General features: G+C 58.1%; 47 protein-coding genes, 1 other RNA gene, 2 pseudogenes and 1 riboswitch. Of the genes and pseudogenes, 40 read left to right on the top strand and 10 right to left on the bottom strand.

Features of this window, described 5'->3' with window-relative positions; translation table 11 throughout:
- The 8 genes from VGK14_RS11490 to VGK14_RS11455 all read left to right on the top strand — a co-directional run.
- A partial coding sequence (locus tag VGK14_RS11490) for a hypothetical protein (RefSeq protein WP_331509231.1) occupies positions 1–326 on the top strand: 326 nt, incomplete at its 5' end.
- 9 nt (positions 327–335) lie between these two features.
- Positions 336–1,781 carry a hypothetical protein gene (locus VGK14_RS11485; RefSeq protein ID WP_331509230.1) on the top strand — a complete coding sequence of 482 codons (1,446 nt, stop codon included), beginning with the start codon at positions 336–338 and terminating at the stop codon, positions 1,779–1,781.
- Entirely contained in the window at positions 1,778–2,317 is a 540-nt protein-coding gene (locus tag VGK14_RS11480; protein ID WP_331509229.1) for a hypothetical protein, read from the top strand. Before VGK14_RS11485 ends, VGK14_RS11480 begins: the two co-directional genes overlap by 4 nt.
- Before the next feature lie 6 nt (positions 2,318–2,323).
- Positions 2,324–4,186 (top strand): NAD-dependent epimerase/dehydratase family protein, encoded by a 1,863-nt coding sequence (locus VGK14_RS11475; RefSeq protein ID WP_331509228.1) that lies wholly within the window; start codon positions 2,324–2,326, stop codon positions 4,184–4,186.
- A 41-nt stretch (positions 4,187–4,227) separates the two neighbouring features.
- Complete coding sequence (locus VGK14_RS11470) at positions 4,228–5,205, top strand: glycosyltransferase family 4 protein (RefSeq protein WP_331509227.1); 978 nt, start codon at positions 4,228–4,230, stop codon at positions 5,203–5,205.
- Positions 5,206–5,230: 25 nt separating this feature from the next.
- Positions 5,231–7,105 (top strand): nucleoside-diphosphate sugar epimerase/dehydratase, encoded by a 1,875-nt coding sequence (locus VGK14_RS11465; RefSeq protein WP_331509226.1) that lies wholly within the window; start codon positions 5,231–5,233, stop codon positions 7,103–7,105.
- 12 nt (positions 7,106–7,117) lie between these two features.
- Complete coding sequence (galU, locus tag VGK14_RS11460; RefSeq protein WP_331509225.1) at positions 7,118–7,987, top strand: UTP--glucose-1-phosphate uridylyltransferase GalU; 870 nt, start codon at positions 7,118–7,120, stop codon at positions 7,985–7,987.
- A complete protein-coding gene (locus VGK14_RS11455; protein WP_331509224.1) occupies positions 7,984–8,520 on the top strand; it encodes a hypoxanthine-guanine phosphoribosyltransferase in 537 nt (178 codons plus the stop codon). The genes galU and VGK14_RS11455 overlap by 4 nt, the downstream gene beginning before the upstream one ends.
- Before the next feature lie 33 nt (positions 8,521–8,553).
- Here the strand turns inward: VGK14_RS11455 and cysG are convergent, their stop codons facing one another.
- Positions 8,554–9,966, bottom strand: a complete 1,413-nt coding sequence (cysG, locus tag VGK14_RS11450; RefSeq protein ID WP_331509223.1) for a siroheme synthase CysG — start codon at positions 9,964–9,966, stop codon at positions 8,554–8,556.
- A gap of 195 nt (positions 9,967–10,161) precedes the next feature.
- Between cysG and VGK14_RS11445 the strand changes: the two genes are divergently transcribed.
- The 3 genes from VGK14_RS11445 to VGK14_RS11435 are packed head-to-tail and all read left to right on the top strand — an operon-like array spanning position 10,162 to position 11,169.
- Positions 10,162–10,476, top strand: a complete 315-nt coding sequence (locus VGK14_RS11445) for a DUF883 family protein (RefSeq protein ID WP_331509222.1) — start codon at positions 10,162–10,164, stop codon at positions 10,474–10,476.
- A 13-nt stretch (positions 10,477–10,489) separates the two neighbouring features.
- The gene (locus VGK14_RS11440; protein WP_331509221.1) at positions 10,490–10,867 is read left to right on the top strand and encodes a phage holin family protein; all 378 of its coding nucleotides are present in this window, start codon (positions 10,490–10,492) and stop codon (positions 10,865–10,867) included.
- The gene (locus VGK14_RS11435; protein WP_331509220.1) at positions 10,864–11,169 is read left to right on the top strand and encodes a YqjK family protein; all 306 of its coding nucleotides are present in this window, start codon (positions 10,864–10,866) and stop codon (positions 11,167–11,169) included. Before VGK14_RS11440 ends, VGK14_RS11435 begins: the two co-directional genes overlap by 4 nt.
- Here VGK14_RS11435 and VGK14_RS11430 read toward each other — a convergent pair.
- The 6 genes from VGK14_RS11430 to guaB all read right to left on the bottom strand — a co-directional run bounded on the left by VGK14_RS11430 (position 11,166) and on the right by guaB (position 17,739).
- The gene (locus VGK14_RS11430) at positions 11,166–12,761 is read right to left on the bottom strand and encodes an ABC-F family ATPase (protein WP_331509219.1); all 1,596 of its coding nucleotides are present in this window, start codon (positions 12,759–12,761) and stop codon (positions 11,166–11,168) included. The two genes, VGK14_RS11435 and VGK14_RS11430, sit on opposite strands and share 4 nt — an antisense overlap.
- A gap of 46 nt (positions 12,762–12,807) precedes the next feature.
- Positions 12,808–13,311 carry a GreA/GreB family elongation factor gene (locus VGK14_RS11425; protein ID WP_331509218.1) on the bottom strand — a complete coding sequence of 168 codons (504 nt, stop codon included), beginning with the start codon at positions 13,309–13,311 and terminating at the stop codon, positions 12,808–12,810.
- A complete protein-coding gene (locus tag VGK14_RS11420; RefSeq protein WP_331509217.1) occupies positions 13,308–14,090 on the bottom strand; it encodes a 3',5'-cyclic-nucleotide phosphodiesterase in 783 nt (260 codons plus the stop codon). Before VGK14_RS11420 ends, VGK14_RS11425 begins: the two co-directional genes overlap by 4 nt.
- Positions 14,090–14,623 carry a cyclic nucleotide-binding domain-containing protein gene (locus tag VGK14_RS11415; protein WP_331509216.1) on the bottom strand — a complete coding sequence of 178 codons (534 nt, stop codon included), beginning with the start codon at positions 14,621–14,623 and terminating at the stop codon, positions 14,090–14,092. The genes VGK14_RS11420 and VGK14_RS11415 overlap by 1 nt, the downstream gene beginning before the upstream one ends.
- 5 nt (positions 14,624–14,628) lie before the next feature.
- Positions 14,629–16,194, bottom strand: a complete 1,566-nt coding sequence (gene guaA / locus VGK14_RS11410; RefSeq protein WP_331509215.1) for a glutamine-hydrolyzing GMP synthase — start codon at positions 16,192–16,194, stop codon at positions 14,629–14,631.
- Positions 16,195–16,278: 84 nt separating this feature from the next.
- Positions 16,279–17,739, bottom strand: coding sequence for an IMP dehydrogenase (gene guaB / locus VGK14_RS11405; protein WP_331509214.1), 1,461 nt, complete (start codon positions 17,737–17,739; stop codon positions 16,279–16,281).
- A 129-nt stretch (positions 17,740–17,868) separates the two neighbouring features.
- Between guaB and VGK14_RS11400 the strand changes: the two genes are divergently transcribed.
- Positions 17,869–18,435: a hypothetical protein gene (locus VGK14_RS11400; RefSeq protein WP_331509213.1), complete on the top strand. Its 567-nt coding sequence runs from the start codon at positions 17,869–17,871 to the stop codon at positions 18,433–18,435.
- Positions 18,436–18,438: 3 nt separating this feature from the next.
- Here VGK14_RS11400 and VGK14_RS11395 read toward each other — a convergent pair whose 3' ends face one another.
- Together VGK14_RS11395 and VGK14_RS11390 are read right to left on the bottom strand one after the other, a co-directional pair.
- On the bottom strand, positions 18,439–18,759 hold the full coding sequence (locus tag VGK14_RS11395) for an RnfH family protein (protein ID WP_331509212.1): 321 nt from the start codon (positions 18,757–18,759) through the stop codon (positions 18,439–18,441).
- Positions 18,760–18,771: 12 nt separating this feature from the next.
- The gene (locus tag VGK14_RS11390) at positions 18,772–19,200 is read right to left on the bottom strand and encodes a type II toxin-antitoxin system RatA family toxin (protein ID WP_331509232.1); all 429 of its coding nucleotides are present in this window, start codon (positions 19,198–19,200) and stop codon (positions 18,772–18,774) included.
- A 52-nt stretch (positions 19,201–19,252) separates the two neighbouring features.
- On the opposite strand from VGK14_RS11390, the gene smpB reads away from it, so the two are divergent.
- From smpB to VGK14_RS11255, 28 genes and pseudogenes are all read left to right on the top strand, one after another.
- Positions 19,253–19,702 carry an SsrA-binding protein SmpB gene (gene smpB, locus VGK14_RS11385; RefSeq protein WP_331509211.1) on the top strand — a complete coding sequence of 150 codons (450 nt, stop codon included), beginning with the start codon at positions 19,253–19,255 and terminating at the stop codon, positions 19,700–19,702.
- A 58-nt stretch (positions 19,703–19,760) separates the two neighbouring features.
- Positions 19,761–20,124, top strand: a transfer-messenger RNA (tmRNA) gene (gene ssrA / locus VGK14_RS11380).
- 299 nt (positions 20,125–20,423) lie between these two features.
- A pseudogene (locus VGK14_RS14660) lies at positions 20,424–20,522 on the top strand (phage/plasmid replication domain-containing protein); the annotation flags it as partial.
- Positions 20,523–20,933: 411 nt separating this feature from the next.
- Positions 20,934–21,209 carry a cupin domain-containing protein gene (locus VGK14_RS11375; RefSeq protein ID WP_331509210.1) on the top strand — a complete coding sequence of 92 codons (276 nt, stop codon included), beginning with the start codon at positions 20,934–20,936 and terminating at the stop codon, positions 21,207–21,209.
- 68 nt (positions 21,210–21,277) lie between these two features.
- Positions 21,278–22,042 (top strand): tRNA cyclic N6-threonylcarbamoyladenosine(37) synthase TcdA, encoded by a 765-nt coding sequence (gene tcdA / locus VGK14_RS11370; protein WP_331509209.1) that lies wholly within the window; start codon positions 21,278–21,280, stop codon positions 22,040–22,042.
- Between the two features lie 179 nt (positions 22,043–22,221).
- The gene (locus tag VGK14_RS11365) at positions 22,222–22,713 is read left to right on the top strand and encodes a urate hydroxylase PuuD (protein WP_331509208.1); all 492 of its coding nucleotides are present in this window, start codon (positions 22,222–22,224) and stop codon (positions 22,711–22,713) included.
- A gap of 99 nt (positions 22,714–22,812) precedes the next feature.
- Positions 22,813–23,985 (top strand): aspartate aminotransferase family protein, encoded by a 1,173-nt coding sequence (locus tag VGK14_RS11360; protein WP_331509207.1) that lies wholly within the window; start codon positions 22,813–22,815, stop codon positions 23,983–23,985.
- Entirely contained in the window at positions 23,982–24,899 is a 918-nt protein-coding gene (gene argF / locus VGK14_RS11355; protein WP_331509206.1) for an ornithine carbamoyltransferase, read from the top strand. Before VGK14_RS11360 ends, argF begins: the two co-directional genes overlap by 4 nt.
- Positions 24,896–26,119 (top strand): argininosuccinate synthase, encoded by a 1,224-nt coding sequence (locus tag VGK14_RS11350; RefSeq protein ID WP_331509205.1) that lies wholly within the window; start codon positions 24,896–24,898, stop codon positions 26,117–26,119. Before argF ends, VGK14_RS11350 begins: the two co-directional genes overlap by 4 nt.
- A 2-nt stretch (positions 26,120–26,121) precedes the next feature.
- Positions 26,122–26,433, top strand: coding sequence for a pyrimidine/purine nucleoside phosphorylase (locus VGK14_RS11345; RefSeq protein WP_331509204.1), 312 nt, complete (start codon positions 26,122–26,124; stop codon positions 26,431–26,433).
- A 13-nt stretch (positions 26,434–26,446) separates the two neighbouring features.
- Positions 26,447–26,941 (top strand): YajQ family cyclic di-GMP-binding protein, encoded by a 495-nt coding sequence (locus VGK14_RS11340; RefSeq protein WP_331509203.1) that lies wholly within the window; start codon positions 26,447–26,449, stop codon positions 26,939–26,941.
- A gap of 100 nt (positions 26,942–27,041) precedes the next feature.
- Complete coding sequence (gene leuC / locus VGK14_RS11335) at positions 27,042–28,448, top strand: 3-isopropylmalate dehydratase large subunit (RefSeq protein ID WP_331509202.1); 1,407 nt, start codon at positions 27,042–27,044, stop codon at positions 28,446–28,448.
- Positions 28,449–28,457: 9 nt separating this feature from the next.
- On the top strand, positions 28,458–28,583 hold the full coding sequence (locus VGK14_RS11330) for an entericidin A/B family lipoprotein (RefSeq protein WP_331509201.1): 126 nt from the start codon (positions 28,458–28,460) through the stop codon (positions 28,581–28,583).
- A 1-nt stretch (position 28,584) separates the two neighbouring features.
- The gene (gene leuD, locus VGK14_RS11325; RefSeq protein ID WP_331509200.1) at positions 28,585–29,223 is read left to right on the top strand and encodes a 3-isopropylmalate dehydratase small subunit; all 639 of its coding nucleotides are present in this window, start codon (positions 28,585–28,587) and stop codon (positions 29,221–29,223) included.
- Between the two features lie 85 nt (positions 29,224–29,308).
- Entirely contained in the window at positions 29,309–30,364 is a 1,056-nt protein-coding gene (gene leuB / locus VGK14_RS11320; RefSeq protein ID WP_331509199.1) for a 3-isopropylmalate dehydrogenase, read from the top strand.
- A gap of 9 nt (positions 30,365–30,373) precedes the next feature.
- Positions 30,374–31,486 (top strand): aspartate-semialdehyde dehydrogenase, encoded by a 1,113-nt coding sequence (gene asd / locus VGK14_RS11315; protein ID WP_331509198.1) that lies wholly within the window; start codon positions 30,374–30,376, stop codon positions 31,484–31,486.
- A gap of 145 nt (positions 31,487–31,631) precedes the next feature.
- Complete coding sequence (locus tag VGK14_RS11310; protein ID WP_331509197.1) at positions 31,632–34,853, top strand: FimV/HubP family polar landmark protein; 3,222 nt, start codon at positions 31,632–31,634, stop codon at positions 34,851–34,853.
- A 62-nt stretch (positions 34,854–34,915) separates the two neighbouring features.
- A complete protein-coding gene (locus tag VGK14_RS11305; protein WP_331509196.1) occupies positions 34,916–35,530 on the top strand; it encodes a hypothetical protein in 615 nt (204 codons plus the stop codon).
- Positions 35,527–36,306, top strand: coding sequence for a tRNA pseudouridine(38-40) synthase TruA (gene truA, locus VGK14_RS11300; protein ID WP_331509195.1), 780 nt, complete (start codon positions 35,527–35,529; stop codon positions 36,304–36,306). Before VGK14_RS11305 ends, truA begins: the two co-directional genes overlap by 4 nt.
- Positions 36,307–36,352: 46 nt before the next feature.
- A complete protein-coding gene (locus VGK14_RS11295) occupies positions 36,353–36,976 on the top strand; it encodes a phosphoribosylanthranilate isomerase (protein WP_331509194.1) in 624 nt (207 codons plus the stop codon).
- Positions 36,963–38,165 (top strand): tryptophan synthase subunit beta, encoded by a 1,203-nt coding sequence (gene trpB, locus VGK14_RS11290; protein ID WP_331509193.1) that lies wholly within the window; start codon positions 36,963–36,965, stop codon positions 38,163–38,165. Before VGK14_RS11295 ends, trpB begins: the two co-directional genes overlap by 14 nt.
- 2 nt (positions 38,166–38,167) lie before the next feature.
- Positions 38,168–38,968: a tryptophan synthase subunit alpha gene (gene trpA, locus VGK14_RS11285; protein ID WP_331509192.1), complete on the top strand. Its 801-nt coding sequence runs from the start codon at positions 38,168–38,170 to the stop codon at positions 38,966–38,968.
- A gap of 14 nt (positions 38,969–38,982) precedes the next feature.
- Positions 38,983–39,849: an acetyl-CoA carboxylase, carboxyltransferase subunit beta gene (gene accD, locus VGK14_RS11280; RefSeq protein WP_331509191.1), complete on the top strand. Its 867-nt coding sequence runs from the start codon at positions 38,983–38,985 to the stop codon at positions 39,847–39,849.
- A 78-nt stretch (positions 39,850–39,927) separates the two neighbouring features.
- The gene (folC, locus tag VGK14_RS11275) at positions 39,928–41,223 is read left to right on the top strand and encodes a bifunctional tetrahydrofolate synthase/dihydrofolate synthase (RefSeq protein ID WP_331509190.1); all 1,296 of its coding nucleotides are present in this window, start codon (positions 39,928–39,930) and stop codon (positions 41,221–41,223) included.
- A complete protein-coding gene (locus VGK14_RS11270; RefSeq protein WP_331509189.1) occupies positions 41,205–41,924 on the top strand; it encodes an SPOR domain-containing protein in 720 nt (239 codons plus the stop codon). The genes folC and VGK14_RS11270 overlap by 19 nt, the downstream gene beginning before the upstream one ends.
- On the top strand, positions 41,921–42,412 hold the full coding sequence (locus VGK14_RS11265) for a CvpA family protein (protein WP_331509188.1): 492 nt from the start codon (positions 41,921–41,923) through the stop codon (positions 42,410–42,412). The genes VGK14_RS11270 and VGK14_RS11265 overlap by 4 nt, the downstream gene beginning before the upstream one ends.
- Before the next feature lie 13 nt (positions 42,413–42,425).
- A complete protein-coding gene (gene purF, locus VGK14_RS11260) occupies positions 42,426–43,967 on the top strand; it encodes an amidophosphoribosyltransferase (protein ID WP_331509187.1) in 1,542 nt (513 codons plus the stop codon).
- A gap of 30 nt (positions 43,968–43,997) precedes the next feature.
- A riboswitch (SAM riboswitch) is annotated at positions 43,998–44,069 on the top strand.
- A 56-nt stretch (positions 44,070–44,125) separates the two neighbouring features.
- On the top strand, positions 44,126–45,301 hold the full coding sequence (locus VGK14_RS11255; RefSeq protein ID WP_331509186.1) for an O-succinylhomoserine sulfhydrylase: 1,176 nt from the start codon (positions 44,126–44,128) through the stop codon (positions 45,299–45,301).
- A gap of 68 nt (positions 45,302–45,369) precedes the next feature.
- On the opposite strand, the pseudogene VGK14_RS11250 reads toward VGK14_RS11255, so the two are convergent.
- Positions 45,370–45,520 (bottom strand): annotated as a pseudogene (locus tag VGK14_RS11250) (peroxiredoxin); the annotation flags it as partial.

Below are 45,520 nucleotides of genomic sequence, written 5' to 3'. Positions count from 1 at the left end.
TTGGGCACCCTAAACCGTTGCCAAGAAAAGTTTGGTCGAGTGCGCATAACTGGTATTTGGATTTGATCGATAACTTCGGTTTGATTTCAGTATTACCAATTTTGTTTTTGACGGGTTATACAACATATCTGCTATGCCATTATGGGGAAAAATTGCCGAGCGAAACGCTATGGCTTGGCGCTATCGTTTTTTACCTGGTCGTGGTGGACAGCAACTTCAAGGTAACCTTGCGTCAACCATACCCTGGCATTTTTGCGTTTTTCTTATGGGGAATGCTTTTGTCGAAACTGACTATAAAGCGAACCGAAGAGATAGCTACTTGCTAGCATGAATGTATGCAAGAGTATCTTAAGCTTGATCGCATATTAATAAGTTTAGCTGGAGTATTTGGTGCCGCATTGATGTGGCTGTTGAGTTTTAAGATCGTAGCTACATGGCTGGGGCCAGAAGGTGTAGGGCTTTTTTCCCAATTTAGGCAAATCGTTCAGGCAGCAACGATTGGTGCGACATTTGGTGGGACCAATGCGGTTGTACAGGGGCTTGCTGAAAAGAGCGATGACATTCAACGCCGTCACTTCAGGGGTATTGCGAGTCGCATGATCGGGCTGACTGGATTGCTGCTGGCTTTGTCTATTTTTATTTTCGCAGAACCACTCACCCGATTTTCTTTATCGTCGATTGATTCTGATGCTGTTTCAGCAGTCCGTTGGCTCAGCTTGGTTGTTTTGTTGAGCGTTGCGGGAGCCTACTCAATCGCTGTTTTGAATGGTTACCGATCTTTTCATTTTCTGTCAGTTTCACAATTAGCTGGCCCCCTTGCACTGGTAATCATGTTAGGCGCATTTTATTTTTTTGAAGTGTCTTACCGCCCGCAAATTTTGGTATGGTCATTTGGGCTTTGCTTCGGCGTGACTTTTCTGTGCGGTGCATGGGGTATGTCGCGATTTCCCAAAAGCTCTCTTGAGCTGGTTGCCGGAATCTTGTACTTGTCTGAAGCAAGGTCATTCTTGAAGTTTGCACTCTCTACAATGGTGGCGGCTCTGTCTGCAACTGTCGCGATGTTGCTGATTCGTTCGTGGATTATCGGTGAACGGGGTCTTGCCTTTTCGGGCTTATTCGATGTCGGATGGACGCTGACTTTCAATTATGTGACGCTATTTCTCACGGCATGCAATACAATTTATTTGCCCTTGTTAACGGCTGCCGGGAGTGATGAAGAGCGGCGGTTATGTGTTCTTAAAACTGCATACCTGGTTCTGTTAGGATGCGTGTTAGTCTGTTATTTCCTAGCGGTATTCAAGATGCCGGTCATTCATTTGCTGTATAGCCAGAAGTTTGAATTGGCTGGAAATGTGTTGGTGATCCTGTCGATTGCAGTAATTTTTCGTGGTGTTTCCTGGGTATATGGCACGATGATCCTTGCAACCAGGGATGCGCGAGTACTGCTTGTGTCCGACCTGGGGTTGAATGCAGTTTTATTGGTTATGATCTGGGTTAGCTTGCAGAAATACGCCTCACTGGAGTCTCTGGGTTGGGCATTCGTGCTTTCCAATTTAATTTATTTGGTTTTTGTTGTGGAGTATGCACGGTACAAAAATAGATTGATGTTAAGGCGTGAGATATGGCCTTTGATTATTATTGCCGTATTACCTCTATTTTTGATGGAGATGAAATACCAGGATTCGCATTTGGTTCATGGGGTTGTCCCGATGTTATTCCTCATTGCTGGACTGCTCATGAGTTTGGTTACCTGGAATGCCTATAAAAAGGTGGCTGCGTGAAGAATCTGCGGGCAGATATTGAAAGGTATTATCAACTGGCAGGTCGCCAAACGGTGGATTCCCCTTGGAGAATCCTAGCGGCGTGCTTTAATGTAAAGCTGCTCCCGATAGTTTTTTTGCGAGTTTCAGCTTTTTTTTATCGACATCGTCTTGGCCAGGTGGCCAAGCTTTTTACTTTGTTGAATATCTTGCTTTTCGGTATTGAGGTGTCGCCGAGAGTCAAAATTGGTGGCGGACTGTTTCTGCCGCACACCGTTGGCACGGTCATCGGTGCAGAGATTATCGGGGATAATGTCACTATTATGCAGGGAGTGACATTGGGTGCTAAAGAACCGGATATGCACTTTACCCCTATGACCCGGCCAGTCATCGGCAGCCATGTGTTGATCGGTGCGGGTGCCAAGGTGATCGGAAGGGTGACGGTCGGCAACCATGCCAAAATTGGCGCGAATGCGGTAGTAGTACATGACATCCCTGCCCATGCGGTGGCCATTGGTGTCCCGGCACGGGTGATCAAGAATGCTGCTACAAATTGAGGATGTATGACTGAAATTTATCTGACCGCATCGTTGGTCCTATATAAACCGGATTTTTTGGTTCTTGGGCGTACCCTGGATGCCTTGCAGCGGGCGTTTGTCTTTGCCCGTCAGGAGCATAAGCTCCATCTTGAATTGACCTTGGTGGATAATTCGGATGACCGGGAATGGGCAGAGCGCATTGAAAAATGGGTGGAAGAACGCGCATTAAAACTGGATGGCTGGAAGATAAGTCTGCTGAACCCGGAAAGCAATCTTGGCTATGGTCGCGGCAACAATCTGGTGATTGAAAGGGTTGAGTCTGACTACCATCTGGTGATCAATCCGGATTTGTTTTTAGAACCGGATGCGCTTCATCAGGCGCTGGATTTCATGCAGAGCAATCCTGATGTGGGGCTGCTGGTTCCTTCAGTCTTTGGTGAAGATGGACAGCGACAATACTTGTGCAAGCGATCCCCAACCTTGTTCATTATGTTTTTGCGCAGCTTTGCCCCCAACTGGACGCAATCGGTATTCAGCTCCGTGATTGAAAAATTTGAAATGTGCGATCAGAACTACGAAGAAATCATCGAAGGGGTTCAGTATCCCACTGGGTGTTGCATGTTTTTTCGTACCCAACTATTGCAGCAGATAAAAGGATTTGATCCGGATTACTTCTTGCACTATGAAGATGCGGACATCGGGCGTAGGCTGTCCATGATCGCCAGGATTGTTTATGTCCCGAATGTCAGAGTGATTCATCTATGGGCTCGTGACACCCATCACTCCCGGAAGATGCTTTGGATCACGGTGCGCTCCGGCTGGATTTATTGGCGGAAGTGGGGGGGGGCGTTCAGGAGCAGCTTTGGGTATGGCTTTACTCCGCAGAATATAAAAAAAATCGAGGTGGCAAAATCGATGCCCCGAAAAAAGATATTAGTTACAGGCGCTAATGGATTTGTCGGTCAGCACCTCTGCGCGAGATTGAGGCATGAAGGTTGCGTGGTGCGGGGTGCGGTTCGTCAAATATCCCACCAAGGCTTGGCGCGCGATGTAGAACAGTTCCCGATTGGCTCGGTCGATCAGCATACTGACTGGTCAATTGCGCTTGCTGACGTCGACGCAGTAATTCATTTGGCTGCCCGTGTCCACGTTATGTGCGATTCTGCCAAAGACCCACTTACGGAATTTCGCAAGGTGAACGTTATTGCAACTAGCAATCTTGCGCGTCAGGCAGCATCTGCCGGCGTTAAACGCTTTATCTTTATCAGTTCCATAAAAGTTAATGGGGAGGGTACCCCGATAGATAAGCCATTTACGGCTGAGGATGTACCGGCGCCTGTCGATCCTTATGGCATATCAAAGCATGAAGCCGAGGAGGCATTGAAAAAAATTGCTGATGAGACGGGGTTGGAACTAGTGATTATTCGCCCGGTTCTCGTGTACGGGCCGAAGGTTAAAGGTAATTTTAAAGAACTGATGCGGTGGCTTTTTAAAGAGATTCCATTGCCGGTCGGAACAATAAACAACAAGCGTAGTTTGGTATCGCTTGGCAATCTGGCGGATTTCATCGTAACTTGTTTAGCTCATCCTCGAGCATCCAATCAGGTATTTCTCGTTAGTGATGGCATAGACCTCTCCACGCCTGAGTTGCTAACTATGACAGCATTGGCGATGAATAAGAAGACTCATCTAGTTGCGGTACCTGCGAATTTATTGTGCAGTTTGGGAGAGTTACTGGGAAAAAAAATGGTTGTTCAGAGGCTATGCGAGTCTCTGCGAGTCGATATTGGCAAGAACCGCGAACTGCTGGGATGGATCCCTCCGGTTTCTGTTGAGGCTGCGCTGGAAGAAACCGTTTCATATTATATGGCAGACTATGATAGATGAATTTTTCAATAAATTGCTTCTCAATTAAAAACATATCATTGATGACTTATATTCCATATATCCTCTACCCAGTTTTTCTGGGGCTGATGAGTGTTTTTTTTCTGATATGTATTCTGTTAAGAATCCCTTTTTTTTCGCACGTGCTCGATCAGCCTAACGGGCGCTCATTACATGCTGTACCCGTACCACGCATTGGCGGAATTGCGATCGTGATAGGGGTTCTAGTTTCGTGGGCCGTGACCAGTATATGGGTTGGGCCCATCCTGATCTGTATGGCTGGCTTGGCTACGTTGTCTTTTGTGGACGATATGAAAGGATTGGGGATCGGCTGGCGATTTGCAGGGCATACGCTAGCGGTGATTTCATTCGTGTTCTGGTTGCCTGGGCAATGGAATTTTGTTTTTGTATTGATGATGATCCTGGCGATGATCTGGATGATCAACCTTTACAATTTCATGGATGGCTCAGATGGTCTTGCTGGCGGAATGGCGCTTTTTGGTTTTGGTGGCTATGCCGCAGCTGCTTTCTTTGGTGGTGATGCTTATTTTGCGACTCAACCGGCAGTAGTCGCGGCTGCGGCATTGGCGTTCCTTTGGTTTAATTTTCACCCCGCACGAATCTTTATGGGCGACGTGGGTTCGATTCCGTTGGGTTTCCTCGCAGGCGCGCTGGGGTTGCTCGGTTGGCAGCGCGGTGATTGGCCTTTGTGGTTTCCCGTGTTGGTGTTTTCACCTTTCATTATGGATGCCACGATAACGTTGCTCAAGCGATTGTTAAACGGTGAAAAGTTCTGGCAGGCGCACCGCAGCCACTATTACCAGCGCTTGATCCGGATGGGGTGGGGGCACCGCAAAACGGCGTTTGGGGAGTATAGCCTGATGGTCTTGTCTGGGGGCTCTGCTGTATGGCTAATGAGGCAATCCTGGATGATGCAAGTAGCCGGCTTGGTGATTTGGTCGCTGGTATATGTTTCGTTGGCTTTGACGATAGATCATATGTGGCGAAAGACCTTGCCTTGAGCTATTCCATTTTCAAAGGCCACTTGTGAAAAACAATCCCCAAATCCGCTTGCTGCTAGCGATCACTCATGATGCATTGGTTTCGGCCATCGCCTGGATATCGGCTTTCCTGCTCCGATTCAATTTCTCGCTACCGCCCGAGCTCTCTTCACTAATATGGCAGACCACTCCCTGGGTGGTGCTGGTTCAATCGCTGGTATTCTGGCGAATGGCTTTGTATCGCGGGGTATGGCGGTTTGCCAGCATTAGCGATTTAAAGCGAATTCTGATGGCTACCGGGTTGGCTGGATTAATTGTGGCGGCAGGGTTGCTGATGTTGCGTCTACCGTCTCCTGTATCAAGAGCGGTACTGGTACTCGATCCGATTCTTCTGATTCTGATGATGGGCGGAAGTCGTTTTGCCTATCGCGCTTGGAAAGAACACCACCTAATCCGATTTTCGCAGTTGCAGGGTGAGCCCGTGCTAGTGATTGGGGCGGGCGAGGCCGCTATTGCCTTGGTGAAAGAGCTGGAACGCAGCCCCCAGTGGCGTGTGGTGGGGCTACTGGATGACAAGGAGAATCTGCATGGTTTCCAGATTCACGGGGTGCCCGTACTCGGCAGTTTGGAGGTTTTGAATCGAGCTGCTAATGCTATGTTGGCCAAACATGTCATTATAGCCATGCCTTCAGCCACACACCAAGCCCGGCAGAGAGTGATGCGAGCCTGTACCGAGGCCGAGCTAAACGTATTAACCGTCCCTTCGTTCGAAGACTTGATGAGCGGAAAGGTTAGCATTTCGAGCATCCGCAAAGTGGAGGTGGAGGACCTGCTTGGGCGCGAACCAGTGCAGCTGGACGATGCCGGTTTGCATGCCTTGATTGAGCATCGAGTAGCGATGGTCACCGGCGCAGGGGGGTCGATTGGTTCGGAACTGTCTCGCCAGATTGCAAAGTTCCAGCCGTCGTTGTTGGTACTGTTTGAGATTGGCGAATTTGCCTTGTATCAATTGGAGCAGGAGTTTGCACAAGCGTTTCCATCGTTGCGCCTTGCCTGTGTGGTCGGCGATGTCAAAGATCGGCGTCGGCTGGATGACGTGATCAGCCATTACCTGCCTGTCGTGGTGTTTCATGCGGCAGCCTACAAGCATGTGCCGATGATGGAGAACGGTAATGCTGGCGAAGCGCTGCGCAACAATGTGCTGGGTACGTATTGTGTGGCCGAATCCTGTATCGTCCATGGCGTGGAAAAATTCGTGCTGATTTCGACTGATAAAGCGGTTAATCCCACAAACGTGATGGGCACCACCAAGCGTCTGGCGGAAATGGTTTGTCAAGGATTGCAGGGCAAGGGGCGCACGCGGTTCCTGATGGTGCGCTTCGGTAATGTGCTGGGTAGTAGCGGCAGCGTGATTCCCAAATTTCGCGAACAGATAGCCAAAGGCGGTCCGGTGACGGTGACGCATCCGGAAATCACCCGTTATTTCATGTCGATTCCGGAAGCTGCGCAACTGGTGTTGCAGGCCGGATTGATGGGGCAGGGCGGGGAAATTTTCGTGCTGGACATGGGGGAGTCGATCAAGATTGTTGAGCTGGCGCGTGAAATGATCCGTCTCTCCGGTTTCACCGAGGATGAAATCAAAATCACCTACAGTGGATTGCGTCCCGGCGAAAAGTTGTACGAAGAATTGCTGGCCGATGACGAGCATACCCTGCCGACTCCTCATCCCAAGCTGCGCATTGCCCAGGCGCGTAAAGTTGATGAGGCTTGGGTCAAAAATGTCGTGGACTGGATTGAACGCGGCGATCTCAGCGAAATAAACGTAAAAAAGAAATTGCTGGAATGGGTGAGCGAGTATCAGCCTGCGTTACATCAAAATGTTCACCTTACTGCTGTACCCGGTGCCATCACTATTCACTGAAAAGAATCAAGATTGAAGAAAATTACGAAAGCGGTTTTTCCTGTGGCGGGAATGGGCACCCGTTTCCTGCCCGCCACCAAGGCCAGCCCCAAGGAAATGCTGCCCATTGTCGACAAGCCATTGATCCAGTATGCGGTCGAGGAGGCCGTGGCTGCGGGCATTACTGAACTGATCTTTGTTACCGGCCGCAGCAAGCGCGCGATCGAAGACCACTTCGACAAAGCCTATGAGCTGGAAACCGAGCTGGAGGCGCGCGGCAAGACGCAAATACTGCAGCTCTTGCGCGGCATTCTGCCCAGCCATGTATCCTGCGTTTACGTCCGGCAGGCGGAAGCGCTGGGGCTTGGCCATGCGGTGTTGTGCGCCAAACAGGTGGTGGGCGGCGATCCTTTCGCCGTGATTCTGGCCGATGACCTGATCGATGGTCATCCTTCGGCGATGGGCCAGATGGTCGAGCGTTTCGAGCAGACGGGACATTCGATCCTCGGGGTGGAGCCCGTGGCACCAAGCGAAACCGCGAGTTATGGCATTATCGATGCAGCGGCGTCCGAGTCGCCCTTGGTGGCTATTCAGGGCATTGTCGAAAAGCCCGATCCTGCCGATGCGCCTTCCAATCTGGCGGTGGTCGGCAGATATATCCTGACGCCGGCGATTTTCGAATGCCTGGAAAATATCCGGCCGGGCAAGGGTGGTGAAATTCAGCTGACCGATGGGATTGCTGCTTTGATGCAACGGGAGCCGGTGCTGGCCTATCGTTATCGTGGCATCCGCTACGATTGCGGCAGCAAGCTGGGGTACATGAAAGCCAATGTGGAATTCGCATTGCGCCATGCCGAAATCGGCGCAGCGTTTGCACACTATCTGGAAACCCGCGCATCATGAGCGATATCGCCGAAGACATCCTGGCGCAGGCTGTGGAATTGTGTTCGCCGCAGCAGGTTGGCGCCGCGTTGGAGCGCATGGCTGCCGAAATTACCACGCGGCTTTCCGGCAAGAATCCACTGGTGCTGTGCGTGATGAAAGGTGCGGTGGTGTTTGCCGGGCAATTGCTTCCGCTGCTGCGTTTCCCGCTGGATTTCGACTATATGCATGTCACGCGCTATCGCAACCAGACCTATGGCGGCGAGCTGGATTGGCGTTTTTTTCCGGAAAGCGGGATTGCCGGGCGCGACGTGCTGATTCTGGACGACATTCTGGATGAAGGCCATACCCTGGCCGCCATTCGCGAGCGCTGCCTGGCGGAAGGCGCCGAAGCGTTTCATAGCGCGGTCCTGCTGGAGAAGCTGATCGACCGGCCCAAGCCCATCGCCGCCGATTTTGTCGGTATTCGCGTGCCTGATCGCTACGTTTTCGGCTGCGGCATGGATGTCAACGGTTTGTGGCGAAACTTGCCGGGGATTTATGCACTGCGCTGACCGATTCTACCTCTGCCTACTTCCCCTCCTGAATTACAACAGCAATGGCGGTTGATCGCCGTCTTGCGGATCAAACCAGGCCAGCTTGTCGCGCAGTTTGACGACCTCGCCGACGATGGTGAGCGTCGGCGCCTTGAACCCAGCCGCTTCCACTTTTTGCGCCAGATTCTCCAGGGTGCCGGTCATGACCCGCTGATGGCGGGTGGTGCCTTGCTGGATCACAGCCGCGGGCCAGTCGCGGGGCAGGCCCTGCTCGATCAGCTTGCGGCAGATGATTGCCAGCCCGGTCAGGCCCATATAGATCACCACTGTCTGCCGCGGGCGGGCCAGCGCTTCCCAGTCCAGATCGATCGAATTGTCGCGCAGATGGCCCGTGGCGAACAGCACCGACTGGGCATAGTCGCGGTGCGTGAGCGGAATGCCGGCATAGCTGGCGACGCCGTTGGCGGCCGAGATGCCGGGAACCACCTGGAACGGAATGCCGTGTTCGGCCAGGGTTTCGATTTCCTCGCCGCCGCGCCCGAATATGAACGGGTCGCCGCCTTTCAGGCGCAGCACGCGCCGGCCGTCCAGTGCCAGGCGCACCAGCAGCGCGTTGATGTCTTCCTGCGGCAGAGCATGATTGGCGCGCTGCTTGCCGACGTAGATACGCTCGGCGTCGCGCCGCACCAGATCCATCACGCCTTCCGACACCAGTGCGTCGTACACTACGACATCCGCTTTCTGCATCAGCCGCAGCGCGCGGAACGTCAGCAGGTCGGGGTCGCCGGGGCCGCCGCCGACCAGATAGACCTCGCCCCGTGCGCCGGCATCCGCTGCGTTGTCCAGTGCCCGCTGCAACGCGCGCTTGGCCGCATCTTCACGGCCTGCCAGCATTTGTTCGGCGATGGGGCCTTCGAATATGTTTTCCCAGAAAATGCGGCGCTGCTGCATGCTGCCCAGTCGCTGCTTGACCTGCTCGCGAAACGCTCCGGCCAGTTCGGCGAGGCGGCCATAGGCGGCTGGGATCATGGTTTCCAGGCGCGAGCGCAGCATGCGGGACAGCACCGGGGCCGCCCCGCCGCTGGATACCGCCACCACGATGGGAGAGCGGTCGATGATGGATGGAAACACAAACGTGCACAGCGCGGGCTGGTCGACGATGTTGACCGGGATATTGCGCGTCTGTGCCGCCGCCGATACCGCACGGTTGACGGCTTCGTCGTCGGTCGCGGCAATTGCCAGGGTGGCCCCGTCCAGATGGTGCGGCTCGAACCGGGCGGCAATCCAGTCGACGAGCCCCTGTTGGCGATGTTCGGCCAGCGCCGGACAGAGTTCCGGCGCAACGATCGTGACCATGGCGTGCGCCTTGCACAGCAGGCCGATTTTGCGCGCGGCGATTTCGCCGCCGCCAACGACCACGCAGCAGCGCCCGCGCAGGGTGATGAAAATGGGGAGGTGATCCATGCCGATAATTTAACCCATTGAGGGTGTCGGGTTCCGCGGAAGAGTAGACAGTGGAATTATGCCGCCGATTTGCCTGCCGTTACAGACTTTCGTGAGGCCCAGCTTCATGATAAAGGTTGATTTATCCCGTCATAACGGGTAGTTTGAAAGTCATTCGCGGTTCAATTTTTCGAAACTTCAAGAAGGAGTCCCATCATGAATGCCCCGGCAGAAAGCAACAATGAAAAACTTATTCACGATATCAAGGCCGTAGTATCGGACGCAGAGGCGATATTGAGCGCCACGGCGGGCCAGACCGGTGAAAAAATGGCCGAACTGCGCGCAACGATGGTGGCGCGTCTGGCGGATGCCAAGGCCAGGCTGGTCGCTGCGGAAGAAGCGGTGGTGGAAAAAGCCAGGCAGGCCGCCCAGGCAACCGACGAATACGTGCATGAAAATCCCTGGCAGTCGGTCATCATTGCGGGCGGCGTCGGCTTTCTGATCGGCTATCTGGTTTCCCGTCGCGACTGAGCGACGTTCCGTCATGGTCCAGAGTAGCGGCTTGTTCACTTCCATCAAGACCTTGCTTGGCACCTTGCTGGGGGTTACCCAGACGCGGCTTGAGCTGCTTGCCACGGAAATCGAGGAGGAGCGCTTACGCCTGACCAGGCTGCTGCTTTACGGCTTCTTCGCGCTTTTCTTCTTTGGTCTTGGCGTGCTGCTGCTGTCCGTGCTGGTCATTGCCGCGTTCTGGGACAGCCATCGTCTGGCGGCAATAGCCGCGGTCGCGGTAATGCATCTTGGGATTGCCTTCGTTTGCGCTGTTTGCTTGCGCCAGCAGGCCAAACACAAGCCTAGGCTGTTTTCCGCCAGTCTTGCCGAACTCGGCAAGGACCGCGCAGCGCTGGCGTCCCGCGAATGAGCCGCCTGCAGCAACTTGCCGCGCGCCGCGCCGTCCTGATCGAGCGGGCTGCGCGGCAGCGTGCGGAACTGGGCGAATGCTTGCACCGGCTGGAACGCCCGGCGGGCATCTTCGATAAGGGCTACGCGCTGGCGCGCGCTGTCCGTTCACATCCGGCCATTGCCCTGAGCACGGCAATGGCCGCGATTTTTCTTCTGCGTAAACATCTGGCTGTCGGCCGGTTTGCCGGTGCTGCGCTGTCCGCTGCAAAAATGGGAATGTCGCTCGCGAAGTGGTTGCCGTCGCGCAAACCCGAGCGCTAATCCACTCCCTGGCTGGCCAGATAATCCTCGTAGTTGCCGCCGAAGTCGATCACGCGGTCCGGGCGGATCTCCAGGATACGCGTCGCCAGCGAGCCGACGAATTCGCGGTCGTGGCTGACGAAGATCAGCGTTCCCTTGTATTTGTCCAGCGCGGTATTCAGCGCTTCGATGGATTCCATGTCCATGTGGTTGGTCGGCTCGTCCATCAGCAGCACGTTGGGGCGCCGCAGCATCAGCTTGCCGAACAGCATGCGGCCCTGCTCGCCGCCGGAAAGCACGCGCACCGGCTTTTTCACGTCGTCGCCGGAGAACAGCAGGCGGCCCAGCATGCTGCGCACCACCTGATCGTCGTCGCTGGGGCGCGTCCATTGCTGCATCCAGTCGGTCAGCGAGGTGTCCTTGTCGAAATCGGCAGCGTGATCCTGGGCAAAATAGCCGATATTGGCCTTCTCGGCCCATTTCACCGTACCGAAATCAGGAGCGAGATCGTTGGCCAGGCAGCGCAGCAGGGTGGTTTTACCGATACCGTTCTCGCCGATGATGGCCACGCGTTCGCCAGCCTCGATTTGCAGGTTGAGGTCGGAGAACAGCTTGCGGTCGAAACCCTTGGTGAGATTCTTTACTTCCACTGCCTGGCGATGCAGCTTCTCGCGCTCGTCGTACTCGATGCGGATGAAGGGGTACTGGCGGCTGGAAGGCTTGATATCCTCGATCTTGATCTTCTCGATCTGTTTGGCGCGGGAAGTCGCCTGGCGCGCCTTGGAGGCGTTGGCGGAGAAGCGGCGCACGAACTCCTGCAACTCGGCGACGCGCTCCTTGGCTCTGGCGTTGTCTGCGGATTGTTGCGCCCTTGCCTGGGTCGAAGCTTCCATGTAGTCGTCGTAGTTGCCCGGATAAACCGTCAGCTTGCCGTAATCCATGTCGGCAACGTGCGTGCAGACCTGGTTGAGGAAGTGGCGGTCGTGCGAGATGATGATCATGGTGCAGTTACGGTTGTTGAGCACGTCTTCCAGCCAGCGGATGGTGTTGATATCCAGGTTGTTGGTGGGTTCGTCCAGCAGCAGCACGTCCGGGTTGGAGAATAGCGCCTGCACCAGCAGCACGCGCAGCTTCCAGCCGGGCGCCACCGCGCTCATCGGGCCGTTGTGCTGCTCGATGGGGATGCCCACGCCCAGCAGCAGTTCGCCGGCGCGCGCTTCCGCCGTATAGCCATCGTATTCGGCGAACACCGCTTCCAGTTCGGCGGCCCGCATGTAGTCTTCTTCGGTGGCTTCCAGGTTGGCGTAGATGGCGTCGCGCTCCTGCATCGCGCGCCACATTTCCTCATGCCCCATCATCACCACGTCCAGCACCCGCTGGTCTTCGTAGGCGAACTGGTCCTGGCGCAAAAAGGCCATGCGTTCGTGGTTGTCCAGCGAGACGTTGCCGCCGCTGGGTTCCAGCACTCCGGCGAGGATTTTCATGAAGGTCGATTTGCCGCAGCCGTTGGCGCCGATCAAGCCGTAGCGGTTGCCTTCGCCGAACTTGACGGAAACATTCTCGAACAGCGGCTTGGCGCCGAACTGGATGGTGAGGTTACTGGTGATGAGCAAAATGAATTTCCTTAGGGTGCGCGGCGTAAAACGCGCATTGGGTGTTTTAAACCTGATAGCGGATCGCGATGATTTCCAGCTCTTTGTCGCCTGCGGGGCGGCGCCATTTTACGCTATCGCCGATATGCGCGCCGATCAGCGCTTTAGCCAGCGGCGAAACCCAGCTGACCTTGTTGCTGGCGACATCCGCCTCGTCCTCGCCGACGATGGCGAATTCGAGCGCATGGCCATCCTCGTCTTCCATGCCGACAACCGCGCCGAAACGCACCTCGTCGCTAGGCTGCGCGGCCGGATCGACCATCGTCGCGCTTTCCAGCCGTGCCGCGTAATAGCGCAGGTCGCGTTCGACCTCGGCTTTCTGCTGGATGGCGAACGGGTCGTCCTTGTTCGCCGCCAGTGTCCTGCGCAACGCTTCCAGTCGCACTGCTTCCTGCTGCAGTTGCCGCAGCCCGGCCGGGGTCACGTAATTGGGCTGCGCGCTGACCGGGCGTTCGACCAGTTCGTCGCCCGCCTGCTCGAATTTGTCCTCGTTGAGGAATGCCCGGCTCACAGTTCGTACACCTCGCCGCGCATGACGAAATGCGGCACGATTGGCGGAGTAATCCCGGCCAGCGCGGCGCGGATCTCGGCGCGGACCGCTTCCACCTTGTCCGGCTCGATGTGCGTGACCAGCAGCTGCACGGCTTTCTTCAGCCGGGCAACTCCCCGCGCCAACAGTGCCGGGGTGGTGTGGCGCGAGCGTTCTGCGATGCCGCTGTCCGCATCGCGCATGGTGGTCTCGACCATCACGTATTGCAGGTTCTCGACTTCATTGAGCTTGTCCCAGAAGGCTGCGCAGTCGGTGGTGTCGCCGCTGAAGGCGAAGCTGGCGCGGCCGCTGTCGATCAGGTAACCCACCGCCGGCACGGCATGCAGCGCGGGCAGCGCAGTGATGCGGCCATGCGCCAGTTCGCAGGTTTCGTGTAAGGCCAGCGCCTGCAGGCGGATACAGGGAGACTGCGGCGACGGCAGGGCGGTGTAGTCCGGCCACAATACACCGTTGAACAGGTGGATCTTGAGCGCGGCCAGCGTTTCCGGCAGCGCGTGCACGGTCAGCGGGCCGTCGCGCAGGGCCAGCGCGGCGTCGGACAGCAGCGGCAGGAACAGCACGTGGTCGAGGTGGGAATGGGTGAGAAACACGTCGTGTATTCGCGCCATCTCCTCCAGCGACAGATCGCCGACCCCGGTGCCGCAATCGACGAGGGTACTGTCGTCAAGCAGCAGCGCGGTGCTGCGCAAATCGCCGCAGGCGCCGCCGCTACAGCCCAGTATGCGTATCGTGAGCGGCATCACTGGTTGAGGTAATCGACCAGCTGTCCGCTGGTCTGGCGCAGCCGCAGGCTGAGCAGCCGGGCAATCTCCCATAGCATCTTGACGCCGGAGGCGGGATGTTTTTCGAGGAATTGTCGGAGGGGTTCCTTGCCGAGCAGGGTCAGGACGATGGGTTCCAGCGTGACGCCCGAAGCCGAGTGCTGCAAGCCGTCTATCAGCGACATCTCCCCGAATGTCTTGCCCGGCGTGATGGTGGCGATGGCGTGCTCGCGCCCGTCATCATTCTGCTTGCGGACTTCAATGGAGCCCTCGATCAGGATGCCCATATACTTGCCGGGTTCTCCCTCGCGGAACAGGGTCGTTCCGGCGGGGGCCGAATAAGCGTGCATATAGCCGATCAGCTGGCGGATTTCCGGACCTTCGAAACGATTGAAGATCGCCGAGTTGGCAACCATGTCGAACAACTCGTTCCGGAACGAGGTGCCTGCGCCGATAAGATCGAGACCGTCGATGGCCGCAGGCTGTCCGCCGTTCGTGGGTATCATGGCCATGGCGGCTACTCCCACTCGATGGTCGCCGGCGGTTTGCCGGAGATGTCATAGACCACGCGGTTGATGCCGCGCACTTCGTTGATGATGCGGTTGGACACCTTGCCCAGCAGGCTGTGCGGCAGTTCGGCCCAGTGCGCGGTCATGAAGTCGGAAGTTTCCACTGCGCGCAGTGCCACCACGTATTCGTAGGTGCGGCCGTCGCCCATCACGCCTACCGACTTCACCGGCAGGAACACCGCGAACGCCTGCGAGGTCTTGTCGTACCAGTCGGCGGCGCGCAGTTCGTCGATGAAAATGGCATCGGCGCGGCGCAGCAAGTCGGTGAATTCCTGCTTCACTTCGCCCAGGATGCGTACGCCCAGGCCGGGGCCGGGGAAGGGGTGGCGGTACACCATCTCGTGGGCCAGGCCAAGGGCGATGCCCAACTCGCGCACTTCGTCCTTGAACAGTTCGCGCAGCGGCTCCAGCAGCTTGAGATGCAACGTTTCCGGCAGGCCGCCGACATTGTGGTGGCTCTTGATGGTGTGCGCCTTCTTGGTCTTGGCGCCGGCGGATTCGATCACGTCCGGGTAGATGGTGCCCTGCGCCAGCCATTTGGCTTGCGGCAATTTCTTGGCTTCGGCCTGGAATACCTCGACGAATTCGCGGCCGATGATCTTGCGCTTGGCTTCGGGGTCGGAAACACCCTGGAGATGGCCCATGAACTGCGCGGCAGCATCGACGTGGATTACCCTGACGCCGAGATTGCGGGCGAAGGTCAGCATCACCTGCTCTGCTTCATTGAGGCGCAGCAGGCCGTTGTCGACAAATACGCAAGTCAATTGATCGCCGATGGCGCGATGGATCAGCGCTGCCGCGACCGAGGAATCGACGCCGCCGGAGAGCCCCAGGATCACTTCCTCGCGGCCCACCTGGGCGCGGATTTTCTCTACCGCTTCGGCTACGTAGTCCGGCATGTTCCAGTCGTGGCCGCAGCCGCAGATCTCGTGCACGAAGCGTGCGAGGATGTCGCGGCCCTTGAGCGTGTGCGTGACTTCCGGGTGGAACTGCACCGCGTAATATTTGCGGGATTCGTCCGCCATGCCGGCAATCGGCGTGGAGTCGTTGCCGGCGATGACCTTGAAGCCTTGCGGCAGTTCCGTCACCTTGTCGCCGTGGCTCATCCACACGTCCAGCAGGCCGTGGCCTTCTTCGTTGCGGCGGTCCTCGATGTCGCTGAACAGCGCCGAATGGCCGCGCGCGCGGATTTCCGCATAGCCGAATTCGCGCTTGTGGGCATTCTCCACCTTGCCCCCCAGCTGCGCCGCCATGGTTTGCATGCCGTAGCAGATGCCGAATACCGGTACGCCAAGCTGGAACACCGCATCCGGCGCCCGCGGCGTTTCGTCCTCATAAACGGAATTCGGTCCGCCCGACAGAATAATCCCGGCAGGATTGAATTCCCGAACGAATTCGTCTGAAACATCGTGCGAATGCAATTCGCAATAGACCTGTTGCTCGCGCACGCGGCGGGCGATCAACTGGGTATATTGGGAGCCGAAATCTAGAATCAGGATTTTTTGATGGGACATTTTTTAGCCACGCGGAACACAGAGGGCACAGAGTGAGGAAAACAGGGGCTCTCCGTGATCTCTGTGCCCTCTGTGGCTATTTCGTTAATCGATATGATAGTTAGGTGCTTCCTTGGTGATCTGCACATCGTGCACATGCGATTCGCGGATGCCAGATGACGTGATCTCGACAAACTGCGCCCGCGCGCGCATTTCATCGATGGTGGCGCAGCCGACGTAACCCATCGAGGCACGCAGGCCGCCCATCAGCTGGTGAATCACCGCCAGCACGCTGCCCTTGTAGGGCACGCGTCCTTCCACGCCCTCCGGCACCAGCTTGTCGGCATTGGCCTCGGCGTCCTGGAAGTAACGGTCGCTGGAGCCTTTCTGCATCGCGCCCAGGCTACCCATGCCGCGGTAGGATTTGTACGAGCGCCCCTGGAACAGTTCGATTTCTCCCGGAGCTTCCTCGGTGCCGGCAAACAGGCCGCCCAGCATGACGGCATTGGCGCCGGCTGCGATCGCCTTGGAGATGTCGCCGGAGTAGCGGATGCCGCCGTCGCCGATGAACGGCACACCGCTGCCTTCCAGCGCCTTGGCGACGTTGCTGATCGCGGTGATCTGCGGCACGCCGACGCCGGCGACGATGCGCGTGGTGCAAATCGAGCCGGGGCCGATGCCGACCTTGACGCCGTCGGCGCCGTGATCCACCAGCGCTTTGGCGGCTTCCGCGGTGGCGATGTTGCCGCCGATGACCTGTACCTGCGGGAAATTCTTTTTCACCCACTGGACGCGCGACAGCACGCCTTGCGAATGGCCGTGCGCGGTATCGACCACGATCACGTCCACGCCTGCCTCGGCCAACGCGGCGACGCGCTCTTCGGTGCCCTCGCCGACGCCTACCGCGGCACCGGCGCGCAGCCGGCCTTGCTCATCCTTGCAGGCAAGCGGGTGTTCGGATGATTTCTGGATATCCTTGACGGTAATCAGGCCCTTAAGGTCGAAAGCCTCGTTCACCACCAGCACGCGCTCTATGCGGTGCTTGTGCAGCAGCTTCATCGCCTCCTCGCGCGGCGTGCCTTCCCGCACCGTGACCAGGCGCTCGCGCGGGGTCATGATGCCGCTCACCGGCTGGTCGAGATTGGTTTCAAAGCGCAGGTCGCGGTTGGTGACGATACCGACCACTTGCTTGCCTTCCACCACCGGCAGGCCGGAGATGCGATGGCGACGCGTCAGTTCCAGCACGTCGCGCACCGTCATCGACGGCGAAATGGTCACCGGATCGTGCACCACGCCGGATTCGAAACGCTTGACGCGGGCCACGTGCGCAGCCTGCTGGGCGGCGCTCATGTTCTTGTGGATGATGCCGATACCGCCTTCCTGGGCCAGCGCAATGGCGAGCGGCGCTTCGGTTACGGTATCCATTGCGGCGGATACGACGGGGATGTTGAGCGTGATTTCGCGGGTGAGGCGGGTGGCCAGGATCACATCGCGGGGCATGACGTCCGAGTGTGCCGGAACCAGCAATACATCGTCGAACGTGAGCGCTTTCTGCAGCAGGCGCATAGATTTTATCCTTAGTGGCAAAAAGAAATTATACAGGCTGATGCCGTGCTGGTAAATTGGGATTGACGATCACCCATCGTCAAGGATATGGTCTAAGCGTTTGATAAACATCGCGGGGAAGGTTTTGCAATGAATAAATACGGCAGGTTGTTGGTATTAGGATTGGCGATCATGCCATTCGCCGCTGTGGGTGAGACCTATAAATGTCGGGCGCCCAGCGGCAAAATCAGCTATTCGGGCCAGATGTCTTCCGAACGCGGAGTTAAGTGCGAACCCATGTTCGTTAAAAAGCCGCCGATATCACAGGCCGAAACGCCGCCTGTGGTTGATTCGCTGCCGGGGAAAGCCGGCATCCCCCAGCCGGGTCAGCCTCCTGTTCCGGCTGATGCGGCCAAACCCAAACAGACGACACTCCAGAAAACTCCGGCGGATTTAGAGCTGGATGCCAAACGCAAGAAGCAGGAAGCCGAAGAGGCAAAAAAGAAAGCTGATAAGGCTAACGAGGACAAACAGGCTGAGCAAAAACTCAAAGATGAAAATTGCAAGGCGGCCAAGGCTAATTTGCAGACCTACCAGATAGGCGGACGGATCAGCAAGATCAACGAAAAAGGTGAGAGAGTCTATCTGGATGACAATGAAGCCAAACAGAAGCTGGATGAGGCCAAGCAGGAAATCTCCAGGTGGTGCGGCAGTTGACTGCTATTCGGCGGGCAAATCTCCGCCGCCTTTTTTCATCGCCTTGCCTTCGGCCGCACGCTGACGCCTGACTCCCTTGGGGTCGGCGATTAACGGCCGATAGATCTCTACCCTGTCGTTTTCGTGCAGTACGCTGTCGGGTTTGGTCAGCTTGCCGAAAATTCCGATCCGGTTCTGCGCCAGATCGATCCCCGGGAATTTTTCCAGAATACCGCTCGCGCGAACCGCCTGCTCTGCCGTGGTGCCTTCCGCGACATTTATTTGCAGCAATATCTGCTGGGCGGGCAGCGCATAGGCGACTTCAACGGGAATGGTTTTGCTCATGTTCGGGGCGTCTCAATAAACTTTCTCTGCCCGTTCGACAAAGGCATCGACAAAGGTATCGGCAATGCGGCTAAAAACGGGGGCAATGATCTTTTCCAGCAACGGGCTGGCAAATTCGTAGTGTAACCTGAAGTCGATCTTGCACGCATCTTCTGCCAACGGGACGAACTTCCATACGCCTTCCAGATGGCGGAAGGGGCCACTTACCAGGCGGATGTCCATCAGGGTGGGAAATTCCTTGGTATTTTCCGTGGTGAAATTCTGCTTGAGGCCGTGGTAATCGATATGCAGCGTAGCCGAGGTGCTCGTGCCGTTGCGCCAATGCAGGTCGACCCCGCCGCACCAGGGTAGAAACTCCGGGTAGCGTTCGGCCTGGTCCACCAGGGCGAACATCTGCTCGGCAGAGTAGGGCACCAGCACGGTTTTGTGAACGTCGGCCATCGGTGATAAGGCTCTCATGTAGAATATAGCGATTTTAAGCCAACTGTCCGTCATGAGCATTGCCCAGAACAAAAAAGCCTTTCACGATTACTTCATCGAAGAGAAGTACGAGGCAGGTATCGTGCTCGAAGGGTGGGAAGTCAAGGCCATCCGCGAGGGCAAGGTGCAGCTCAAGGAAGCCTATGTGATCATCCAGCGCGGCGAGATTTACCTGATCGGCTGCCACGTCACCCCGCTGGGCTCGGCCTCCACCCATGTCCGTCCGGATGCGACGCGCACCCGCAAGCTATTGCTGCACAACGAGCAGATTGCCAAGCTGATCGGGCAGGTGGAGCGCGCCGGCTATACGCTGGTGCCGATCGACATGCATTACACCCGGGGAAGGGTCAAAGTGCAGATCGGTCTCGCCAAGGGCAAGAAGCAGTACGATAAGCGCGAAACCGAAAAAGAACGCGACTGGGAACGCGAAAAAGCCCGCATCATGCGGCACGCAAACAAATAAGCGTATAATCGAAAACGCTGGCGGAACTTGTTGTGCCGGCATCGATCTGATTCAATCTGGGGCCGACATGGCTTCGACGTGGGTTACAAAGCAGTGTAGTGCATACCGAGGGCCAGTCACCTCGTAAATACAACTGGAACAAGTATAGTCGCCAACGACGAAACTTACGCTCTAGCCGCTTAATCCGGCTGGACGCTGCACCATCTCTCCCGTGGGGTGGGTGGGGAAACCCATCGCAGCGTCATATACACGGGATACGTGTCGTGCAGGGTTGCTTTGCTCGGCATTAAATCCAAGGCAACTCGCCTTGCCTCAGCCCGCCGGTTGGCGGTTGCAAGGTTAAATCAAACAACCAGGCTAAGTATGTAGAACTGCCTGTAGCGGGCTTGCGGACGGGGGTTCGATTCCCCCCGGCTCCACCAAATAAAAAAGGGTACCCGAAAGGGTGCCCTTTTTTATTTGATGAAGTTGCGGGTGGATGAGAACCCCTAGCTGGGTTCGACTAAGCGAGCACCGCTCGCTTGGACGTTTGCGCTAGCGCAAACGGGCCCGCAGGGCCGAGGATTCGCGGATGCAACGCGAATCCGAGCATTCCCCCGGACCCATCTCATTAATTTGCTTTTGCGCTCATTGAGAGCCTAGATGTGGCTAAAAAGTTTAGCCTCACTCCTGCAATCGTTAAGAGCTTCCGTGCCACCTTGTTTCCGTCTATAAGCTTTGGAAGGATGGCGAAGATTTGCGAGGAATGTATCCAAAAGCTACGTTCTACCGCTACAGGGCTGAATTTATGAAGCATGGCATCGACATTGCCATTCGGTAACCATCGAAACCCGACAATGTAATTCTGAATTGCCCCAGGTCCACTAGACACTTTCGAGCCTGAAATACTGCTTCTCAGACTCTATCGAAGGCAAGACTGGATTGACTTAACGCTCTGTCATAAAGCACTATTGAGTTCCATCCAGTTGATACATGAAAACGGTGGAATATGACTATCCATATCGTTAAAAATGAACATGGCGATGAGGTGGCTGCTTATACCGATCATCAACATGCTAGGTTAACTGCGGAAGAGTTTGAATACTTTTTTCTCGGCAATTTACCGTCGAAACGTTGGTCTGCGAGATTCCGATCGATAGAGAAGACTGCGGATTGAAAGTCATGCGGATGCGAATTGCGATTCCCGTTTTTGTAGCCTTATCAACCCCTTAATCAGTCATAAGGATGCATCATGAGCCGTATCGTCGTAGAGCATTCCCCTGATCCCAGCCGTTTGAAAGAGCTTGGCGTTACCAGTTGGCCGACTTGGTCGAAAGAGATATCTGTTTTTCCGTGGACATACAGTGATCAGGAAGTCGCCTACATCCTCGAAGGCGAAGTCACCGTCACGCCGAATGGCGGAGAGCCGGTGAGTTTCGGCAAGGGTGACCTGGTGACGTTCCCGGCGGGTATGTCTTGTACCTGGAATGTCCGCAAGCCTTTACGCAAGCATTACCAGTTTGGCTGATATCGGCTTTCAGCCAATTGCGATGTTTGGCTTATCATGCGCTCTTTATGTAAGCACGGCGGAATTGCATGGAAGCGGATCTGGAACGGCGTTTTGGAGGGGTGGCCCGGCTTTACGGAGCGGAGGCGCTGCAGCGTTTTCGCAGCGCGCATGTCTGCGTGATCGGCATCGGCGGCGTCGGTTCGTGGGCAGCAGAGGCGCTGGCCCGCAGCGCCATCGGCCACTTGACCTTGATCGATCTGGATCATGTGGCGGAATCCAACGCCAACCGCCAGATTCACGCCTTGGGGGATGAATTCGGCAAGGCCAAGGTAGTGGCGATGGCCGAGCGCATCCATGCCATCAATCCGGCGTGCGTCGTGGACGTGATCGAGGAGTTCGTCGCCGAGGATAATCTGGATGCGCTGCTCGGACGCGGCTACGACCATGTGCTGGATGCCATCGACCAGACGCGGGTCAAGGCCGCGCTGATCGCCTGGTGCCGATTGCACGGCGTGCGGCTGATCACCACCGGCAGCGCGGGCGGGCAGGTCGATCCGTCGCGCATTCGCATCGACGATCTTTCCCGCACCATCCAGGATCCGCTGGCTTCAAGAATACGCTCGCTGCTGCGCAAGAATTACGGGTTTCCGCGCGACCGGAAAAAGAAGTTCGGGATCGAGTGCGTCTATTCCGAAGAGCCGCTGAAATATCCCGAAAGCGAGCAGGCGTGCGATGTTGACCAGGGCGGCATCACCGGCCTTAATTGCGCGGGGTTCGGTTCGTCCGTATGCGTTACCGCCAGTTTCGGTTTTATAGCGGCTTCGCGTGTTTTGACGCAGCTTGCAAAATAGCGCTTTCCTTGCCTGAAACGGCCTTTTGTTATACCCTTTAAACCCCTGAATTCACGCGATTGCGAGGATGGCTATGAAAAATCCGCTTGATTCGATTGTGGGTACGATTGTTTCCGGTCTGATTCTTACGGCCTTGCTGTACCTGTTCTTGCGAAACTTTATTGTGGCGGGGGTTTAACATGGAAATCGTTCCTGCATTTGCGCGTTGGATACACTTCGCAGCCGGCATTACCTGGATAGGCCTGCTGTATTATTTCAATCTGGTGCAGGTGCCGGCACTGAAGGATGCCGCTGCGGACGGCACGGCGGCTGGCATCACCAAGCATGTCGCACCGCGTGCGTTACTGTGGTTCCGCTGGTCTGCGGTAGTGACCTGGTTGGCCGGGGCCGCCTTGCTGGGGCCGAATTTCGGTGCGGCATTTACCCTGCAGCCGGAGTTTGCCGGGATCGGCGTCGGCGCATGGTTGGGTACGATCATGCTGCTGAATGTTTGGGGCCTGATTTGGCCCAACCAGAAAAAAGTGCTCGGCATCAAGCCGGCCACGGATGAGGAAAAAGCCAAGGCGCGACGGATTGCGCTGCTGGCTTCGCGTACCAATATGATGCTGTCCCTGCCCCTGCTGTTTTTCATGGCAGGCGGCCTGTCGCACCGGGCCGTATTCGGCCTCTGACAGGGAGTTTCAAATAATGGCGAGCGGCGGCGTTAGCCGCCGTTCCTGTTTTTATGATCGAAAAAGCGTGATCGAAAAAATATGTCGCAACAACATTTGATGACCACTTACGGCCGGCAGCCGGTGACTTTCGTCAGGGGCGATGGCGTCTGGCTTTGGGATACCGAAGGCAAGCGCTACCTGGACGCTCTTGCCGGTGTCGCCGTCAACGGCCTGGGCCATGCCCATCCCGCCTTGACCAGGGCGATCAGCGAACAGGCGGGCAGGCTGATCCATGTTTCCAATATTTACCAGATTGCCGAGCAGTCGCGCCTGGCGGATCGCCTGTGCGCACTGTCGGGCATGGACAAGGCGTTCTTCTGCAATTCCGGCTGCGAGGCCAACGAGGCGGCAATCAAGCTGGCACGCTTGTACGGCCACGGCAAGGGCATAGAAAACCCCGCCATCGTGGTAATGGACAAGTCTTTCCACGGCCGCACGCTGGCGACGCTTTCCGCCACCGGCAACCGCAAGGTGCAGGCAGGCTTCGAGCCGCTGGTGCCGGGTTTTGTGCGCGTGCCGTTCGACGATCTGGATGCGGTCAAGCAGGTGGCCGGGCGCAACCCCAATGTGGTGGCGGTGCTGGTCGAGCCGGTGCAAGGCGAGGGTGGCATCAATATTCCCCGCGACGGCGCCGCATACCTGCGCGGCCTGCGCGAGATATGCGACACGCACGGCTGGCTCTTGATGCTGGACGAGGTGCAAAGCGGCATCGCCCGCACCGGTACCTGGTTTGCTTTCCAGCATGCCGGCATCGAACCGGACGTGGTGACATTGGCCAAAGGACTGGGTTCCGGCGTGCCGATCGGCGCTTGCCTGGCGCGTGGCGTGGCGGCGAATGTGTTTACGCCGGGCAAGCACGGCTCCACTTTCGGTGGTAATCCGCTGGCCTGCGTCGCGGCATTGGCGACGCTGGATACCATCGAACAAGATGCTTTGGGCACCCATGCCGAGCAGTTGGGCAACTGGATACATGAAGCCTTGTCCGCCCGGCTGAAAAATGTGTCGGGTGTGGTGACGATACGCAACGCCGGCCTCATGATCGGCATCGAGCTCGACCGGCCGTGCGGAGACCTGGTAAGGCAGGCTCTTGATGTCGGGCTGCTGATCAACGTGACCGCGGATACGGTGGTGCGTCTGCTGCCGCCGCTCATTCTGAGTCAGGAGGAAGCCGCAAAGCTGGTCGACATACTGTCGGGGCTGATCAGGAAATTTCTGGGGCAAGCGGCATGATCCGGCATTTCCTGCAATTCAGGGATTTGAGCCGCGACGAGTTGACGCACCTGTTCGAGCGCACGTGCTGGATCAAGCAGCAGTTCAAGGCCTACCAGCAGTATTGGCCGCTGACCGACCGCACGCTGGTGATGATTTTCGAGAAAGCCAGCACGCGCACGCGTTTGAGCTTCGAGGCCGGCATGCAGCAGCTGGGCGGTTCGGCGATCTACCTCAACACGCGCGACTCCCAGCTGGGACGCGGCGAGCCGGTGGAAGACGCGGCGCAGGTGATATCGCGCATGAGCGATATCGTGATGATCCGCACTTTCGAGCAGGAGATCATCGAGCGCTTCGCCGCCAACTCGCGCGTGCCGGTGATCAACGGGCTGACCAACGAATACCATCCGTGCCAGATCCTGGCCGACATCTACACCTTCATCGAGCACAGGGGGCCGATCCAGGGCAAGACGGTGGCGTGGATAGGCGATTCCAACAACGTCTGCAACACCTGGCTGCAGGCGGCGGAAGTGCTGGATTTCAACGTGCACGTTTCCACGCCGCCGGGCTACGAGGTGGAGCAGGAGCGCGCCGGATTGTACGGACACGCGCACTACGAGGAATTCGCCGACCCGATGGAAGCCGCGCGCGGCGCCGATCTGGTGACCACCGACGTGTGGACCAGCATGGGCTTCGAGGCCGAGAACGAAGAACGCATGCGCGATTTCGCCGACTGGCAGGTGGATGCCGACATGATGCGTGTCGCTACTAGGGACGCGGTATTCATGCACTGTCTGCCGGCGCACCGCGGCGAAGAGGTCGCGGCGGAGGTCATCGACGGGCCGCAAAGCGTGGTATGGGATGAAGCGGAAAATCGCCTGCATGTCCAGAAGGCGCTGATGGAATATCTTTTGTTAGGAAAAGTAAGTCAATGAGTGATATCAAGAAAGTCGTGCTCGCCTATTCCGGCGGGCTGGATACTTCGGTGATCCTGAAGTGGCTGCAGGACGTGTACCAGTGCGAAGTGGTGACCTTCACCGCCGACATCGGCCAGGGCGAAGAACTGGAGCCGGCGCGCGCGAAGGCGAAGAAGTTCGGCGTCAAGGAAATCTACATCGACGATCTGCGCGAGGAGTTCGTGCGCGACTTCGTGTTCCCGATGTTCCGCGCCAACACCGTGTACGAAGGCGAATATCTGCTCGGCACCTCGATCGCGCGCCCGCTGATCGCCAAGCGCCTGATTGAAATCGCCCGTGAAACCAATGGCGACGCCATTTCCCACGGCGCGACCGGCAAGGGCAACGACCAGGTACGTTTCGAGTTGGGGGCTTATGCGCTCAACCCCAACATCAAGGTCATCGCGCCATGGCGCGAGTGGGATTTGCTCTCGCGCGAGAAACTGATGGCTTACGCCGAAACGCATGGCATCCCGGTCGACATGAAGCACAAGCAGGGCGGCAGCCCATATTCCATGGACGCCAACCTGCTGCATATCTCCTATGAGGGGCGCCATCTGGAAAACCCGGCGGCGGAAGCCGAGGAATCGATGTGGCGCTGGACGGTATCGCCGGAAAAGGCCCCCGATGCCGCCGAGTATCTGGATATCGAGTACGAGAAGGGCGATCCGGTAGCGCTCAACGGCAAGAAAATGAAGCCGCACGAAATCCTGGCCGAGTTGAACCGCCTGGGCGGCAAGCACGGCATCGGCCGCCTCGACCTGGTGGAAAACCGCTACGTCGGCATGAAGTCGCGCGGCTGCTACGAAACCCCGGGCGGCACGATTATGTTGCGTGCTCACCGCGCCATCGAATCGCTGACGCTGGATCGAGAAGTCGCGCACTTGAAGGACGACCTGATGCCGCGTTACGCCAGTTTGATCTATAACGGCTACTGGTGGAGTCCGGAGCGCGTGGCGCTACAGACGCTGATCGATCACACGCAACAGAGCGTCAACGGCTTCGTGCGCGTCAAGCTGTACAAGGGCAACGTCATCGTCACCGGTCGCGACAGCAAGACCGATTCGCTGTTCGATCCGACTATCGCCACGTTCGAGGACGACGCCGGCGCCTACGACCAGAAGGACGCGGGCGGATTCATCAAGCTCAATGCGTTGCGCATGCGCATCGCAGCCAATTTACGCAATAAGAAAGGTTAATCATGGCCCAGTTCGATAATGTCAGCGTCAAGACCAAGGCAAACGTCTATTTCGATGGCAAGTGCGTCAGCCACACTATTATGCTGCCCAACGGCACGCGCAAGACTTTGGGCGTTATTTTTCCCGGCACACTGACCTTCAACACCGCTTCGCCGGAAGTGATGGAGCTCAACCTGGGCGTATGCAAGGTGCGCCTCAAGGGCGAGGAACACTGGAAAACCTACAAGGCCGGCGATAAGTTCACCGTGCCGGGCAATTCCAGCTTCGACATCGAAACGGTGGAGATGCTGGATTACGTCTGCCATTTTGAATAAAGGGTAGATAGCGATGCCATCTTTCGATATCACGTCCGAAGTCGATATGGTCGCGCTCAAGAACGCGATCGACGTGGCCGGACGGCAGATCACCAACCGCTACGATTTCAAGGGCACCTCGGCCCGCGTCGACCTCAACGAGAAAGATAATCTGATTACGCTGTACGGCGATTCGGATTTCCAGCTCGACCAGATCAAGGATATCCTGTTTCCCGCGCTGGAAAAGAAAGAGGCCGACAGCAGCAAGCGCCTCGACCAGCAGGACGTACAGAAGGTGTCCGGCAACAAGGTGAAGCAGGAAATGAAGATACGCGCCGGCATCGACAGCGAGCTGGCCAAGCGCATTGTGAAACTCATCAAGGATTCCGGCCTCAAGGTGCAGGCCAGCATCCAGGGCGATACGGTGCGGGTGAATGGTGCCAAGCGCGATTTGCTGCAGGACGCTATCGCGCATGTGAAGAAGTCGGTGACGGATTTCCCGTTGCAGTTTGGTAATTTCAGGGATTGATATTTAACCTCGGATAAGCGCCGATGAACGCAGATAAAATCCGGAAAGCTGGTGGTTGTCGGCGTGTATCGGCGTTCTTCGGCGGTTGATTAGATTTGACATGGCAAAAACTTTATACGACAAACTCTGGGAATCTCACGTAGTCCATCAGGAAGCCGATGGCACCGCGCTGATCTATATCGACCGCCACCTGGTGCATGAAGTCACCAGCCCGCAGGCCTTCGAGGGCCTGAAGCTGGCCGGACGCAAGCCGTGGCGCGTGGGCAGCATACTTGCCGTGCCCGACCACAACGTGCCGACCACCGACCGCAGCGCCGGCATCGCCGACCCGATCTCGCGCCTGCAAGTGGAAACGCTGGACCAGAACTGTGCCGAGTTCGGCGTCACCGAATTCAGGATGAACGACCTGCGCCAGGGCATCGTGCACGTCATCGGCCCGGAACAGGGTGCGACCTTGCCGGGAATGACCGTGGTATGCGGCGATTCGCACACCAGTACGCACGGCGCATTTGCCGCGCTGGCGCATGGCATCGGCACCAGCGAAGTGGAGCATGTGCTTGCCACGCAATGCCTGGTTGCCAAGAAATCCAAGGCGATGCAGGTCAAGGTAGAAGGGCAATTGCAGAAAGGCGTGACCGCGAAAGATATCGCGCTGGCGGTGATCGGCAAAATCGGCACCGCCGGCGGCACCGGCCATGCGATCGAATTCGCCGGTTCGGCGATTCGCGCGCTATCGATGGAGGGCCGCATGACGCTATGCAACATGGCGATCGAGGCCGGCGCACGGGCAGGCATGGTGGCGGTGGACGATATCACCATCGACTACCTCAAGGGTCGCCCGTATTCGCCAAACGCGCAACAATGGGACAAGGCCGTTGCCTACTGGCGCACGCTGAAGAGCGACGAAGGCGCGCAATTCGATGCGGTGGTGGAACTGGACGCCTCTGTAATCCAGCCGCAAGTCACCTGGGGCACCTCGCCGGAAATGGTGGTTGGAGTGGACGGCCGCGTGCCCGATCTGGCGCAGGCCAGGAACGAGGTGCAGCGCGGCGACTGGGAACGCGCTTATGCCTACATGGGCTTGCAGGCCAATACGCCGATCGGCGAAATCGCGATCGACAAGGTATTCATCGGCTCCTGCACCAATTCCCGCATCGAAGACCTGCGCGCGGCGGCGGCGATTGCCAGGGGCAAGCACATAGCCCCCAACGTCAAGCTGGCGCTGGTGGTGCCGGGCTCCGGCCTGGTCAAGGCGCAGGCTGAAAAAGAAGGCCTGGACAGGATTTTCAAGGACGCCGGTTTCGAGTGGCGCGAGCCGGGCTGCTCGATGTGCCTGGCGATGAATGCCGACCGGCTGGAGCCGGGCGAGCGCTGCGCGGCGACTTCCAATCGCAATTTCGAGGGCCGCCAGGGGCCGGGTGGGCGTACGCATTTGGTTAGTCCGGAAATGGCGGCTGCCGCAGCCGTGGCCGGGCATTTTGTCGATGTGCGGCTGTTCGTTGAGTAAGGGGAAACCATGAATAAAATGATCGCGTTGATGCTGGTGGGCGCCATGATTGCTCTCGCGGGCTGCAATACCGTGCAGGGCATGGGCAAGGATCTGGAGAAGGCTGGCGAAGCGGTACAGAAGTCGACCAAATAATATGCAAGCTTTTACCAAAATAGACGGCTTGGTGGCGCCGCTGGATCGTGCCAATGTCGATACCGACGCCATCATCCCCAAGCAGTTCCTGAAATCGATCAAGCGCAGCGGCTTCGGCCCGAACGCATTCGACGAGTGGCGCTATCTCGACCACGGCGAGCCCGGCATGGACAACAGCAAGCGTGCGCTGAATCCGGATTTCGTACTGAACCAGCCGCGCTATCAAGGGGCGTCCGTGCTGCTGGCACGCGAAAATTTCGGCTGCGGCTCCAGCCGCGAGCATGCGCCTTGGGCGCTGCTGGATTATGGCTTCCGCGCGATCATCGCGCCGAGCTTTGCCGACATCTTCTTCAATAACTGTTTCAAGAACGGCATCCTGCCGATCAAGCTGGATGCCGCGATTGTCGATCGGTTGTTCAACGAGGTGGCGCAGCAGCAGGACTACAGGCTGACGGTTGACCTGGAAACCCAGACCGTAACTACGCCCTCCGGCCAATCGTTTGGTTTCGACGTGGATGGACACCGCAAGCACTGCCTGCTGAATGGTTTTGACGATATCGGGCTGACCTTGCAGCAAGTGGACAAGATCAAGGAATTCGAGGCCAAGCACCGTACCGCGCAGCCTTGGTTGTTTAACTAGCCGCCAGCCGTCAGTGCCCGGCGTTCAGCTTAAAGACTGGCGCCGCAGGTTGATGGCTGAAAGCTGATTGCTGAAAGCTTTGGAAATGAAAATCGCAGTATTGCCGGGTGACGGCATTGGCCCCGAAATCGTTGCGCAAGCCGTCAAGGTTTTGTGTGCGCTGAATATCGGTCTGGAAATGGAAGAGGCTCCGATCGGCGGTGCCGGATATGATGCAGCGGGCGATCCCTTGCCGGAAGCGACCCTGAAGCTGGCGCAACAGGCCGACGCGGTGCTGCTCGGTGCGGTGGGCGGCTGGCAATACGACGCGTTGCCGCGCGACAAGCGCCCGGAGCGCGGCCTGCTGCGCATCCGCAAGGAGCTCAACCTGTTTGCCAACCTGCGTCCGGCACTGCTGTATCCAGAACTGGCGTCTGCATCGACCCTGAAGCCGGAAGTGGTGTCCGGGCTGGACATCATGATCGTGCGCGAACTCACCGGCGATATCTACTTCGGCCAGCCGCGCGGCATCAGCATCCTGGAAAACGGCGAGCGCGAAGGCATCAATACCATGCGCTACAACGAATCCGAAATCCGCCGCATTGGCCATGTTGCATTCGGTATCGCGATGAAGCGCAACAGGAAGGTGTGCTCGGTAGACAAGGCCAACGTGCTGGAGACCACCGAACTGTGGCGCCAGGTGATGATCGAGCTGTCCAAGGAGTACCCGGAAGTCGAGTTGAGCCACATGTACGTCGATAACGCCGCGATGCAGCTGGTGCGCAACCCCAAACAGTTCGACGTCATGGTTACCGGCAATATCTTCGGTGATATCCTGTCGGACGAGGCTTCGATGCTGACCGGCTCCATCGGCATGCTGCCGTCGGCGTCGCTGGATGCGAACAACAAGGGCATGTACGAGCCCAGCCATGGCTCGGCCCCGGATATCGCCGGCAAGGACATCGCCAATCCGCTGGCGACGATCTTGTCGGCAGCGATGCTGCTGCGCTACACCTTCGGCGATGAAGCGAACGCCGTGCGCATCGAGAGGGCCGTGAAAAAAGCGCTGGCGCAGGGCTACCGCACCGGCGATATCTGGACCGAGGGCACGAGCAAGGTTAAATGCAGCGCAATGGGCGATGCGGTAGTCGCTGCTTTGTAAGGAATAGTCATGTTGAGAGTTGGTTTTGTCGGTTGGCGTGGAATGGTCGGCTCGGTGCTGATGCAGCGCATGCGCGATGAGCGCGATTTCGACCATGTCGAGCCGGTATTTTTCACCACGTCGCAAGCCGGCGGGCGGGGGCCGGAGATCGGCAAGGAGGTTCCGCCGCTCAAGGATGCCAGGAATCTTGCAGAACTCAAGGCGATGGACGTCATCCTTTCCTGCCAGGGCGGCGACTATACCACCGAGATTTTCCCCAGGCTGCGCGCCGACGGCTGGAACGGCTATTGGATCGATGCCGCCTCCGCGCTGAGGATGGAACAGGATGCCATCATCATCCTCGATCCGGTCAATCTGAACGTCATCCGGGATGGTCTGGCCCAAGGCGTAAAGAATTATGTCGGCGGCAACTGCACGGTTTCGCTGATGCTGATGGGTTTGGGCGGGCTGTTCCGCGAGAATCTGGTGGAATGGGCGACTTCCATGACCTATCAGGCCGCCAGTGGCGCCGGTGCGCAAAACATGCGCGAGCTCTTGATGCAAATGGGCGAGGCCCATCGCGTGGCACAAGAAATGCTGGCCGATCCGGCTTCGGCGATCCTGGAGATCGACCGTGAAGTGGCGGGCACGCTGCGCGATAATAATTTTCCTACCGCGCACTTCGGCGTGCCGCTTGCAGGCAGCCTGATCCCATGGATCGACAAGGATCTGGGCAACGGCCAGAGCAGGGAGGAGTGGAAGGGTGCGGCCGAGACCAACAAGATTCTCGGCCTGGAGTCCTCTCCGATTCCCATCGATGGTTTATGCGTGCGTATCGGGGCGATGCGCTGCCACAGCCAGGCACTGACTATCAAGCTCAGAAAAGACGTGCCGATGGATGAAATCAACGGCATTCTGGCTTCGGCCAACGCTTGGGTAAGCGTGGTGCCTAACGAGCGCGAAGCCAGCATGAGCCAATTGACGCCCGCCGCAGTCACCGGCAAGCTTGCGGTTCCGGTCGGCCGCCTGCGCAAAATGAGCATGGGCGGCGAGTATCTTGCAGCCTTCACTGTGGGCGACCAGTTGCTGTGGGGTGCGGCCGAACCTTTGCGTCGCATGCTGCGTATTCTGATCGAGTATTAAAATACATCGAAAATGTAATGTTCATTATGAGCTTGCAACTCTAACTATTTGATGTTAATTTAATTAAAACGCTAATAGCCTTAAGGGTGGGACAGTGCACAATTCCAGAGTAAAACGGATTTCGCTGGCGGTCTGCTTCGCGTTGATGCCTATCGCTTCATACGCTGCGGGATTGGGCAAGTTGACAGTGATCTCCGGCTTGGGGGAACCTCTGAGCGCCGAGGTCGAGTTGCTGTCCACCACCAAGGACGAGCTCGCTTCGCTATCTGCGCAAATCGCCTCCAGCGCAGTATTCGCCGAACAGGGCGTCGAGCGGGCGGCGGTGCTTTCCGCAGTTAGAGTCGAAGTGAGCAAGCGCCCGGACGGCACTCCGGTGTTGCGCTTGAGTTCGTCGCAACCAATCAGCGATCCGTTCCTGGACATGCTGATCCAGGTCGAATGGTCTTCCGGCCGTCTGTTACGCGAATATACCGCGCTGCTCGATCCCCCAGGCTACGGCGATCGTTCGGCTACAACTTCTGCCGCAGCTTTGCCTGGCGCCGGTGCGGCACAAGCGGCGCCCGTTCCGGGGGCGTCCACGGAAAAGATCTCCCGTAAGGGCAAAACGCACAAGGGCGCGGCGGCCCAAGCCCCGGTCGATACTGTTTCCACCGAGAAGCCCGAAGGCCATATGGTCCAGAAAGGCGACACCCTGCGCGCCATCGCCAGCCAGTCCCAGGTAGAGGGGGTCAGCCTTGAGCAGATGCTGGTAGGCTTGTATCGTGCCAACAAGGAAGCGTTTGCCGGGGGCAACATGAATCGCCTCAAGGTGGGGCAGATCATCCATGTGCCAGCGCCGGATGAGCTGCAGGCAGTTACCCAGGGCGAGGCAGTCAAGGAGATTCGCGTCCAGACCGCAAACTGGAACGCCTATCGCAATAAATTGGCTGGCATGGTGGCGGAATCGGCCCCGGCGCGGGAAGAGCCGTCTTCCCAGACTGCAAGCGGCAAGATTACCGCTCCCGCCGAGGATAAGTCCGCGGTGCCGGCACAGGGCCCGCGCGATGTGGTTAGGCTTTCCAAGAGCGAATCCGGAGCGGTCGCCAAGGGAGGGGCCGCCGATGTTGCAAGCCGCTTGACCGCGTTGCAGGAAGAAGCCACCGCGCGAGAAAAGGCCATCAAAGAAGCCGATGCGCGCGTCAGCGTACTGGACAAGCAGCTGCAGGATATGCAGAAGCTGCTGGAAATCAAGAACAAATCCCTGGCCGAAGCGCAAAAAGGCGCTAAAGAGCCTGCGGCGGCAACGCAGGAGGCGCCCAAGCCGGCACCCGGCGTCACACCGCCGCAGGAAGTTCCGGTTGCGCAGATAGCCAAACCTGTGCCCGAGCCGGCAAAGCCTGCCGCAGAGCAGGCGCCCGAAGCCCCTAAGGCCGAGGCCAAGCCGCAGGAGAAGACGCCGAAGAAAATCGTCCGTCCGCAACCGTTGCCGCCTAAATCCGAGCCTGGCATTTTTGATACCCTGCTGGACAACCCCTTGCTATTGGCTGCCGGTGGCGGAGGTTTGCTGGCCTTGATCGGCGGCATGTGGTTCTACCTGCGCAACAAGCGCAGGAAAGGCCTGGACAGCTTTGAGCAGGGCATCCTCACTACCGGCGGTCTCAAGCCGAATACCGTCTTCGGCAATACCGCCGGAGGCACCGTCGATACCGGCAACACGTCATTCCTGACCGACTTCGGTCAAGGCGCCACCGCCGGCATGATCGATACCAACGATGTCGATCCCATTGCCGAAGCTGAAGTGTATATGGCCTATGGCCGCGATGTTCAGGCAGAAGAAATCCTCAAGGATGCGCTCGCCAAGGAGCCGAAGCGCCATGAGTTGCATCTGAAGCTGCTGGAGATTTTTGCCAATCGCAAGGATACGGCAGCGTTTGAGACGCTGGCAGGCGAACTGTATGCCGCGTTGGGTGCGACGGATGCAACCTGGGCCAGGGTGGCCGAAATGGGCCGCAAGCTGGAGCCGGATAATCCGCTCTACGGCGAAAGCGCTTCTCATCCTAAAGCGGAAGTTTCCGCGGTCGATTTTGACGCCACAATGATCCAGCAGGCTCCCCCTCCGGTCCCGGATAGTCTGGATCTCAGCCTGGGTGCGGAAGACGCGACATTGGATTTTTCTTTGGACGAAGCGGTAGCCGATACGACAGCAGGCGCGCTTGAGCCGGCGACTGAAAACAATGCGTTGGATTTCGATATCGGCGGCCTGGAATTGACATCGAAAACGCCGCAGGCCGCAGCCGTCGATGAGTCATTGCCTGATCTTGACGTTTCCGTGGCGGACCTGGAGCTTCCTGCGTCTCAGGAATCCGGCCTTGAGCCTGCCGGGCTCCCAGGGGCATCTGTCGAGCAGGAAACCGCAGGCCTTGATTTTCAGCTGGATCTGCCTGAACCTGCCGCCGAGGAAAACGCTCAACTGGATGTGGCCGATCTTGGCGTAGAAGCCCTGCCGGATTTGCCTGAAACTGAAACTCCGGTGATGGAGGAAAGTAGCGGCGGCATTTCTCTCGATTTACCGGAGCTGGACGTTCCTGCGTCAGGCGAAGCGTCTTTGGCGGAACAAGAGCAAGCCGTTGATCTCGCATTGCCGGAACTGGAACTGCCGGCGCTGCAAACTGCCGAAACCGGGCAGCCGGAAACGATGCCTCAGGAAAGCGCCGCACAGCAGGCATCGGAATCGTCATTCGATCTTTCGGCACTCGATATGCCGGAGCCGATGTCAGATTCGACTGAATCCGCTGCCGAAGCCGAGTCTTCGCTACCAGACCTGGATGTGTCTGTGGCCGAGACTGGGGCTGCCGAGGAAGTTTCACTCGATCTTCCTGCGAAAGAACCGGCTCAAGTTGCTTCCTTGGATATGGATTTAACTGCTGATCTTCAGGAACCGCCTGCTGCAGCGGAAGAGGCTGTGGATATTGACCAGAGCATGATGTCTGAAATGCCGGTTGAATCTGCGGTCACTGAAATCGAACTGGAAGAGGCGCCGGCAGAAGCAGCCAGCGGGCTGGACTTCAATTTTGATGTCGATCTTGGTGAGCCGGAGCAACCAGCGAATACGGCGGAAGCTGCGGCCACGGAACTGCCTGATCTTGATCTTTCCGGCATAAATCTCGATGTCGCTGATGCCGATACGATGGAAATGGCCGGCGCCACGGAGGAAATCACGCTATCGGCTTCGGAATCCCCGGACGTAGACACCAAGCTCGACCTTGTCACCGCCTACATCGATATGGGAGACCAGGAAGGCGCACGGGAACTGTTGCAGGAAGTATTGAAGGAGGGCGGCCCGACACAGCGCGAAAAAGCGCAAAAATTGTTGGAAGGCCTCGACTAATTTGGCAGTTATCGAGTTTGCAGCCGGGCTGAACGCCCGGCTTTTTTGTTTGTCGGGCTGGCATGCATCCTCTTGTTAGAATCGTTTGCCTGATTGCCTTTGCCGTTGCGCTGCAACTGATGCAATGGCGCCTCTTGGCAACCGCATGCATACTGTTGCCGGTGCTGTTGGTCTGGCGGGGCGCCTCCGTTTTTCTTGTGCTGATTCGCCGCGCACGCTGGCTATTGCTATCCATCCTGCTGATCTACGCCTTTGCCACGCCCGGCGAGTATCTGCATGGCTTCCCCGATTATGCGGCACCCACCTACGAAGGCTTGCGCATCGGAGTGATCCAGATGGCGCGACTGGCGGCCATGCTGGCGGCATTGTCGTTATTGCTCGCCACCTCCAGCCGGGAAGACATCATGGTCGGGGTATATCTTCTGCTGCAGCCTTTACGCGTGCTTAAGCTTGCCCCCGAGCGTTTTTCCGCGCGCCTGTGGCTGACGCTGCATTACGTCGAGACCATGCCCAAGGGCGTGCTGCTGCGCCTGCGCCAGCACGGCTGGCGTCTTGAGGATATCCTGCAGGAGGATGTGGAGCGACCCGATGTCGTGCTGATGCGATTCCCGAAATTCAATTGGCACGATGCGCTGGTGGTGCTGCTGTTGCCGATGCTGTTCTGGATGCTGGCATGAGAATGGCGCTTGGGCTGGAATATGATGGCAGTCGTTTTTGCGGCTGGCAAAGCCAGCCCTCCGGTTGCGGCGCGCAAGACCATCTGCAGACGGCGCTGGCGCGCATGGCCGGGCATGAAATCAAGGTGGCCGCGGCCGGGCGTACCGATGCCGGTGTGCATGCGTTGTCGCAGGTGGTACATTTCGACACTGCAGTAAATCGCCCGCAGAATGCCTGGGTGCGCGGCGTCAATGCCTTTTTGCCGCCAGGCTTGCGCGTATTGTGGGCGCGCGAAGTCGATGCCGGATTCCACGCCCGTTTCAGCGCCGAGCGCCGCAGTTATCAATATCTGCTGCAGATCAGTCCGGTAGCGCCGGCGGTGCTGGCCGGCAAAGTCGGCTGGTACCATCGGCCGCTGGATATCGAGGCCATGCGCCGGGCTGCTGCCCATTTGCCGGGCGAGCACGATTTCAGTGCTTTTCGTGCGGCCGAATGCCAGGCGAAATCCCCCGTCAAGCATTTATATCGGGCCGACATCCGCCCGCATGGCAACACGCTGCTGTTTGAATTCAGCGCCAATGCCTTTTTGCATCACATGGTGCGCAATCTTGTCGGCAGCCTGGTTTATGTCGGTAAAGGCGAGCATGCGGCGGAATGGGTGAAAACCTTGCTGGAGCATAAAGACCGGCGTTTCGCCGCGCCCACCTTTATGCCGGACGGCCTTTACCTGACCGGGGTGCATTACGACGCACGCTGGCAATTGCCGGTCTGTGCACGTTCGTTGCCGCTCGGCTGACAGCGGACGGCGTTTCGGATAACCTACGGCTTTTTCTGCGATATCAATGGTCACCCGAGCAAAAATCTGCGGCATCACCCGCGTCGAGGATGCGCTGGCTGCGGTCGCCCATGGCGCCAATGCGATCGGCCTGGTGTTTTATGAAAAAAGCCCGCGCCAGGTAAGCATGAGCCGTGCGGCGGAAATCGTTGCCAGCCTGCCGCCTTTCGTCGCTGCCGTCGGCCTGTTTGTCGATGCGGAGATGGATCTGGTGCACGACGTCCAGCAGCAGGTCCGGCTCGACTTTCTGCAATTTCACGGCGATGAATCGCCGGATTATTGCCAGGCCTTTGATTTTCCTTACATCAAGGCCTTGCGCGTCAGGCCGGGGCTAAATTTGTTACAATACGCGGCTGATTTTGCCTCCGCGCGAGCATTGTTGCTGGATGCCTATCAGGAAGGCGTCGCCGGCGGGACGGGCAGGACTTTCGACTGGGACCTGATTCCGGCCGGTCTGCCCAAGCCGGTCATCCTGGCCGGTGGCCTCAATGCCGCCAACGTCGGCGCAGCCATCCGGCGCGTTCGTCCTTATGCGGTGGACGTCAGCGGCGGAGTCGAGCGGGAAAAAGGAATAAAGGACGCGGCCAAGATAGCTGCGTTCATGCGAGGAGTGCTTGATGCAGAAGTATGATTTTCCGGATGTGCGCGGCCATTTCGGTCCTTACGGCGGCGTGTTCGTTGCCGAAACCCTGATCGAGGCGCTGGATGAATTGCGTGCGATGTACGACAAGTACCGGCTGGATCCGGCCTTCCTCGCCGAGTTCGCCGACGACCTTAAGCACTACGTCGGCCGCCCCAGCCCGATTTATCACGCCAAGCGCCTGTCGGACCATCTCGGCGGTGCGCAGATCTACCTCAAGCGCGAAGACCTCAACCACACCGGCGCGCACAAGATCAACAACTGCATCGGCCAGGCGCTGCTGGCGAAAAAGATGGGCAAGCCGCGCGTGATCGCGGAAACCGGCGCCGGTCAGCATGGCGTGGCGACGGCCACGGTGGCCGCGCGCATGGGGCTGGAGTGCGTGGTGTACATGGGCTCCGAGGATGTCAAACGCCAGTCGCCGAATGTATTCCGCATGAAGCTGCTGGGCGCGGCCGTGGTGCCGGTGGAATCCGGTTCCAAGACGCTCAAGGATGCGCTCAACGAAGCCATGCGCGACTGGGTAACCAACGTGGAAAGCACGTTTTACATCATCGGCACCGTGGCCGGCCCGCATCCGTACCCGATGATGGTGCGCGATTTTCAGGCGGTGATCGGCGTCGAGGCCAGGCAGCAGATGCAGGAAATGCTGGGGCGCCAGCCGGATGCGGTGATCGCTTGCGTGGGCGGCGGTTCCAATGCGATGGGCATTTTCTATCCCTATATCGAACTCGATAGCGTGCGGCTGATCGGCGTCGAGGCCGGCGGTTACGGCCTCGAGACTGGCAAGCATGCGGCGCCGTTGACCGTGCACAGCCCGGCGGGCGTATTGCATGGCAACCGCACGCGCTTGATGCAGGATGAAGGCGGCCAGATCATCGAAACCCATTCGATTTCCGCCGGGCTGGATTATCCCGGCGTCGGCCCCGAGCATGCCTGGCTGCAGGACAGCCATCGTGCCGAATACGTGGCGATCAACGATGACGAAGCGCTTGCTGCCTTCCACACGCTGTGCCGCATGGAAGGCATCATCCCGGCGCTGGAATCCAGCCATGCCGTCGCGCATGCGATGAAAATGGCGCCCACCATGTCGCGCGATGCGGTGCTGCTGGTCAACCTTTCCGGCCGCGGCGACAAGGACATCAATACCGTCGCCACTCTTTCCGGCATCAAGCTCTAACCATGTCACGCATACAATCCACTTTCTCCAATCTCAAACAGCAGGGCAAAAAAGCCCTGATCCCTTATATCACCGCCGGCGACCCCAATCCGGCGCTTACCGTACCGCTGATGCATGCGATGGTGGAGGCCGGGGCCGACATTATCGAACTGGGGGTGCCGTTTTCCGATCCGATGGCCGACGGCCCTGTCATTCAGCGTGCCAGCGAGCGCGCCTTGGCGCACCATGTCAGCCTCACCGATGTGCTCGGCATGGTCGCTGAATTCCGCAAGGCCGACGACACGACGCCGGTGGTGCTGATGGGCTATGCCAATCCGGTGGAGGCGATGGGCTACCAGAAATTCGCCAACCTGGCGGGTCACAGCGGTGTCGACGGCGTCTTAACGGTGGATTACCCGCCCGAGGAGTGCGAAGAGTTCGTGGCATTGTTGAACCAACACCGGATCGACCCCGTGTTCCTGCTGGCGCCGACTTCTGCTGCCGCCCGCGTCGAGGCGGTGGTCAAATCTGCCAGCGGCTTCGTCTATTACGTTTCGCTCAAGGGCGTGACCGGCGCCAGCAATCTCGATATCGAAGAGGTGTCGCGCAAGGTGGCGGCGATTCGTACGCTGACTACGCTGCCGATCGGCGTCGGCTTCGGCGTGCGGGATGCCGCCACGGCCAAGGCCGTAGCCGGCATCGCCGATGCGGTGGTGGTCGGCAGCCGTACGGTGCAGGAAATCGAAAACTCCGGCGAGCAGGAAGTCGTGGCCAATGTCAAGAAGCTGGTCGGCGAGCTGCGCGGCGCCATTGATAGCTTATAAGCCAAAGGTATTTCATGAGCTGGTTGCAAAAACTCCTCCCCCCCAAGATCAAGCGCGGCGATAGCGCCGCCAGGAAAACCGTGCCCGAGGGGCTGTGGAGCAAGTGTCCCAACTGCGAATCGGTGCTCTACCGTACCGACCTGGAAAAAAACCAGGAAGTCTGCCCCAAATGCGGCTTTCATAATCGCATCAATGCCCGCAGCCGGCTGGATATGGTGCTCGATGCGGAAGGCCGCTTCGAAATCGGTACCGAGGTCACACCGCTCGATCCGCTCAAGTTCAAGGACAGCAAGCGTTACGCCGACCGGCTCAAAGCCAGCCAGGCCGAAACCGCCGAAACCGATGCCCTGATCGTGATGCAAGGCAGCATCAAGACCGTGCCGGTAGTGGCGGCAGCCTTCGAGTTCCGCTTCCAGGGCGGGTCCATGGGCTCCGTGGTGGGCGAGCGCTTCGTGCGCGGCGTCAATAATTGCATCGAGAACAATCTGCCGTTCATCTGTTTCTCCGCCAGCGGCGGCGCGCGCATGCAGGAGGGCCTGTTTTCGCTGATGCAGATGGCCAAAACCAGCGCGGCACTGACCGCGCTGGCGCGCGCCAGGCAGCCATTCATTTCGGTATTGACCGACCCTACCATGGGTGGCGTTTCCGCCAGTTTCGCGATGCTGGGCGACGTGATCATCGCCGAGCCGGGCGCACTGATCGGTTTTGCCGGTCCGCGCGTCATCGAGCAAACCGTGCGCGAAACCCTGCCGGATGGTTTCCAGCGCGCCGAATTCCTGCTGGAGCACGGCGCCGTGGACATGATCGTGGATCGTCGCGAAATGCGCGACCAGTTAGTCACGTTGCTCACCAGTCTGCTGCGGATGCCGGCCGTCGCTTGATCTGCGCAAATAGGATATGCGGAACGAAGTGCATCTTTATTGCACTATAAATTCTGATTATTCCGCCACTCTGTTTCCATGCCCCCTTCAACGCTTCCTGACTGGCTTTCCTATCTCGAGCGGCTGCACCCCAAGTCCATAGAGCTCGGCCTTGACCGCGTCAATCGGGTCAGGCTGCGGATGGGGTTGGCGCCGGATTTCCCGGTGATCACCGTCGGTGGAACCAACGGCAAGGGCTCGACCTGTTCGATGCTGGAGCGCATTCTGAGCGAAGCCGGGTATCGTGTCGGCTGCTACACATCCCCCCATCTATTGCGCTACAACGAACGCGTGCGTATTTCCGGCCAGGAAGCGGACGATGACCAGCTATGCGCGGCTTTTGCCCAGGTGGAAGCCGCGCGCGGGGATATTCCGCTGACTTATTTCGAGTTCGGTACGTTGGCGGCGATATGGCATTTTACTGAGGTCGATGTCGATGCGGCCGTGCTGGAGATCGGCCTGGGCGGCAGATTGGATGCCGTGAATGCGTTCGAACCCGATTGCGCGGTGATTACCAGCATCGATCTCGATCATCTGGATTATCTCGGCAATACCCGGGAAAGCATAGGCTTTGAAAAGGCCGGCATATACCGTGCCGGCGTTCCGGCGCTTTGCGGCGATCCGGCTCCGCCAAAATCGGTGCCTGAGAGTGCGCATCGAGTCGCAGCGGAATATATGCAGATTGGCGTGGATTTTGGTTACGAGGCCAACGAGAACAATTGGAATTTCTGGACTAAAGGCGCGCGCATTGAAAACCTGCCGTTGCCGGCGCTGAGCGGCAGTTTCCAGCTGGACAACGCGGCTTGCGCGGTAGGGGCGCTGCTGGCTATGCGCGAAACGCTCCCGGTTACCGTCGAACAGATTCGTGCCGGGCTGTCCAATGTGAGGCTGCCTGGGCGATTCCAGATATTGCCGACCAGGCCGCAGATGATTCTCGACGTGGCGCACAATCCGCACGCTGCACGCGGACTGGCTGGAAATCTCCGGCAAACGGGAAATGACAGAGGGCGCACGCTGGCGATATTCGCGATGCTGGCCGATAAAGACATTGCCGGGGTGCTGCATGCGGTGGCGTCCGAAATCGATGAATGGTTTCTGGCAGGAATCGATAACGTTCGCGGAACCTCCGCCGAACAACTGCAACAGATGGTGCGCGATCATGTGCCCGGAGCCCGGGTTACTGCGTTCGATTCCCTGGCCGCTGCCCTGAAGCAAGCCTGTCGTAGCGCGGGCGAAAATGATAGAATTGTGGCATTCGGCTCGTTTTATACCGTTGCCGATGTGCTGCGCGCGTTGCCAACCACTGGAACAGGCTTATGGCTGCTGAACAGCTGACCGACAAGGAAAATCAATTCAAAAAACGCGCGCGGCGGCGGCTGGTTGGAGCGGTCGCGCTGGTGCTGCTGATGGTTACGATACTGCCCATGGTACTGGATGACCGGGGCGGACAAAAAACGCCTCAGCCGGAAATCGCGATCAGTATCCCCAGCCAGGACGGCGCCGGGTTTTCTTCTAAAATCGTTCCGGTAACGCCCGAGCCTCCGGCTCCGGCCAAGCCGGCCGTCCAGATGACTTCACCGCTGGAAAAACCCGGTGAGGCGAAAGCTCCAACCGTAACCACTGCGGAACCCAAAAATCCTGTCGCTGTCTCCAACAAGGCCAAGCCGGTTGCCGTGGTGAATCTTGGGGAGCCGGTGTCGGCCGAAGACAAGCCAACTTCAGTGCAGCCCAAGGGCTTGCCGGAGACTGCCAAAAAAACTGATGCGCCAAAACCTGCTCAGCCTGCGGCGGCCGAGAGCAAAAAAGGAACGGTCTCGGTACAGGTCGGGGTGTTTTCCGATGCCGCCAAGGTCAAGCAAATACGGACCAGGATTGCCGAATCCGGAGTACAGTGTTACACCGAAAATCTGCAGACTCCCAAGGGCGTGAAAATTCGCTTGCGCTGCGGACCCTTCCCCGGAAAAACGGAAGCCCAGCAGGCACTTGAACATATCAAGGCTGCCGGTTTCGGCGGTATTCTGGTTACTAACCAGTGACGATATTCGATTATGTTGTGCTCGGCATTGTTGGAGTTTCCATTTTGCTGAGTCTGATGCGAGGATTCGTGCGGGAATTCCTGGGGCTCGCCAGTTGGGTGGTTGCCGCACTGGCTGCCAAGACTTATGCGGTGGATGTTGCGGTCATGCTGCCGGCGAGCATCCCGAATCAGGGCTTGCGCCTGGTTGCTGCCTTCGCTATCGTGTTTTTTGGCATTCTGCTGGTTGCCAGCCTGTTGGCAATCGCGCTGGGCGAATTATTCAGGAAAGTGGGCTTGGGCTGGCTGGACCGCGGACTGGGCGGGCTGTTCGGCTGCGCGCGCGGTCTGCTGATCGTAGGCGTGCTCGTGCTTCTGGGCGGACTCACTTCCTTGCCGCAGGACCCACGCTGGCGCGATGCGATGTTCAGCGCCCCTTTGGAGGCCATGGTGATGTCCATCAAGCCATGGCTGCCGCCGGAAATGACGAAACATATCAAGTACGATTGATCAGGCTTAAACCATGTGCGGAATTATTGGCATTGTAGGCAAGAACCCGGTAAACCAGAGCCTCTACGACGGGCTGCTGGTGCTCCAGCATCGCGGCCAGGACGCGGCGGGTATCGTCACCTGCGATGGCGGCACGTTTTACATGCACAAGAATAACGGCCTGGTGCAGGATGTATTCCAGACCCGGCACATGCGCAACCTCAAGGGCAACGCCGGTATCGCCCATGTGCGCTATCCCACCGCAGGCAGCTCTTCCGCAGCCGAGGCGCAGCCGTTTTACGTCAATTCCCCGTTCGGTATCGTATTGGGCCACAACGGCAACCTGACCAATTCCGAGCAGTTAAAGCGCGAAATGTTCCGCCAGGACTTGCGTCACATCAATACCAATTCCGATTCGGAAGTGCTGCTCAACGTGCTGGCGCACGAAATCGAGCAGGCGGCGGGCAATACCTCGCTCGATAATGACATGATTTTCAAGGCAGTGGCGGGTGTCCATCGGCGCTGCCGCGGCGCATATGGCGTGGTGGCGATGATCGCGAATTATGGCATGCTGGCCTTTCGCGACCCTTACGGTATCCGCCCGCTGGTCATCGGCCGTGCACAAACCGAAAAAGGCATCGAGTATGTGGTGGCCTCGGAAAGCGTCGCGCTGGACGTGCTGGGTTTCGAAATGGTGCGCGATGTTGCGCCGGGCGAGGCGGTGTTCGTCGATCTTGACGGCCATTTCTATTCCCGCCAATGCGCGGAGAATTCCGTGCTGAGTCCCTGTATTTTCGAGTATGTCTATCTGGCGCGCCCCGACTCCGTGATTGATGACGTTTCGGTTTACCAGACGCGTCTGCATATGGGGGAGAGCCTGGCGGAAAAAATACATAACGAATGGTCGCATCACGATATCGACGTGGTGATTCCGATCCCCGACACCAGCCGCCCCAGCGCGCTGCAACTGGCCAATGCGTTGAATCTGACCTATCGCGAAGGGTTCATCAAGAACCGCTATATCGGTCGTACCTTCATCATGCCGGGGCAGGCACAGCGCAAGAAGTCGGTGCGCCAGAAGCTCAACCCGATCGGCATGGAATTCAAGGGCAAGAACGTGCTGCTGGTGGATGACTCCATCGTGCGTGGCACGACCTCGGAGCGCATCGTGCAGATGGCGCGCGAAGCCGGAGCCAACAAGGTGTTTTTTGCTTCGGCGGCGCCTCCGGTGCGCTTTCCCAACGTTTACGGCATCGATATGCCGAGCCGCAGCGAACTGCTTGCCACCGGGCGTTCCGACGAGGATATCTGCCGTGAAATCGGCGCCGATGCGCTGCTCTACCAGGATTTGAGCGCGCTGGTACGCGATGTGAAACTGGGCAACCCCGATATTACGCGTTTTGACTGCTCCTGTTTTGACGGCGATTACGTGACCGGCGATGTGACCGAGAGCTATCTTGCCGCGATCGAAATGGCACGCCAGGATGGTGAAAAATCGATCAGGCCGGCCAACTCCAGCACCCAGCTGGATCTCAATCTGGTCGGGGCCGATCAAGTCGAGGAAGAAGCTGGCTGACGGTTGACAAATCAGTCGTCGAAGTCGACAATCCATCACAGCGCCGATTTGAATCAGCTTGCGGGCGCGTTAAAAATACAGCTAAAGCGAGGGCAACCCGATTTAGCGTGCGCTGATCGGGTTTTTTTACGCCCATGGAATTGAAAAGGTGAACGACGATGAACAATGATAAATGGCATTTCGATACCAACGCGGTACGCGCCGGCAGTTTGCATACCGAATTCGGTGAGAACTCGGAAGCGATGTTCCTGACTTCCAGCTTCGTATTCGAGAGCGCCGCCCAAGCCGCAGCGCGCTTCGGCGGGCAGGAGCCCGGCAATATCTATTCCCGCTTCACCAACCCCAGCGTCACGATGTTCCAGGACAGGCTGGCAGCGCTGGAGGGCGCGGAATTCTGCGTGGCTACCTCGTCAGGCATGTCGGCCATCCTGGCTTGCGTGATGGGGTTGTGTTCGGCTGGCGACCATATCGTCGCCTCGCGCAGCATTTTCGGCACCACGGTGCAATTGTTCGGCAACATACTCAAGCGCTGGGGGCTGGAGACGACCTTTGTTTCTCTGACCGACCCCAGAGAATGGGAAGCGGCGGTCAAGCCGAACACCAAGCTGTTTTTCGTGGAAACGCCGTCCAATCCGTTGACCGAAGTATGCGATATCAGCGTGTTGGCCACACTGGCAAATAAATCCGGTGCGCTGCTGGTGGTGGACAATTGTTTTTGCTCGCCGGCTTTGCAAAGGCCTATTGAGCTTGGCGCGGATATTGTCGTGCACTCGGCGACCAAATACATCGACGGCCAGGGCCGCTGCCTTGGCGGCGCCGTATTGGGCAAAAAGGAGGTGCTGGAACCGGTGTACGGCTTTTTGCGCACCGCCGGGCCGTCCTTAAGCGCGTTCAATGCCTGGGTGTTCCTGAAAGGGCTGGAAACCCTGCCGTTGCGCATGGAAGCGCATTCCCGCAATTCCCTGTCCCTGGCGCAGTGGCTGGAGGCACAGCCGCAGGTGGCGCGGGTCTATTATCCGGGGCTGGTCTCGCATCCGCAGCACGCATTGGCGATGAAGCAGCAGAAAACCGGCGGCGGCATCGTGTCGTTCGACCTCAAGGGCGGCAAGGATGCCGCCTGGAAGCTGATCGACAGCACCCGTTTGCTGTCGATTACCGCCAATCTGGGAGATGCCAAGACCACCATCACCCACCCGGCGACTACTACCCACAGCCGGGTTACGCCGGAAGCGCGTGCCGCTGCGGGTATTGGCGACGGGCTGGTGCGGATCGCGGTCGGCCTGGAGAATGTGGACGACATCAAGGCCGATCTGGCGCGTGGGTTGGGAGCCTGAGCTTCAGCATCGCCGGCAACAAAAAACGGGGCAATCGCCCCGTTTTTTATGGGTGAGCCGGTGATGGACTACAGAGCCTCGGCATTGTCAGCCAGATAGCTGGCCACGCCCGCGGTGGAGGCCTGCATGCCGGGCTTGCCCTTGCTCCAGCCGGCGGGGCACACTTCGCCGTGCTGCTCGAAGAACTGCAAGGCATCCACCATGCGCAGCATCTCGTCG

Origin of the sequence: Novimethylophilus sp., from assembly GCF_036504375.1 — a bacterium.
In the GTDB taxonomy this organism is placed as follows: domain Bacteria; phylum Pseudomonadota; class Gammaproteobacteria; order Burkholderiales; family Methylophilaceae; genus Novimethylophilus.
This window is presented reverse-complemented; position numbering and strand designations above follow the sequence as displayed.

Bases quoted from the DNA above. Each gene is read 5' to 3' on its own strand.
- VGK14_RS11255 (WP_331509186.1), top strand. From the start codon at position 44,126: ATGAACAATGATAAATGGCATTTCGATACCAACGCGGTACGCGCCGGC.
- argF (WP_331509206.1), top strand. From the start codon at position 23,982: ATGATCCGGCATTTCCTGCAATTCAGGGATTTGAGCCGCGACGAGTTG.
- VGK14_RS11390 (WP_331509232.1), bottom strand. From the start codon at position 19,200: ATGGCCGACGTTCACAAAACCGTGCTGGTGCCCTACTCTGCCGAGCAG.
- VGK14_RS11350 (WP_331509205.1), top strand. From the start codon at position 24,896: ATGAGTGATATCAAGAAAGTCGTGCTCGCCTATTCCGGCGGGCTGGAT.
- VGK14_RS11435 (WP_331509220.1), top strand. From the start codon at position 10,864: ATGAGCCGCCTGCAGCAACTTGCCGCGCGCCGCGCCGTCCTGATCGAG.
- VGK14_RS11345 (WP_331509204.1), top strand. From the start codon at position 26,122: ATGGCCCAGTTCGATAATGTCAGCGTCAAGACCAAGGCAAACGTCTAT.
- leuC (WP_331509202.1), top strand. From the start codon at position 27,042: ATGGCAAAAACTTTATACGACAAACTCTGGGAATCTCACGTAGTCCAT.
- VGK14_RS11270 (WP_331509189.1), top strand. From the start codon at position 41,205: ATGGCTGCTGAACAGCTGACCGACAAGGAAAATCAATTCAAAAAACGC.
- VGK14_RS11440 (WP_331509221.1), top strand. From the start codon at position 10,490: ATGGTCCAGAGTAGCGGCTTGTTCACTTCCATCAAGACCTTGCTTGGC.
- guaB (WP_331509214.1), bottom strand. From the start codon at position 17,739: ATGCGCCTGCTGCAGAAAGCGCTCACGTTCGACGATGTATTGCTGGTT.
- VGK14_RS11475 (WP_331509228.1), top strand. From the start codon at position 2,324: ATGACTGAAATTTATCTGACCGCATCGTTGGTCCTATATAAACCGGAT.
- VGK14_RS11360 (WP_331509207.1), top strand. From the start codon at position 22,813: ATGACCACTTACGGCCGGCAGCCGGTGACTTTCGTCAGGGGCGATGGC.
- VGK14_RS11485 (WP_331509230.1), top strand. From the start codon at position 336: ATGCAAGAGTATCTTAAGCTTGATCGCATATTAATAAGTTTAGCTGGA.
- folC (WP_331509190.1), top strand. From the start codon at position 39,928: ATGCCCCCTTCAACGCTTCCTGACTGGCTTTCCTATCTCGAGCGGCTG.
- VGK14_RS11420 (WP_331509217.1), bottom strand. From the start codon at position 14,090: ATGCCGCTCACGATACGCATACTGGGCTGTAGCGGCGGCGCCTGCGGC.
- VGK14_RS11415 (WP_331509216.1), bottom strand. From the start codon at position 14,623: ATGGCCATGATACCCACGAACGGCGGACAGCCTGCGGCCATCGACGGT.
- VGK14_RS11445 (WP_331509222.1), top strand. From the start codon at position 10,162: ATGAATGCCCCGGCAGAAAGCAACAATGAAAAACTTATTCACGATATC.
- VGK14_RS11295 (WP_331509194.1), top strand. From the start codon at position 36,353: ATGGTCACCCGAGCAAAAATCTGCGGCATCACCCGCGTCGAGGATGCG.
- truA (WP_331509195.1), top strand. From the start codon at position 35,527: ATGAGAATGGCGCTTGGGCTGGAATATGATGGCAGTCGTTTTTGCGGC.
- VGK14_RS11340 (WP_331509203.1), top strand. From the start codon at position 26,447: ATGCCATCTTTCGATATCACGTCCGAAGTCGATATGGTCGCGCTCAAG.
- VGK14_RS11395 (WP_331509212.1), bottom strand. From the start codon at position 18,759: ATGAGCAAAACCATTCCCGTTGAAGTCGCCTATGCGCTGCCCGCCCAG.
- trpB (WP_331509193.1), top strand. From the start codon at position 36,963: ATGCAGAAGTATGATTTTCCGGATGTGCGCGGCCATTTCGGTCCTTAC.
- VGK14_RS11455 (WP_331509224.1), top strand. From the start codon at position 7,984: ATGAGCGATATCGCCGAAGACATCCTGGCGCAGGCTGTGGAATTGTGT.
- VGK14_RS11400 (WP_331509213.1), top strand. From the start codon at position 17,869: ATGAATAAATACGGCAGGTTGTTGGTATTAGGATTGGCGATCATGCCA.
- VGK14_RS11330 (WP_331509201.1), top strand. From the start codon at position 28,458: ATGAATAAAATGATCGCGTTGATGCTGGTGGGCGCCATGATTGCTCTC.
- VGK14_RS11365 (WP_331509208.1), top strand. From the start codon at position 22,222: ATGGAAATCGTTCCTGCATTTGCGCGTTGGATACACTTCGCAGCCGGC.
- purF (WP_331509187.1), top strand. From the start codon at position 42,426: ATGTGCGGAATTATTGGCATTGTAGGCAAGAACCCGGTAAACCAGAGC.
- asd (WP_331509198.1), top strand. From the start codon at position 30,374: ATGTTGAGAGTTGGTTTTGTCGGTTGGCGTGGAATGGTCGGCTCGGTG.
- accD (WP_331509191.1), top strand. From the start codon at position 38,983: ATGAGCTGGTTGCAAAAACTCCTCCCCCCCAAGATCAAGCGCGGCGAT.
- leuD (WP_331509200.1), top strand. From the start codon at position 28,585: ATGCAAGCTTTTACCAAAATAGACGGCTTGGTGGCGCCGCTGGATCGT.
- VGK14_RS11305 (WP_331509196.1), top strand. From the start codon at position 34,916: ATGCATCCTCTTGTTAGAATCGTTTGCCTGATTGCCTTTGCCGTTGCG.
- tcdA (WP_331509209.1), top strand. From the start codon at position 21,278: ATGGAAGCGGATCTGGAACGGCGTTTTGGAGGGGTGGCCCGGCTTTAC.
- VGK14_RS11470 (WP_331509227.1), top strand. From the start codon at position 4,228: ATGACTTATATTCCATATATCCTCTACCCAGTTTTTCTGGGGCTGATG.
- smpB (WP_331509211.1), top strand. From the start codon at position 19,253: ATGAGCATTGCCCAGAACAAAAAAGCCTTTCACGATTACTTCATCGAA.
- leuB (WP_331509199.1), top strand. From the start codon at position 29,309: ATGAAAATCGCAGTATTGCCGGGTGACGGCATTGGCCCCGAAATCGTT.
- cysG (WP_331509223.1), bottom strand. From the start codon at position 9,966: ATGGATCACCTCCCCATTTTCATCACCCTGCGCGGGCGCTGCTGCGTG.
- guaA (WP_331509215.1), bottom strand. From the start codon at position 16,194: ATGTCCCATCAAAAAATCCTGATTCTAGATTTCGGCTCCCAATATACC.
- VGK14_RS11375 (WP_331509210.1), top strand. From the start codon at position 20,934: ATGAGCCGTATCGTCGTAGAGCATTCCCCTGATCCCAGCCGTTTGAAA.
- VGK14_RS11310 (WP_331509197.1), top strand. From the start codon at position 31,632: ATGCCTATCGCTTCATACGCTGCGGGATTGGGCAAGTTGACAGTGATC.
- trpA (WP_331509192.1), top strand. From the start codon at position 38,168: ATGTCACGCATACAATCCACTTTCTCCAATCTCAAACAGCAGGGCAAA.